The organism is Acanthopleuribacter pedis (assembly GCF_017377855.1).
GTDB lineage: Bacteria > Acidobacteriota > Holophagae > Acanthopleuribacterales > Acanthopleuribacteraceae > Acanthopleuribacter > Acanthopleuribacter pedis.
Genome location: NZ_JAFREP010000016.1, coordinates 115343 through 173013 on the forward strand (window position 1 = coordinate 115343; position 57671 = coordinate 173013).

Consider the following 57671-nt stretch of genomic DNA (forward strand, 5'->3'; position numbering starts at 1 on the left):
ACGGTGAACTGGCCAAAACCGCCATCCATCTCGCGCAACTTGAAGGGTTGGTTTTCCACGAGCGAAGTTTGCAGGTGCGTTTGCCCGAATCATCCTAAAAGACCGGAATGGTGCACTTTCGCCCGCGTGATACCCCGTTTTTAGATGAAACGTGCGTTTGATCACCTTGGCGCGGCTGGTATTCCCGGCCGCGCGTACCGTGCACCAAGGCCCTTGTTTAAGCTGTCTTAAGCGGCGCTCGCGGATTATCCCGCGGCGTGGGCTCGAGTCGCGGTTTTTTTCCTCGCTCACCGCGTTGATGCAGGTCGTTTCGGGCTCAAGAAAGCCGCCGACGGACCGTTAAATAGGTTATGGACCTTCCCCGTTGTCCACCGCCACGGATGCACCCGGTGACGCCTGGTTGGGCGATCCTTCGTTGCCGCCGCGCGCATCGTGGTTCTCGGTAAATGTCAATCTCGGGAGCGTGGCGCATGACCCTCGGCGACCTCTGGAACGCGCAAATGAACAACAAAGAGGCCAAACCTTGTGACGAGTCCGGCTCAACCGTGGGTGATCGTTACATCATCGACGGCTTGCTCCAAGAAGGCGGCATGGGCCGCATTTATTTGGGCCACTACAAAAACGGCGATAAAAAAGTCGTGATCAAAACCGTCATTTTGGCCGAGTACCAGCAAGAAACCGAATACCTCATGACCCGATTCCGTCGCGAGGCCAAGGGTTTGCTCCAGTTTTCCCATCCCAACATCGTCGAAATGCTCGACTACGACCTCAAAGGCGACAAACCCTATATCGTCTTTGAATACATTCCCGGTCAAACCCTGCGCGAATACCTCGACGCCCATCCCGGCGGCTTGCCGCTGTCTCTCGCGGTTTCGTTTATGGCGCAGCTGTGTAGCGCGCTCGGCATGATTCACCAACGCGGCGTGGTTCACCGCGATATCAAACCCACCAACATCATGGTCATGGACGATCCCGTCAACCCCCAAATTAAATTGTTGGATTTCGGCCTGGTTTTTTTTGAACAGGTCATCAGCGAAACCGTCAAAGCCAAACTCACCCGCAAAGGGCAACTCGTCGGTACCCCCGCCTATATGTCACCCGAGCAATGTGTCGGTCGACCCGTCACCCACCACTCCGATATCTACAACCTCGGCCTGTTGGGTTTTGAAATGATCGCGGGCCAACCCGCCTTTGAAAGCCGCAACTTACAAAAGCTCCTCATGAAACAGCTCAAGGAGAAACCGCCTCACCTGCATCTGCTCAAACGCGAGGTGCCGCGCCATGTCAGTTACGCCATTAGCCGTGCTTTGCAAAAAGATCCGCTCCAGCGCTTCGAGTCCGGCAACGACCTGTGGATGGCGCTAAAAGGCAACCCCGGCTAACCCTTTTCCGAGACATAACAGACTGGTTTATCGCGTTTTGTGAAGCGCCTGCCTATAATACCCAGGTACCATCAATCATGTAGGGGACATGCCATGAAGTGGACCTTGGGCCTCATTGTGTTTTTGAGCGCCGCCTTTTGTGGGGCGCAGGAGGCGGCGGAAGCCGAAAGACCGAGCCTTCCGCCCGACCTCTTGGCCGCCGCCGAGCAAGTGTGGGGGCTGGAATTTTCCGCCTCGGAACGAACCTTGTTGGCCGGATCCGCGGCCCAACAGCGCGTTCATTTGCAAACCCTAAGACGCCACACGCCTGACAATGCCGAACCGCCCGCGCTGGTGTTTGTCCCCACCGCTTTTGAGCCGCCGCGCCACCTTGACCCGACCCCGCCGCGTTGGTCCAAGCCAGGCGCGGTGAAACGCCCGCAACAATTGGCGGACTTGGCCTTTGCGCCCGTGGGTGTTTTGGCTGAACTGGTGCGTTCCCGCCAAGTGACCTCCCGTGAATTGACCGTAATGTACCTGGACCGGCTCAAAAAACACGGCGACCAATTAGAAGCCGTCATCACCCTCACGGAGGAACGGGCCCTCGCCGCCGCCGAGCGGGCCGACCGTGAAATCGCCACCGGCTTGTACCGAGGTCCTCTGCACGGCATTCCCTACGGCGCCAAAGATCTGTTTGCCGTTGCCGGGTATCCAACCACCTGGGGTGCCAAACCCTTTGCCGCGCAGGTCCTCGACGAAACCGCCACCGTCGTCGAAAAACTCGACGCCGCCGGCGCCGTGCTCGTCGCCAAATTAAGCCTCGGCGCCCTGGCTTGGGGCGATGTTTGGCACGACGGCTTTACCCGCAACCCCTGGAACCTCGAACAGGGGAGCAGCGGCTCCTCCGCCGGCTCCGCCGCCGCCGTCGCCGCGGGATTGGTGCCTTTTGCACTGGGTACCGAAACCTGGGGTTCCATCGTCTCGCCCGCCACCCGCTGCGGCGTGACCGGCCTGCGCCCGTCCTTCGGCGCCGTCAGTCGCGCCGGCGCCATGGCGCTCTCCTGGTCGATGGACAAAGTGGGGCCCATCACCCGTACCGTCGAAGACAGCGCGCTCGTGTTTGAGGTGATTCGCGGCGTCGACCGCCGCGACCCGAGCACCGTCGCCACCGGGTTTGCCTACCATGCCGACGAACCCGTCAAAGGCAAAAAAATCGGCTATGTGCCCGCGCATTTCGAGGGCGACCAGCCAGGCCGCGATTTAGATCGTGCCGCCTTGGAACGCCTCAAGAAACTGGGTGTTGAACTGGTTCCCATGACCTTGCCGGATCTGCCCGTCCAAGCCATGAGCATCATCCTCTCGGTCGAAGCCGCCGCCGCCTTCGAGGAATTGACCCTGAGCGGACGCGACGACGAAATGGTCCGTCAAATCGAAATGGCCTGGCCAAACGTCTTTCGCGCCGCGCGTTTGATCCCCGCCGTCGAGTACCTCCAGGCCAACCGCTTGCGTGGCCGACTCATCGCCGAGATGAACCAACGTCTCCAAGACCTGGACGGTTACATCACACCGAGTTTCGCCGGCAACAACCTGCTGCTTACCAACCTCACCGGCCACCCGTGCGTGGTGGTCCCCAACGGGTTCATCAACCCCAAACAACCCTACAGCTTCACCTTCACCGGCAAGCTCCACGACGATGCCGGCATCCTCCGCATCGCCAAGGCATGGCAAGACGCCGGCACCGACCACCAACAACACCCCCCACAATTCCTGCCGGCTGCTTCGCCGTAACGGATGCGGGGGGCCTTGGTCCGATTCGGTTTTAGTCGGTAATGAGGTTGCCGCGTTCCAGACGGCCCGGGGCTTCGAGTTTGGGGTGCCGCTTGAAATAAACGTCGACCCACGCGAAGGTTTTCGTGTGGGAAGCCGCGGTGCCGCGAAAACGCAACCAGTTACCGTGATGATCGAAATCACGGGTTTCCGTTGCGACAAGGCGCCATTCGGTTATTTCCGTTTCGGTTAATGGGACGAGTTCTTCCGGTTGGCTAATGCCGTCGGCGTCTTGGTCGAACCAAAGCAAAAGATGGGTCCATACCGCGTCCTCGGCCGTCAGGATTCCGTCATTGTTGCCACCGAGCGCGACTGCATCGTGCTGGGCCAAGGCGAGTAGCCCGTTTTCCGCGTAATCGTTTTCGAGAGCGAGAAAGGTGCCGTCACCAAAGAGTTCGCCACCGTTGTCGATCATGCCGTTTTGGTTGAGATCAAGTGCTAGAAAAGCGTCATCAACTTCCGGCTGTAGCCAATTCATGACTTGACGAAAGGCATGTTGCGGCCAAATCCAAAACGAAACGGGGTTTTCCGCGCCACCCAGCCCCAAGCCGTCTTGCGCGAGATCAATGATGATGGGTGAACTGTTGTCGCAGTCGCTGGGGAGCGCGCGTTGGGGGCGGTCTGCCTTGCGCTTGTTTTCTTCGCAGTCGGAGCAGTCAACGGTTTCCCATTTGTCGTGGCGTATCGATTTACCGCCGTCGCCACTGGTCAGCCCGGAGAGATGGAGTGTGGTACCTTGCGCGGGATTGAAGTTGGTGCTTCTTGCCGTGGCTCTGAGCGTTACCGAAACAACAACCCATTGATTTTGGGGGCAGTGCTGGGCCGAATTAAAATCAATTGTCCGGCTGATCGTTGAGCAGATGGCGCCAAAACTGGTGGTGTATTGTGAATAGACGACGCCGGTATAGACGCACTTATCAGAAGCGCGGGAGATATAGGCATGGGCTTGTTCCCATTTTGCTGAGACAAAAAAAGGAGAAAAAAGAAGTGCCGCAATAAGAAAGCGTTTCATATTGAACCTCAATAAAATTTATTTTTGGGATGGGGCGGTGTTCAAAAGTTGTCGGAAAGCGTTTACCTCTTTTTGTGTTATTTCGTTAAAAAGCGAGCGGCTTTGGGATACTTCGGTTTGGAAATTCAGACAAAGTTGGAGAACCACCAAGCGACCGTGGGTGCTCAAAGGTTCAATGATGGAAATAAACAAAGATTGGTTGACGTAATCGACACATTTACTTTGTTCGGTGAGAAACGCCTTAAGTTCATCATCATTCAGTGATTTAAGTTTTTGAGGCTCCTCTTGGATCAATTTGCCGAAACTGGTTTTGTGATGCATGTAGTCCATGGTGCTCGCGATGGTCCATTGGTTGACATCGAAGTCGGCTGGAACGTGCCTTTCCAAGGTTTCGAGATCCTGTCGGCTTAAGCCATGGTTGCGGAGGCGTGATAGTGCAGAAGATCGGGTATCACCCGTCAATTCAATAAATATTGGATTGAGCAAATTGGGGACGCTCAGATACTGAAGGTTCTGATGGTTTTCGACTTTCACGGTGATTTTGCCGTTCTCAACGGCAATGCCTGGTGCTTTCTCAGTTTTGTTTGTTGTTTGTGCTAGCGCTTGCAGCGCTTTCATGACACGGCGGTCACGGTCCCGAAGTAATTCGCGCATCTGCTCCCGGCTGTCAGCTTTGGCAATGATGTGCAGTTCTTTTTGGAAATCGGCCAGAATCGCCGGCGTCTCACCCGCTGCTTGTGGCGGGGAGAGGGAGAGTAGGGCAAGAAAGAAAAAGGAGAGAGGGGTTATCATGGTGGTGCTCCTTTGAGCACATGTCGCGCATGTGCTGGGTCCTGAAAAGTGGGATAAGGACAGGAACGGAAGGATTTGCTATTGATAGAAAAATTGCCGGTCCCATAGCGGGTGTCGGTCGGAACAATGCACCTTTTCCCCGCATCTGCATGCCGCGGGTGAGGAGGGCGTTGCGCATTTGAAAAGGACAAAGAACAGCATAAAGAGGACTTATTTCGAGAGGAAGATAAGGAATAGGAATGTCCCCGTTGGCATGCGCCTGTCGGGCATCTCACTGATAGGGGGTTGGTCGAGTTTAGAGAAAGCGTAGTATTTTCGTGGTTATACACGTGTTTGCGTGTCTTTGATTTTACCTTGCTTATAGTTGCACGCGTCTCGAAGGGAGTCAAGGGGAAAAGTGTAATTGGGTTTGATTTTTTTGTCGTGTTTGTGTGTGGTTTTATTGCCCTTTTTTTTTAGGGGAATTTCCTAGGTTTTATATGGTGTGAATTGATTCTTTTGGGTGACTTCTGAGTGATAATCTTGATTCTGTTTTCTTGATAGGTGATCGTTTAAGTATATGTAGATATTGGGTTTATCTTGTGTGTTTGGGTTTTTGAGCGTTCGGGTATGATGGTTGAAAGCTGTTTATGCTACACGGTTTTATATGCGGCCTTGTTGTTCGCGAATGGTAGGTTCTTTAATTAAGAAAAATAGTTATGATTATGCGCCTACCGATAGACACGAATGCATCCGACGTCACCATGCGTAGGAAGGAATGGTGTTTTGTCGGTTTGTGCGCGGTTCGGGGTGTGCGGGTAGCGGGTTACCACCTAAGAGGCGCGATAAGAGCCAGGGATTTTGGCTAAAGATCTGGAGCGAAATGGTTTGGAAAAAGCGAGCCGGGGTCGCGCACGACCGCACCCGTTGGGTGCGGTGAGCATTTTTACAGGCCGTTGCAGCCCAGAGGTTTAGCCAAAATCACCGCGAGTTTTCGCGCTTCTTAGGTACCAAGATCGGGTAACAGGCACGCTTCATTACACGCCTGGCAAAGGCGGCCGCTTTCACGAGGTCACATGCGACACGCGGGTTACGCCGGCCCCCGGGCAATCGTGCCAACTGGCGGAGCGCCTCTTCGATCAGGCCGGCGGGCAGTGTTTTATCGCGTTGTCCGTGAATTTCCCTATCAAGCACCAGCTTTCCGTGACCTGCTCAGAATAAAGGAACCTTTTATGCAAGAGGTAGCGATTTCCTTTGAAGACCAACCGGGTTGTTTGGCGACCATGGGTGAAGTGGTCGGCCGCGCGGGTCTCAACCTCGAAGGCGGCGGCTGTTTCGTAGAAAACGGTCGTGGTGTCGCCCGCTTTTTGTTCGCCGATAGGTCGGCCGCACGCGACGCCTTAGAAGCGGCTGGGATTCAGGTTGGGGTGTACAGGATGTGCTTGTGCAGCGACTGAGCCAAGGTCGCCCCGGTCAGTTGGGATCCTTTTGCCGGTTCTTGGCGGAAGCCGGCGTCAATATCGAGGTGATGTACAGTGATCACGACCACCGCTTGATTTTGGTCGTCGACGATCTTAAGCGAGCTCGGGTGATTGCCAACCAGTGGCAGCGAGAAGAACACGTGGAACGTCCGGCCAAGTGGCCGCATCTCCTTGCCGGGATGGCCCTGCGTGAGCGCGGGTGTTCTTCTTAAGCGCGGGCTAGCGCTTTTCTTGTACGAGTTGGATGTAATTGCCGCAGGTATCGTCCAAAATGGCGATCCAGGCCGGGCCGATATCCATGGGTTCCCTTTTGAAATGAACCCCCGCCGCGCCGAGCCGTTCGAATTCAGCTTGGATGTCGTCCACCTCGAAACAGGCGGCCGGGATGCCGTCCGCGTAGATCGCCGCTTGGAAGGTTTTTCCCGCGGGATGGGCGTTGGGCTCCAGCAGCAGTTGGGTCGCCCCGCCCTCCGGCGAAACCACCGTCAGCCAGCGGTGTTCGCCCATATCGATGTCGTGTTTTTTGACGAAACCAAGGGTCCCCGTGTAAAAAGTCTCAGCCTTGGCCTGATCGTCGACCATGACCGAGGTCAAATTGATGCGCATGGAATACCTCTTTTCTAACCGTAGGTGCGTTCGAACTCTTTCATGAAATCGACCAGGGCTTGCACGCCCGCGAGCGGCATCGCGTTGTAGATACTGGCGCGCATGCCGCCCACCGAGCGGTGTCCCTTCAGGTTTACCAAACCGGCCTCGGCCGCCTTGGTGAGGAAGGGTTTGTTGAGGGCCTCGTCGGCGAGCAGGAAGGGGATGTTCATCAAACCGCGGTGGGGTTTGGCGACTGTTGCGCGAAAAAATGACGAGCTGTCGAGGAGGTCGTACAGCAGCGCCGCCTTTTTGCGGTTGCGCGTTTCAATCGCGGGGACGCCGCCTTGATCCTCCAGCCATTCAAATACCAAACCCGCCAGGTAAATCGCATAACAAGGCGGCGTGTTGTGGCAACTGTCGGCTTTGACGTGAACCTGGTAATCGAGCATCACCGGCGTGTTCTCTGGGGCATGGCCGACCAAATCCTTGTGAATTATCACCATGGTGAGGCCGCTGGGGCCGGCGTTTTTCTGGGCACCCGCGTAGATCAGGCCGAATTGAGTCACGTCATAAACTTGCGAGAGGATGTTGGAGGACATGTCGCCCACCAGCGGGGTGTCGCCGTAGGCCGGCATGTTGGAAAATGCGGTGCCGTAAATGGTGTTGTTGGTGGTGATGTGCACGTAGTCGGCGGGTTCGGGTAAGGCGTCGGGCAAATCGGGCAGGTAATTGAAGTTGCTGTCGGCGGAACTTGCGATTTCGCTGACCGCGCCGATTTTTTTGGCCTCGGCCATGGCTTTTTTGGACCAACTCCCGGTGTTGATGTAGGCGCCGCGACGGTGCCGTCTCATCAGGTTGATCGGGACCATCGCGAATTGGGTGAAGGCACCGCCTTGCAGGAACAGGATGTGGTAATCCTCGGGAATCGCCATCAGGCGGCGCAGGCGGGCTTTGGTGTCGGCCAAGATGTCGGTGAACATTTTGGAGCGATGACTCATTTCGAGGACCGACATGCCCTGGCCGCGATAATCCAACATCTCGGCGGCGGCTTTTTCTAAAACGGGTTCTGGAAAGACAGACGGACCTGCTGAAAAATTGAAAACCCTCGACATGGGCGATCCTCCACGGAACAGTACGATAAAACTCGAATAAGGCGAGAACAAACAATTTCCGGTGAACTTGGGATAGATGAGGCGGGTAATCAGGGTATCGGTTCGCGGTCGGCCGCACCCTTATTTTTTCTTTTTTTGGACCAGGCTTTTGATCAGATCGAGTTGTGAGGCGCTGATGGATTTGGCCGCGGCTTTGCGGTTCTCTTCCTCAATCGCCAAGTAAATTTCCTTACGGTGGATCGTGACATGACGAGGCGCGCTAATGCCGATCTTCACCGTATCGCGTCCGATGGAAATAATTTTGATCTCGATATCCGAGCCGATGACAATGCCGTCATCTTTTTTACGCGAGAAAACTAACATTAATGCCTCAATCCTTGAATACCTTGACGCGAAGTAAGTCGGGTGACCCTTCAACGACGACCTGGACGCCCTTGCGGGTCTGGTGATTTAACACAATCGGCGCCAACATATTGGCCGTCATATCGCGCGCATTGTCGGGTACAACCACCAACACATACATAAAAACGGCTTCGACCGGTCCATTGTCGAGCTGTTTCATTTGTTCGTCGGTGAGCTGGATGCTGTAGTCGGGATCAATCATGGCCGGTTCCAGCATCATCAGGGAAATATAGGGTTTGTCGCAGGCTTGCAACCACCGAATCGGATCGGTTTCTTCCGATTCGATGATGGTGTAACGGTGGATGCCGAGCAAGCCGGGAATACCCTTGTCGAAAGTGTAAATGGTGTTTTCGGCGATTTCGATGTCACCAAACGTAATCGAAGGTATCTTGAGCACCAAATACTCCGTGGGTTGGATTTGCGGTCGGGACGGGGGTCAAGAAGTTCTGAAAACGGGGCGCCGCAAAAACGCGGCCGTGTCCCTCCACGACTCAATGATTATGGCATCGGTTTCAGAACCAATATCATAACCCGTTGACCTGGAATTCGTACGCCCAAATTCAGGTTGGGCCGGCTCGGGCCAAAGACCCAAGAAGCGCGATGCGCGTGAGGGATTTTGGCTAAAGACCTGGAGCGAAATGGTTTGGAAAAAGCGAGCCGGGGTCGCGCACGACCGTACCCGTTGGGTGCGGTGAGCATTTTTACAGGCCGTTGCAGCCCAGAGGTTTATCGAAAATCACCGCGAGTTAATGTGCTTCTTAGGTTAAAGCAGGCCTTTGCTTTTGATATCCAGGTAGTTGTTGATCATGGCAATCGGGAGATCCGGCGGGGTGGTGTCCAGGCACAAAATGCCGCGACCGCGCAGGTTGTCGACAGCCGCCTGACGTGCCTCGCGGTAGTGATAGGTTGCGGCGAGGCGCAGGCTGTCCTCAAAGGTCATCACCGGTTCCTTGGCCACCGCGTCCAATGCCTTCTCGCGCATGGACGCTAACAAAACCAGGTGTTTGCGGCGTAAAAGCTGGACCGCCTGTTGGAGTTCGTCGTTGTCTTCATCGCGGAGGTTGGTTACCAAGATGATTAAGCTGCGTTTGCGCACAAAACGCAGTACATCTTCCGCGATGTGTTCGAAGTCGGACGTTTGTAGGCTGGGTTGAATGTCGTATACGTTGTTGAGGATCAGATTGAGCTGCGGGGCACCCTTGCGCGGGGCCAGGCGGCGATGGGCTCCGCTAAAGGTCATTAGACCCACCGCGTCACCGTGTTTCAGGGCGACGTGGGTCATGAGCAGTACCGCGTTGAGCGCGTGGTCGAAATGGCTCAGCATGTCGTCTTGAGCGCGCATGCTCTGGCCGCAGTCCATGAGGAACACCACCTGCTGATTGCGTTCGTCTTGGTATTCGCGTGCGATCAGTTTGCGCATGCGCGACGAGGCTTTCCAATCGATTTGACGCAGGGGATCTCCCGGTACGTACTCGCGCATTTGGTGGAACTCGCGCCCTTCGCCGCGACGGCGCCGACGGTGGACCCCGAAACTGCGCAGCCGTTGGTTGGTGGCCAGCAGGGCGTAATGCGCCACTTCTTGAAAGTTGGGATAAACGCGGACTTCTTCGGGTAACGGGATACGCGCCACCCGTTTCCACAGGCGCCACGGCGAATCAACCACCAGCAAACAGGCCGCGAAGTGCAGGTCGCCGCGTTGCAGCGGCCGCATTTGGTAAGCCCCCTCGTGCCAAGCATGGGGCTGCAGGGTCATGGCGCCTTCCATGTGGCGGTGCTCGCTTCCGTCCGGCGGTATGTCGCGAAAGGTCAAGGAGAGCGGGGTTTCGCCGTGGTTTTCCAGCCGGTAACGGACCTGGGTCCAGACCGCGACCGGCAACACCGCGGCAACCGAACGGGTTACCGTGGGGAGCGGGTTGCGCCGGGTACGTTGGGCGTCAACCAAAACCAAGGCAAGACACAGTACCAAGACGACGGCCCACAACCACCAAAAGGCGGGGTACGCGGTGGCAAGCGCGGCGGTGCCGAGATTGCATACCAAAAGGAACTCGGCACGGCGGGTTGGTTTCATAAGCGAGGTGCTTCCAAGTGTTTGAGGATTTGGCCCAACAGGTTTTCGGTGGTTTGGCCTTCGATTTCCATATCCGGTGTCATGACGATGCGGTGGCCGAGGGCGGGCACTGCCACCGCCTTGAGGTCGTCAGGGGTGACGAAGTTGCGTTCTTGTAGGAGGGCGTAGGCGCGTGCCGCGCGCAGCAAACTAATGCCGCCGCGTGGGCCTGAACCGACCGCGACGCCCGCCCAGTCGCGGGTGGTGCGCACCAACTTAACCGCGTATTCCAGCACGCGCCGGTCCACCTGAATGCGGGCCGTAAACTGCTGCAACTTGACCAGCCCGTCGCCGTCGGTGACCGGGGTGATGTTTGACAGGTCAAAGGCCTCGCCGACTTTGCCGGAAACCACTTGATCGACCAGGTTAAATTCCTCCATTTCCTCTGGGTAATGCATTTGGATTTTGAGGAGGAAGCGGTCCAATTGGGCCTCGGGCAGGGGATAGGTTCCTTCCTGCTCGACCGGGTTTTGGGTGGCCAAGGTCATGAAGGGTTGCGGTAATTTCAGGGTTTGGCCTTCGAGGGTCACCTGGTGTTCCTGCATCGCTTCCAGCAAGGCGGCCTGGGTTTTGGCCGGGGCGCGGTTGATTTCATCGGCCAGCAGAATTTGGGTGAAAATCGGGCCGCGGCGAACCTTGAATTGGGCCTGTTGCATGTCGTACATTACATGGCCCATTACGTCACTCGGCATCAGGTCGGGGGTGAACTGAATCCGCGCGTGGCGACCGCTGAAGGTTTTGGAAAGCGCGCGAACCAGCAGCGTTTTCCCCAAGCCGGGAACCCCTTCGAGCAAAACATGGCCACCGGCCAAGAGTCCGACCAGCACTTGGTCGATGACGTCTTCCTGGCCGACAATGACCTTTTGAATTTCTTGCTTAATGCGCTGCACCAATCCGGCTGCCGCCGCAACCGCGCTAACCGGATTCCCCTCGGCCGCCTGGACAGGCGCCGCCTGAGGAGACGCCGCCTGGACAGGCGCCGCCTGAGGAGACGCCGCCTGGACAGGCGCCGCCTGAGGTGGCGTCGGTGTCTCAGGACGCGGTGGGGGTTGAATGGGTTCGTTCATAAAGTTCTCCTGATGGTTTCCAAATCAACAATGCGATCTAGGAATTCGCGTTCGGTATGGGTTTCGGGTCCATTGACGGCCGCCTTGACCGTCTCCACCGGTAAACCGCTTTGGGACGCCATAAAACGGTGAACCTCGGCAGGATCGGCGTCCTGAAGCAGCAAGTGGCGACGGCGCAGGGTGTTCAAAAGTTCACGGACGACCGCGCGCGCCAACACCGTGCTACGCCCGTTGCGCCACAAAAACAAGCCGGCGTGTTCAATGTGTTCCAGCAAGCGGCGGCGGACCGGGGGCGGATCCGGCTGAACCGCTTCCTCGCGGTAGCCGCGGCTCCAGCAAAAACAGACCACCAGCAGGATCAGGGTCAGCAACAGGGGCCCGCCGCGTTGGTAAACATGCCGCCAAATCGAGCTGTATTGGGTGCCCGTGACCAGCCAAATCTCGCGGGGCGAATCATGAAAACCCGTCGCCAATGTCCAGGTAAGCCAGGCGTTGTCTTTTTGGGTGATCCAGTCGTTGCGCATGAAGGTGTCGTCCGCGATCACACAAACCGCACCGTCACCGTGGGGCATAATCGCGAGTCGGTATTTTTCGTTTTCTCCGATTTGAAGATAAAGCGCTTCGCTGTTGTGGCTGCCGAACAAAACCGTATTCTCAAAGGAAAACGTCGTTTGGTACCCCGACTCCCAATTCACGCTGATGCTGCCTTGTTCGTCGTCTTCTTCCGCGGCGAGGTAAAAACCTGGTTCATCCAGCAGCTCGTCGTTTTCGGTTTCCGGCCAGTCGGGATCGGGTTTGATCACCAACACACCACCGGCCGCGGCCCAGTCCAGAAGTTTCTGGTTGTACTGGGGCGGGTAATTACGGCGGTTCCCCAGTAGGTAAATCACGCTGTTCCCCTCGGGAAGCGGTTCGTTGCTGTCCAAGCGCTTGACCGTTTTGGTGGGGATCTCGCGATTCTCTAGAAACAGTTGGCTTGCGAAAAAGGGGTTGAGTAAGGCTTCACCCGTGCGCCCTTTTTGATAGGTGGTGGTTTCGTAGCGAAACAGTGTCAAGAAGAGGCCGACAAGCGCAAGCAAGCCCGCGAGGAGGATGAACGGGGCAAAACGACTCATTTCGCCTCCTGATGCCAGTGGCGGCGGAACGCGGTACAAAGTGCGTAGAAGCGCGCTTCGTCGGGAACTTGGTGACCGTAGGCCAGGGTAATCCACGTTTGCGTGAGTTTTTTGAAATCCTCGGCCATCTCTTGGGGGGCTTGTTTTTTGACTTGGGCGAGCACCTCGCCCTCGGTGGCGTATTCTTCGATGGCGACCAAATCGGCATCCATCATGCGCGCGATGGCGCCGCGGAACAGATAGCTGAGGGCAATGCGGTGACTGCCCTTGCGCCAAGCCGCCTGGGCGGCCTCGAGAAGTTGGTCGGGTAAGGATTCGGGGTCGATGATCAGCCCTGACTTGGCGGCCTCGCGCGGGTTGACCGTTTCCGGTTTAAGGGTGGCAACCCCGGCGATGCGACGACCGGCACTCCAGCGCAGGAACAGGATGACGGCGACAATCACCAACACGATAAAAAGGATGATGAACAAATTGACGAAAAAACGGCCCAAGCCGGTGAGTGCGCTGAAGTTGGTCGGCGGGATATCACCGACCTCGGGGCCGTCGTGGTCGAAACGGTACACCCAACGGCCTTTGGTTTCTTGCTTGTTAAAATCCTCGTGGTTGTCGAGCAGAGTTTGAATTTCCTCGCGCGTTTGGGTCAGCTCGGTGGGTTCCGCCGCGGTGTCGGGCTCCGGTTGCGCGGACCAGCCTGGTGGGCACAACAGCACAAAAAGCAGCAGCGGCGTCAACTGCTGAAGCCTGGCCGCGAGTTTTTTGAAGGTAATGCGCAGGTCCCAGCCTTCAAGAATGGTGCGGGTGTTGAGGTAAAGCGAAAAACAGGCGCCGACGTAGTAGGGCTCCAAAAACAACACAATCAACAGTTGGGCTAGATTTAAGGTTTGGATGGCTTGGTCGGCGTTCATCACCGAGAAAACGTGTTCGGCGAGGCCGAACGGCATCATGACGTGGCTGAACAAAAACAAGCTGGGTAACAACACGAAAAGTTCCACGAAGAAAAAAGCGAAGGTGGTGAGGAGCAAGGGGCTGAATAGGGTCGCCCCCAAGGCGTTGGTGCGTTTTTTACGTTTGTCGCCGGTAGATTGCTCCAATTCACTGACGGCGAGGTGGACGACCCGCATGGGGCTGAGTCGCTGCCAGGTGAGGGCGCGGAACCAGGGCGAGCGAAAGTAGGTGCGCCAGGTGGCCAGGGTTTCGCGCGTGCCCGGCTGAACGCCAAAAGTAACCCGACTAAATACCCACAGCAACAAGCGATCAAATGCCGGCTTGAACCACCAAAACACCAGGGTCGCCAGGATGGGGTATTGCCAAAAAAGCACATTCACCACCAGCCATACCGTCACCACGCTGATCAGCCACGGCGCGAAATAGCTGCCGCGCCACGAGCGGCTCAGCAGCAAACCCAAATCCACCGCCGTCCAGGTATCGCGTGGGCGGACCGCCAGGGATAGTTGATCAAGATTCATGGGTTCTCCCGGCCAAACCGAGATAGGCGAACACCGCCGTCCACAGCAGGAAGGCGAGGGGATACTTAATCCATAGGTTGATTTGGAATGGGGAGTAAAAGGCTTCAATCGCGGCCGCCAGCACCAAAAACACGGTCATGCCGTAGACGATGGGCAAGGTGCGTTCGCCGGCTTGGCGCAGGGCCTCGCGTCGGCTCCAGGGGCCGGGCGCAATCACCGCCAACCCAATCCGGCAGCCCGCAACCCCGGCCAAAACGATGGCGGTAAGTTCAAATGCGCCATGGGTGCAGACGAAGGAAAAGAGGTTGTGGGAATAGGGCATTTGACCGAGATGGCCGAAAATCGCGCCGATGAAAAAGCCGTTGAGCAGCATGAAAAACAAACTTCCGACGCCCGCGAAGATTCCTCCCGCGAAGGTGCGAAACGCAATGCCGATGTTGTTTTGAATGTAGTGCCCGAACATGGCAAACCGTTCGGAAAGGTCGACATCCCGGTTATGGGCGTCGACGTACATGGCTTCCACTTGGCTGACTTGTTCACGGGGCAGCAAGGTGTAGATCAGGTCGGGATCGAATTGGAGCAGGGCGATCATCAGAAAGAACGGACCGTAGAAAATCAGGTTACACAGCCAGAACAGCTTGGCCTCACGGCGAACCGCCCGTGGGAAATCCCAGGCCATGAGCCGGAAGAAGCCGTGGATGCCGCCGCTGCCGCGGCGATAAAATACTTGGTGTCCCTGCATCGCCAACCTATTCAGCCGCACCACCAAATGGTTGCTGTAATGACGGTCGGTCGCCAGCGAGAGGTGTTTGCAGATCTGGCGGTACCGGCTGTCGAACTGTTCGATATCGGCGCCGTCGCCCACGCCTTTTTGCAACCGATCCAAGCAATTTTCAAACTCCATCCAGGCATTTTGGTGGCGTTTTTCGAATTGTTCCTGTTTCACGGACGACCCCCGGCCAGCCAGGCTCCGTAAGCGTAAAGGGTTTCACTTGCCGAGGCTTGGTTGTGTTTGGTGAGCTCTTTGAGATGGGCGGCCAGTTCTTCGCTCAGGCCGCCGGGGATGACGTTTTGCCGTTCGGTAAATGCGATGATGGCGCGTTGCTCTTCCAGGGTGAGGGGAAACGGCGGTTGCCGGGGGGTAATGGATTGTGGTGCCTTGAAGGGGGTTTGGGCTTGCGGAACATAGACCACGATGGTGCCCGCGACCAAATCGCCCAGCCGCTGAAAACGGCTGGTGTTTAAAATGCTTAGCAAACCGAAGCCGTACACAAACGGCAGGAAATCGGCGATGCGCAGCAGGTTGCGGAGGATGGATTTCGCAAGGGTGATCGGCGTGCCGCGCACATCCATGACCTGAAGATGGAACACCTTCTTTCCCGGGGTTTGGCCGTTTCGGTAGACTTCAAAGAACACATAGTAGAACCACATCATGAGGAACACAAAGATTGCTTGCAGACCTTGGGCGACGGAGAAGCCGATAACCGCCCCAAGGAACCCGATGCCCATGCTGAACACGATCATGATGAGACCCTGAATGAGGAAGTCGATCATCGTGGCGGCCATTCGGGGAAAAGGCCCGGCACATTCGAAGTGGATGCGAACGCCTTCAGGGGTTTCGACGGCATAAGATGAATCGGTTGCTTGGATGGGTTTGGAGGGTGCGCTCAAGAAAACGGTTCCTTTCGGATCGGGTTGTCTTTGGAGGGATGACGCTGTTAGGGCGCAAGATTCGCGGCCCAGGGGCCGTGCTTGCTTTTTTCTTCCATTGTGACAAGGGGTGCGCTTCATTATCGCAGATATCGGGTAAACGAACCAAGCACCTTGTCTGAGCCGGCCGGCAGGGCGGGGCCTAAAATAATAAGCGCGTTTTGGGCGGCAAACCGGCGAATTTTTTTTGGGGAATCTCCGGGAAAGCGCCGTATGCATCTTGTGCTTTGCCGGGAGAACCGCGGGGGAAAGGCCGCGGGACCCTTTGTCTCGCCCGCATTTCTCACAAGGATTCGTCGCGAGAAGCTGAACGCCTTGTGCGTACGAAGATGACGACCGAGAGCCGGCACAGGGGGCCGACCCTTCGCAGGGCCGACCCTTCGCGGGGCCGACTCTTCGCGGGGCCGACTCTTCGCGGGGCCGACCTTTCGCGGGGCCGACCCTTCGGCGTAGCAGCTGAGACGAAGGCGGATCGACCGAGTGGCGCGGAAGGCAAGCCCTTGTAATCGCATGGGTTGTCCCGTGGGAGAAGTCCTTACGAGAAATGCAGGCTAGGTCGGCTGTGGCGTGTTGAGGTATTCACCAAGCGTCATCTGGAGTACGTTTTTATTGATCGGCTTGTAAATGACTTGGGCGATCCCGGCCCCTTCCAGTTCCGTGGGCGAGGGATTTTCACCGGTGGTGGTCATCAGAACCACCGAGGGCGCCTGGGGCAGGGGCAACATGCGAATGCGGCGGGCGAACTCCATGCCGTTGCAGTCCGGCATGTTGAGGTCGGTAATCACCAAATTGGGTTGGTCCGTTTCAAAAGAAGCCAAGGCGGCCGCGGGGCTTTCGAAACCTTGGCAATTGTAGCCGAGTTTTTTGATCAGGCGTTTGACCATGGCCAGGATGGTCCGCGAGTCGTCGACCGCATAAATCAGCGGTTCTGCTTGGTCGCGTGCTGATTTGGCTTCCTCGTTTTCCGCTTCGATGACCAGGTCCGGGTTCTCGCGGTTCAACCCGAGCCCCGCCGCGGCGATTTTGGCGGTCAGCGGATCGCTGTGTTTGCTGAGGTGTTCAAGTGCCGTTCGGGCATGGGGATTTTCGGCGCAAATCAAGGCTTCGGCCCACAAAGGCATCCAGGCGTCCTGCAAACCCTTTACCAGAACCTGGTTCCATTTTTGGAGCTGGTTCTCGCGGGGCAACATCGACATGACATGGAACAAAACCTCGGCTTCCTCGTGGTTTAAGTCGCCGATGATGTGTTCCAAGGTGTCCGGTTCCCGGTAAAGTTTGGCCGCCGCCAACCGGTAAACGTTGGGCCGGAACAAGCGTGGGTCTTTGCTTAACAAAGACAGCAGCAGGGGGAAGCCGTTTTTAAAGGCCAAATCGTTGAGGTCGGCCAAGACCTTTTCCGCGACACTTTGCGAAAATTGGGGCAGGCGATCAAAAAGAAAACGGACCCGTTCCCAATTCGATTGTCTCAGTTGGTCGTTAATGAGACGAAGTAGGGCGCGCTCATGTGGTTCCATAGTGCCGTCTTTTCCCGGTAATGGCGCTGTGCGCCTTGGTTGTGTCGGTGGTTGCTTAGGGATTGTCCTCCTATCATAGCTCAACCAACCGCCGGGGTAACGGGAAAATCGGCTTTCCGGCGGCTGTTTGCCACCGGTTGTGACACCGCTCTATTTTTGGCCCACCGCCCACAGTGCTTTTTCGGTGCGCAGCAACATCATATTGCCGGCGAATGCCGGCGAGGCGGAAATCGGTGTTTCCAACCTGTTTTGTGCGAGTAGTTTAAATTCTTTGCCGGTTTGTACCACGCTAATCACGCCGTCCATCGCCGTTAGGTACAAGCGTCCATCGGCGATGACCGGGGAGCCTCGGTGGCGTTGCGTGTGGGTCCGTTCTTGGTAGTAAACCTCCCCACTGACCGCGTCAATACAGGTTAAAATACCCTGCTCATCGCAAAGGTACACCAACCCCTCGTGAATCACCGGGGACGGCACATCCGGGGTGCCCTTGTCGCGTTTCCAAATCAGGTATTCAGCCTTGCCCGTGATGTCGCCGCGCGCTTGCAAGGGTTTGAGCGCGAGCACCGGGCCGCGTTTGGCCGAGGGGACGATCAGCAAATCGCCCGATGCCGCCGGCGTGGTCACGAAGCGGTAAAACGGGTTGTATTCGGCTTTTTGCAGGCCGCCACTGCGCCAGAGTTCTTTGCCGTTTTCCAGATTGTGCCCCGAAACCACGTCGCTGCCGTGGATGATGAGTTGCCGTTGCGCGCCTTCACCCAGAAACAACGGGGAGGCGTAACTGTGGCGCGATTCCTGTCTGGCTTGGCTGGGGCGTTTGACCCGCCACAGTTCGGCGCCCGTTTTTTTGTCGAAGGCAATCACATCCTGGGCGTTGTCGTGCAGGAGCGGCAGGTACAGGCGTTTGTCGTCGATTAACGGCGAATTAGAAATGCCGAAGTAAATCCCAAAGGTACCGTAACGTTTTTGCGTGTCGACGCGCCACTGCTCGTTGCCCTTCATATCAAACGCGGCCAAAATACCCGTGCCAAAGAAGGTGTAAATTCGTTCGCCGTCCGTTGTTGGCGAAGGCGCGGCGTGGTTGCTTTCACCCTGGCGGTAATCGCGGTTTCCCTCGGATACTTTTTTTTGCCACAGGATCGCGCCGTTCAAGTCCAAGGCCGTCAAGAGCAGGTCGTTGCCCGCGGTACTGGTTAGGTAAATCCTGTCCTTCCACACGATCGGCGTCGAAGGCGCGGGGCCTGGCAACGCGGTTTTCCACAAAACATGTTCGTCGCCCCAGGTGGTTGGCAGCGCTTTGGCGGCGGCCAGACCGTTGTGCCCGGGACCGCGCCAGTGAGGCCAGTTCTCCGCGGCCATGAGCGGAAAAAAACACAGGCTGAGGAGGCACAGCGAAAAAGGCATGCGTCGGTTCATGGACGTAACTCCCGGCAATGAGATTTGGCTCATTGTAACCGAGAGCGTGGTTTGTCCAGGTGTGTGATCCCCTGGTTTATTTTTTGTCGCGATCTTCCGCCAGCATGCCGCGGATGATGGTTGCGACTTCTTCCGCGCCGCCCATTTTTGCCAAGTCCTCCCGTCGGTCGTGGCCGCGGATGGGTTCTAAATCTTCAGGGCGGATCTCATCCTTCGGGCGCGGCATCAGCGCCGCGGGTTTTTGCTTGCGACGGGGTTTCTTTTTGAACCATGAGAAAACCACCGGGACCTCCTCCACCCCCATGACGCGCCAAGCGTTCGTTTGCGCAATACGCGGTTCGCAAAGCGGGGTAAGCGGATTTCTTTGCTCAAAAGATCGGCTCAAAAGGGCCGCCCCATGACTTATTGCGCAATCTGCTTATTTTCAGGTTCGGTTCAACCGATGTTTTTGGTTAGAATCACGTGTTGTTTCATGCATTTAGGAGAAAGTATGTTTTTATCGGGGGCGCTGCTGTCGCGTGCGGCGGTATTTTTTGGGGCGTTTGATCCACATCGTTGGCTCATGGGTTTGGCCCAGTTGGACGGGGCCGACGGGGGTTTGTTTCCATGGTTGGTTTTGGTTCTATTGCTTCTGAACCTGGTTGCCTTGATCGCCATTTGGTGGCGGCTCGGCAACGTACCGCGCGCCGAACCTGTTCAACCCACCCCGGCTGCGCCGCCCGCGCCCGCGTTGGTGGACGACACTGTCGCCCAAACGCGGTTTGAGGCGCACGACAAGCAGATGAAACAGGTGATTGAGTTGCTGGACATGATTAACGACAACGGCAACATCAACACCGATTACGTATTGGAAGCCTTGCAGGGCGGGGCCGTGAAAACCGGCGCTTCAGGCACGCGTCCGGCACCGGCCACACCCAAGCCGGCCGCACCGAAGCCCGTCGTTGAAAATACCGTTGCGGCGCCCGACCCCTCGCCCACCGCGGCCGTCACTGCCTCCGAACCCACGCCTGAACCGGCCAAACCCGCGGCCGAAGCCATACCTGACGCACCCTTGGATCGTGCCTTTTACTTGTTGGAACACCGCGACGAGGATTACCAGGGTCGCCTCCAGGAGGCGGTCACCTTATTTAAAGGTGAGCTCAACAGTGTTCATGTCGGCCGCGCCCAGGCTGCTTTATCGGAAGCCTATTTCTGGTTGGGTGATGTTTCCCGTTCGAAAAGCGATGAGAAGAAATGGCACGGGCAAGGAACCGAACACGGGGAAAAAGCCATCAAGCTGGAGCCCGACGCCATCGAAGCCAATTTTTGGTATGCCGCCAACATCGGCGCCTGGGGGGTCGCCAACGGGATTATGTCCAGTCTGGGTTCCATCGGCCCGCTGCAAAAGCACGGCAACCTTTCGCTCGACATGGATCGCACCTATTTCCACGCCGCGCCGTTGCGGTTGATGGGCCGGTTTTACCATCAGGTTCCCGGCTTCATGGTGAGTGGAAACCCCAAAAAATTGGCCGACAGCCTGCTGCGCGAGGCCGTTGAGGTGGGGCCGGACTTTTACCTCAATCATTTGTTCTTGGCCGAGTACCTCATCGATAACCGCGGAAAAAAAGAGGCGCGCCAGTTGCTCGAGGGGATTTTGGATCGCCCGCCGACGATTTACCCCAATTACCAGAAAAACGTTTTGGACGATTGTCGCAAGTTGATGCGCCGTCTCTAACCCACGATCCGGCACGGTGTTTATGTGGCGTCGCGTGAAAATGTCAAAAAAAACGGTTTTCCTAAGTGTCTGAAACGCAAAGAAAAAGTAAGGTTTCGAAAAGTGTGGGTGTTTTTGTTTGAGCCAAAAGTCGCTATTTTCCCGGAATAAGTAATAAGGAGACACATCAGCCTTGGCTTATTCCAAGTCCCTGTTTCTTCCTTTTTGACAAAGAAGGCCCGATGGTCACGGGACCTTCTTTGTTTTGATGCAACAACGAGGAGGCTCCCGCGTTAGCGGGGGCCGACTCATTTTCTGGATTGCCGACAGGGCAAGCTGTTGTATCGATTGGGAGAGAAGGGATTGGTGCGCCCCGACTTGTCCTTTTTTCGTCCATGGGTGGTGGTCTTTTTGCGGTGCCACGGTTGTGCCTGTCCTCCAACCACGACCGATTCGTGCCGCATTCCGCGTGCCCATCACGAGATGAAGGATCGGCATTCATGAGCGCATTATCGGCTGGTGTTATTGCAGAGCAGGAGCTAAGGTCCCTTGCCCCAAATGAAGCGGTGGTTTTATGCCAACGCTGGGCTCGGGGTGATGTCGCCGCCCTCGAAACCATGTACGACCAGGTTTACGACGACCTTATGGTGATTGCCGTTCGCAAATTGGAAAACGAACGGCGCTTGAGCCATTTTTCTCCCGCCTGTTTGTTGAGTGAAACTTTTATTCGTTTTCGTCGTCAGCGTCCCTTTTACTTTGCCTCACGGGCTCATTTTTGCAACATCGCCGCGCGACAAATGTCCCAGGTGATGATCGACCAAGTACGCGAGTACCTCGCCGCCAAACGCGGCGGCCCGGAACGCGACGAGATGTGTTCGCTTTACGAGGAAATTTACTCCTTTGGCGAGGCCGGTCGCGTGGTCGACAGCCTTCACTTGGCCCTGCGCGAGTTGGCCCGGCTGGAACCGCGCCAAGCCCACATCGTACGCCTGCGTTTTTTCTGTGGCTGCACCATCGAGGAAGCCGCCGCCGAAATGGACATTTCGATCTCGACCCTCAAACGTTCCTGGAGCGACGCCCGCGCCTGGCTCGTCCGCCAAGTCGGCCACGGCGGTTAGTCGTCTCAAGCTGAGAGCAGGAAAATCGGGCGCCTCGTGGGAGAACAGGAAGCCCTCGACCATGGCTGAGGAGGTGAAAAAGAGTTGACGTCAGCCATGAATGGCATTTTTCCAGCGCCACCCGAACCAAGCGGGGATAGGCGGTTGGCCGCGAAGTGTCACAAAGCCGTCTCCTTCATCGGGAAATTTATGGTTATTGGAGAAACGGCCCATCGCGATGCGCACCCGCTGCCGTTCAAGGCGATGTCTCTCGGGATCACGGCTGTCTATGAAACCGATTTCTTCCGCGAAATCCGCGATGGTTGCGGGCGTATAAAGATCATCCTCATCAAGTTGCTCAATGATCACCGCGTATTTCATGGGGCGCCCGGTCGGACGTTTCATTGACAGTTCCTTTCTGACTTACCACCTGTGAATGCTCACAGACAAGTGGCAACCACCGCGGTAACGTTATCCCGTCCACCTTGGAGAAGGGCGGCATCGATGAGCGCTTGAGCCCGTTGCTGTGCGGATGTTCCCGCGCCAAGAATTCGCCGGATGTGTTCGTCGGAGATCATGTCGGTTAGGCCGTCGGAGCAAAACAAAAGAATATCGCCCCACTGTAGCTTGTGGCTGTCAAGGTCAGGTTTTAAAGGTCCATTACCAACGGATTGGGTTAAGACGTTTGGGGCGGTGGTGCGTTCAGCCAACGCCGCGGGGATCATGAGCGTGTCACCCACCGCGGGGTCATAGCGGTGATCGCGGGTGAGCTGGTTTAAAAAACCGTTCCTGTAGCGATACAGTCGAGAATCCCCCGCGTGGATGCTGTAAAGCGTTTCACCTTCGATCAATGCCCCGGTGAAGGTAGTTCCCATGTCATGCAGGGTATTGTCTTCCCGCGCAAGCTTGCTGATTGCTAAGTGCGCGGTCATTAAGGCATGTTCAAGGATGAAGCTTTCGAGGTCTCTTTCACCGGTTTTCGGCGGTTTTCCCCAGGCGTCCGGCCACCGCCAGGCGCCGTCATAGCCGTCTTTTAGGGTTTCGCCGAAGATTTTGATGCACAGCTTTGCGGCAACTTCGCCGCCTTGGTGCCCTCCCATACCATCGGCAACAGCCATCACAGCAGGACCACAGCTCGCCTTATCTGGAAACATAAATGCGTCCTGGTTCGTTTCTCGGACCTTTCCACGATGGGATAAGCCGGCAGAATGAACCCCATAGCCTGGGGTGTTCTCCTTTTTTTTGTTTTTCCGAAATAGTCTGAAAATTGGCATACACCACCTGTCTCAAAAAATGTCGCGGCAGCCTCGAAAAAGGCCCGTGAACGTTGGTGCACCCGAACTGCATGCGTTCTGAACCTAAATCGACCTTCAGCCGCGACGAATCCGCCCCCAATGTAGGGGATCGATTAAAAAACCAATGCTTGTCTCTTTTCCCGCGATGGGTAGATGATTGGTATCGCGGGTAGTGGTCGCAAAAGCCCCTTTGCAACCGCTACCCGCGCGTGTTGCACACCCTCGTTTGCCGGTTACTTGCTCACCTCTGTGTCTTGCCAAACGGTCTTGATCCAAGCGGAAAATACCACCATATCCACGGCATAACCCTTGGTATCAGGGTCCTTGAATACACCAATTTTCTCTCTGCTGTTCGTCATCTTTTTTGCTTGGTAACGGAGTTGATGCGCGGAAAAAGGGATAAGTTGACACACGTCGGCAAGGTAAAAAACGCCGTGTTGTTTTAACAATGTATTCCCGTCCCAACTCGGGTCGACTTTCTCATACCTTCGCAGTAGATTCTCTCGGTAAAAGGGCGCAAAAACCTTCATTCTGACGATCCAGTGACTCCAGACTTTGCGAATGCCTGCTAATACCCACGGGTCTTTACCGTCCTCTCTCATCTGACGAGCAAGCCGTTTGATTTTTACCGTATCGAGTTCGAGCTTTTCGACGATGTCTTTTAAGTAGAAAATTCCGTCTTGATTAAGTAGGGACTCGACGGACCAGGTCTTTTCTACCATCTTAAGTTCTAGCTCATCTTTGTGAAATAGATCGGTCATAACAAATCTCTTCTTTACTGGATTATGTCAATTCTTGCCATCGACAAACTGTCTTAAAATCACGCTATCGCTTTCTTGAAAGCTTGTTTGTTTTGCTAGGGCCGCCAAAGTAGATGAAGCACAAACAGCCTTCGGGCGAGTCCACAAAGAATCGCTAAGTTACAGCGCACTGTTTGATTTCACCAGCAGGGTTAATTCTCTCATCGCTTTGACTTTTAAAGTTATACACTGTCGAATTTGAAAATTGCAACTGTAAATTTTCAACAAAAAATAATCATTATTCGCGAATTAAATAGGTATTGTTTGTGGAGTCGAGTTGATTTTTATGGTTGATAAATATTGTGAATTTTACTGTTCTTGTAAAGTTAGTTGAATATATTAAATGGTGCTAACTCAATAACATCTGGTTTCCTGCGTCAAAGATCTGTGATCTACGATCAAAGCGCACCAATACCAGGCATTTAGCGGATCGGGCGCGTTTCTTGGTTGTAGCCGTTGTCAACTTGGGAGAGACGATCACCCACGGCGCATTTGTTTTGGTTGAATACTCATTGTCCGGTTTTTGAAGAAATTATGAAGCACGGCAAGAGACGTAGGCAGCACTCTTTTTGTTTTCAGCGTTTTACGGAAAGTCATTTGCTACGTTCAGGGATCGAGGGCCTTTGTTTGAATCATGACCGGGAAAACGACGGTTAAGAATGATCAAGAATCTTGAAAAGATTGCCTGGATCCGGCCTGTCTGCATATAATTTTCGTTTGTCTACACGTCGTGAAAGTTACAAAGAGGAGCATGTTGGTTGCACTCCGAACCAACCGCACTTTGAGGGTCACCACAAGGGGGAGTGATTAACACCCCGAGTGGAAAAGTGCAGCTCTGAAGCTATCGTATTGAAAAAGGAGTTGTTATGGCGGTCGCAAATGGGGAACCTAAAAAGAAAAGGCATCGTTGGTTTGAGGAATTTTTGTTGTCACTCGATCCACGAAAACCCTACAGCACAGGGGACATCGTGTCCGAATGGGAAGGGAACCAACAGATCTCAAGGGAGATGCAAGTAAAGCATGACAAGAACCCAAAGGTCGCGCAGCCTTCCTTAAGCCGTTACATGCCAGAAAGATACAGGATGTTTATTAAGAGTTCGAGCGATCCGAATCCCGAGGCCTCGCCGACCGCGCTTATCTATCAACCAGTAAAGACGGAAATTTATAAGCCAACAGGTCACGAGCAGCAGATTTACCTTGGGGCACAGTACGCCTGGGTCGCGGCGGATCAGTTGGGGTTGGAGCAACCCATGCCGGAGGAAGAGGTTTTGGAGTTGCTTGAGAAGGTTCTGGAATCGGAGACATCTGAAAGTGTTAAACAGGTCGAGAACTCGAATGTATTTGTTGAGGATTCGGTCGAAAGCACCCAAGCCGTCAGTGTTCTAGACGGGGGTCACGCCGGTATTGGTCGATCAGAGCCGGTTAAGGTTAAAAAGCGTAGTTTACGAAAGCGGTTTCTTAGGTGGCGGGTGCCTTTGTCTTTTGCAATGTCGGCTTTGTCGCTTGTTGTTTGTGTTGGGGTGGTTGGCGGCTCCGTGTATTTCAAATCTTATCCCGAGTTAGAGCAACTTAAAAAAGCCCATGAAGAAGGTGGTTTGGGGGCTGTCAAAAGGCTAGCAAAGCAAAATAAGAATAAAAAAAGCCTTGGGCAACTCATTACAGTAGCTTGGGCGAAAGTTCATGATCCCGATGAATCAATTGAGGAGATTCAATCTCTTATAAAACCGCTTCATGATCATCCTAACCCGGGTTGGCAGGCGAAGGGGCATTACTTACTTGGTGTAAGCTACCTTGTTCGTAGAAAAGTTCATGAATCGATGGAGAGTTTTAGTAAATCTGAAACAAACTTAGCGGGGACAAGAAGTCAGGTGAATGATTTGCGTGATACTTACCTTGGTTTAGCCGAATGTTACTTCTTTCTTGGAGACTCGGATGGAGTGTTGAAAAACACAAAGAAAGCTACCTTATTACAAACTATGCATCATAAAGGGAAAGTTCACCACCACATGTCAAAGTACTGGCTTCTAGAGAGAGACCTTGAGAAATCCATAGAAGAAAGCTTGAAGTCTATACAGCTTTCTTATATTGAGAATGACAAGACCTATCTTGCCGTCTATCTTGCTCATCATGCCTTGCTGCTTATTTCAAAAGGTGAACTAGAAGAGAGTTTCAATCTCCTTAAAAAAGCCCAGTTAATTACCATAAATCAAAATAACCCAACTTTACTTGAATATATCTTGAGTTATGAACAGCTATGGGCCCAAGAAATGAAACTTCCCATATCTAATTTAAGCTCGGAACCACTCAAAGGGACATTCCCAAATAACCGATATTACATTGAAATGATTCAGTCTCTAGCAATGGAGGCGAACTAACCGAAAGGAGTTTTTGGTGAACATTACATCAACCTCTACAGCATCTGCTGTGTCTAACTACTCTAAGCTTCAAGCTAATCCCCAGCCTGATAAAACACAACAAGGAGTGAATGCCTCTATAGAGGAGGACGAAGCTATATTTTCTCCGGAAGCCTTAGTTAAGGCTTCTGCTTTTTCAGAATCCTCTCAAGCTTCCAGTGATAGCACCACTCTTGGACCTCCGACTGATGTTCCTGATGAACCTGATGGCAACCCGTAGAGATTCATGAGAATGTTGCCCCCAAACCAAGAACCCTCGCCTTGACCAGCGAACACCCTTCAAATCCGGCCTTAAACCGCACCTCGCGGCCGGCAGAATCCTGAATTTACAACTTACCTGTATTCCGTCCAAAGATGATCAACAGGCTTCGTTTCTACCAAGGTCATCTCTTCCCACCGATCACCATCATTCATACCGTACCAACGAACCGTTGTCACACTGGGGATGTTCATTTCTACATAGATTTTTTCCGTTGCAACGCCCTGGCTGACCGCATGCTCGCGGGTCACGTGCACGCCAGAATCCTGGTCTACTTCATGAATACGAACGGTACTGGGCTGAGAAAATGAAATTCCCATATTCTGGCTCAAGTTCAACTAATACAAGCCGAGTCTTCTCCGCCGAAAGGAAATGTATTGAATTCATCTTAGAGAAGGCAGGTGAAAACAGCGCTAAATAACATAGGAGAATACCATGAGAATAGAGGGTTCAATTCCGTACAACCTAGTGAATTCTTACAACTCAAATTTTCAGCAAAGAGAAATAGAAAAGCCCTTTACTGATTTGGACTCCGTTTCACTTTCCATTGAGGGGCTCCAGTTATCCCAGCAAAACGAACCAGCAGTCAGCTCGGATTCGGGTGGGGCTCCAAGTGGAGGCCCTTTACCCGGTGACCCTGATGATCCGGGCTAAACCCTAGAATTCCTTAAGCAAACGTCGCCCTAAACCATAAACCCTCGCCTTGACCGGCGAACACTCTTCCAATTCGGCCTTAAACCGGCACCTTGCGGCCGGCAGAATCCTGAAATTCACAACTTAACCTGTATTCCGTCCAAAGATGATCAACAGGCTTCGTTTCTACCAAGGTCATCTCTTCCCACCGATCACCATCATTCATACCGTACCAACGAACCGTGGTCCCACTGGGGATGTTCACTTCCACATCAATTTTTTCCGTTGAAACGCTCTGGCTCACCGCATGCTCGCACGTCACGTATACGCCAGACTCCTGGTCTAAGTACCCGATCAGGTTGACGTCGCCGAATTTCAAAGCCGGCGTTTCATTAGGTTTCGATCCCGAGAACCGGACCCGAATCAAAACATCATTGGCCAAAGCTGGAAGGCGTTCACCTTCCTCGGGAATCAACGCATCCCAGCTTTGGTCGTTATCTTTAGAACGTGACTAGAAAAATTGCGAAGCATCGGGAATCGTTGAATATTCTTTAATATTGATTTTGTTGAATTGCGCGTTTTCCATCAAACGAAACTGAATGACGCCGGTGGATTCGAATTGATAGCCGTAAATTCATCACCTGAGGTTAGGCGCGTTTAAGGGACTCCAGGCCCCCGCGTTTAATTGGGTTCGATCAATAGGGAATCGCTCGGTTTTCGAAAAGCGACCATCAACCGGTGATCCAGCCAAAACGACACCGAATTCGGCTTGATATAGTGGCCTCAGAAGAAAAACGGCTTGACGCCTGTCGTGGTGACGGGCCGAGTGACCGTTGGTTAATATGGTGAAGGGAAGAGCGGAACCGTTGCGCCGAATCAGAGACGGAAGGGAAGGTTGAAACCTGAGTTGCATATGCAACCGAGGGTGGGAGTATTAAGATGTTGTATAAAACTTTGCGGAAAAGTGTCCGTTGATCTGGTTCGGCCAACGGAAGTCTCTTTTCTTGGTATAGACGCTTAATTGATCGTTCTAAACTCCTGGTTTTTAACTAAATATGAGCTTGTGTGATTTGCTTTTCCCCACTTGCCCATGTGTTGGTTCATGTCGGGTTCTTTAAGCAACTTTGATTGGTTTTCATACAACCGGGCATAGGTTTCGCCCACGACCGATCCAAGTGACGGAATTTTCTGGAAAGCGCGTGCTTTCCTCGCCGGTACGAACCCGACGGGTTGAATTGTGATTGCGGCGAACGGATCATTTGCGATCATGGTCGGCCCCGCGAATGGTCGGGCCTCTGTGGCCTGGCTAGGCCGTCATCTTCGCGGGCATACGGCTTCCAACTTCTCGCGACGAATCCTTGTGAGCATTGCGGGTTAGGTGCGCGGCCAGGGGTTCAAAATGCCTCGGGACAAAGGGTTAAGCCCCAAATAACAAGGCCCGAGAACCACAAACGCCGCCGACGTTTTTTCGTGCGGCGCGGATTCCTCACAAACCGCGCTCTGAAGATACGGCTCGTGAGGAATCCTCGCCCGTCAATGCGGGTTAGGTTTCCCAGTCCCGGCGGGTGCCGGTGAAGTGGGCCTTGGGGCGGATCAGGCGGCCTTCCGCCGCTTGCTCCATGCCGTGGGCGCACCAGCCGACGGCGCGACCTAAGGCGAACAACGGGGCGAACGCGTCCGGTTTGAAACCGACCGCGTGCAGCAGCAAGGCGGTGTAAAACTCGACATTGGTGTAGAGTTTGCGGTCGGGTTTGAATTCGGCGAGGAGACGCAGGGCGGTTTCCTCAACCGTGATCGCCAAATCATACAAAGCTTGGTCGCTACCCGCGTCCGCCAGCTCCCGCGCCGCTTGGCCCAAGACCTCGGCGCGTGGGTCGCGGACCTTGTACACGCGGTGGCCGAAACCCATGATGCGTTCGCCCGCGGCCAATTTGGCGCGCAGGAAGGGTTCCGCGTTTTCCGCGCTGCCGATCTCGAACACCATGTCCAGCGCCGGACCCGGGGCGCCGCCGTGTAACGGACCCTTTAACGCGCCGATGGCGCCGGTTACCGCCGAAACCAAATCCGAACCCGTCGAGATGATGACCCGCGCGGTGAAGGTGGACGCATTGAGGCCGTGATCAATCACCGTGTTCCAATAGGTTTCCAACGCGCGTGCCTTGGCCGGATCCGGTTCTTCACCCGACAACATCCACAAAAAGTTGGCGGCATGGCCCAAATCGCGGCGGGGTTCAACCGGGGCCAAGCCGTCGCGGGCGCGCAGGTAGGCCGCCAAGATCGTGGGCAGGGCCGCGGTAATGCGTTGTGCACCCAGAATCATGTCCTGGGATTGGGCCGCGTCGAGGTGGACGGCGGCGGCACCCATGCGCAGCGCGTCCATCGCCGGCATACCGCGGCGCGCCGCCGCGGCGATTTGGTTTAACAGATCCGCGTCGACAACACGATGATCGGCCCAGCGCTGAGCGAATTCGGCGGCTTGGGTTGGGTCGGGTCGCCTGCCGTACCAAAACAAATAGGCGGCCTCTTCAAAACGCGCGGCCCTGGCGAATGATTCCAGCGGGTAGCCGCGCAGGAGCAAAATACCTTGCCGACCGTCGACAAAACTTAATTGGGTTTCACAGGCAATGACACCTTCAAGGCCGGGCGAGAAGGTGGGGGCGGGGGAAAGGCTCATGGTGTACTCCTTTGGTTTTATGGGGGTTGGCCGAGAAAACTCGGCCTGTTGGCCAGGCGGCCGACCCGGTGGTTGCCTTTGTATTGTTTGTTTGTTGATTCATGTTGTCAACATTGATTAGTTAATCAATATATAAAGTTGTTATCAAGTCGTGCTCCCTGCTTGCTTCCCAAACCTCGGCCTGTTTGAATAAGGCCATGCCACATTCCGCCGACGCCCACCTCATCACCAGCAAGCAAGCCGCCGAAATGCTCGGCATCAGTCTTCCGACCCTCTACGCCTACGTGTCGCGGGGTTTGTTGCAGTCCCAAAGCGACGGCGCCACCCGACGCAAGCTTTATTCGCGCGAGCAGGTTACCGCCCTCAAGGACAAGCGGGACTTGCGCCGCGATCCCGCCAAAGGCGTGGCCCAATCCCTCCAGTGGGGACCGCCGCTGCTCGACTCGGCAGTCACCCAAATTCGCGAGGGGCGTTTTTATTACCGCGGGCGCGACGCCTGCCTGCTGGCCGAAACCACCTCTTTTGAAGCATTAACCGCTTGGCTGTGGGGCGAACTGTGCGAAACACCGCTGAGCCTGGACTGGTCCCCACTCGAATTTACCGCGCAGGATCGCGCTTTTTTGAACCGGTACCGGCACCTGCACCCCTGTGACCGCCTCCAGTTACAAACCCGATTGGCCGCCGCCGCTGATCCCGTTTCACAGCAGACCAAAACGCGCGGCATGGCCCGTCGTGCCGCCCGCTTGTTGGCAACCTGGACGGACGACGGCAAGCACGGCGATCAGCCGGTACCCCTGGCCACGCGATTGGCGCGTCGTTGGTCGCTGCCGCCCGAAACCACCGCGCCCCTGCTAAACGCCGTGCTGATTCTCTGCGCCGACCACGAACTCAACATTTCTTCCTTTACCGCCCGTTGCGTCGCCTCCGCCGGCACCGGGGTATACGAAATCGTCAGCGCCGGGTTGTCCGCCCTTCGCGGGGTCCATCACGGCGGCTTCTCCGACCGCGTCGAGGCCCTTTTGCGCGATTTGGTCCTGCTGGAACCCGATGCGGCCGAACGCGATATCCAGGCCCGGCTCAATCGCGGCGAAGCGGTTCCGGGTTTCGCGCATCCCTTTTATCCCGCCGGCGACCCGCGTTTTAGCGCCATCCGCGCGCTTGTCCTGCGTCACGCGCCCGATCCAGAGGCGGCACAACGGGCACTGGACCGCATTGACCTTTGCCAGCGCTGCACCGAGGACCCGCCCACGCTTGATTCCGGGTTGGCGCTGGTCAGTGTCGCCCTCGGTTTGCCACCCCACGCCGCCTGGTTTTTGTTCGCTGTCGGCCGCACCGTGGGTTGGGTCGCCCACGGCATCGAACAGGTGAATCAGGGCCGTTTCATTCGACCCCGCGCCAACTACACCGGTCCGCCGATTGAGGACAACTGAACCGCCGGCCGGTCTTTTCTTTTTTGCGACTTTCTGCGAAAGTTGGGGGCATTACGCATGTTCAAAACATCCTTAAAAGGAGAATAAGATGGCCAAAGTGTGTATCATCGGCGCCCACAACACGGCGTTTGGTGCCTTTGTTGAGAAAAACCGCGAGACCGGTGAAGTCAAAGACACCAAATCCTTCTATGAACTGATCGTGGAGGCCGGACAGGGGGCGATTGCCGACGCCGGCCTGAACGCCGACGACATCGATGCGGTTTGGTTGGGCAGTTGCTCGCCTTCCAAGTTCGTCAACCAAGAACACGTGGCGCCATTGGCGGTTGAAGTCGCCCCCGAGGCCCTGCGTTTCAAACCCATGACCCGCACCGAGGGTGCCTGTGCCTCCAGTTCGGTGGCGCTTTACAACGCGATGTACGCGGTGGAATCCGGCCGTTTCAAAAACGTGCTGGTGATCGGCGTTGAAAAAATGAACTTGCTCGACACCAAGGGCGTGACCCACGCGCTGGCCTGTTCTTCCTATTGGCCTTCCGAGGGCAGCCGCGGCATGACCTTCCCCGGTTTGTTTGCCGAACTGGCCAAAAGTTACTTCGCCCATTACAAGTTCGATGAGGAAACCTACCGCAACCACCTGGCCCACGTTTCGGCTTTGGCTTACCGCAACGGCGCCAAAAACCCGTTGGCCCATTTCGGGCCCGGCGGTTTGCCCGAGAAACGCGGTCTGCTCGACGCCGCTTCCATCCTGGCGCTTCCCGGCGAAGGGCGCGGCAGCAACCCGCTGGTCGCGCCGCCGTTGCGCTTGCACGATTGTTCCTTGGTCTCGGATGGTGCCGCCGCGGTCGTGATTTCGGCCGGCGATCACGCCAAACAGATTTCCAAGAAAGCGGTGGAAATCGCGGGCATCGGCCACGCGGTGGAACGCAGTGCGTTGGAGAACCGCGCGCGGCTGTTTGAGTTGGAAGGCGCCAAACACGCGGTGAACACGGCCTTCAAAGAGGCGGGTATCACCTTGGCCGATGTGGGCATGGTGGAAGTTCACGATTGCTTCACCATCAACCAAATCCTCTGCACCGAGGCGCTCGGCCTCAGCGAAGACGGTCGCGGCGGGTTCGATTATGTCGACGGCCGTTTCAGCCATGAGGACGATTGCCCGGTCAACCTGTCCGGCGGCTTAAAAGCCAAGGGGCACCCGGTCGGCGCCACCGGTGTGTCCATGCACGCCTTGACCTACAAACATCTGGTCAATGAGCCCATCGGCCAAACGCGCGCCAAGGGCACGCCCGAAATCGGCGTGGTTCTGAACGTGGGCGGCGCCGCGGTGAGCAACTGCGCCACCGTCCTGCGCCGCATCTGACCTTTTTCCTTCGAGATGGGGTCCCGTTCAACGGGGCCCTGCTTAAATCGGGCCGAGGCTGCGTTCCATGCGCAGCAAGTGATGACCTGCCACCTCGGTGCCTTCGCCGCGCCGCTCAAAGCCGAACCCGTTGTAGAATGCTTCCAAATGCGCGTGGGGTTCCAGCCAGGCGCGCTGCATGCCCGCTTCTTCCGCCCAGGCCAGCAGCGCTTCAACCACCATGGCGCCCAAGCCGTTGCCGCGGTAGGCTTTTAGTACCGCGATGCGCGATAGGTCGGCCCAGGTTTCGGGTTCTTCCCGCCAGCGGCCGGTGGCGACGGGTTCGTCGTCGGCAAAAACCAGCACGTGCATGCTGTGGAGATCGAAGCCGTCGTGGTCCAACGCTTGCGGAATTTCTTGTTCTTCCACGAAAATGCGGTGGCGCAGCTCTTTGGCCAATACCATGTAGTCGGGTCGGGTTACGCGAACCAGGTGAAATTCGGGGTGGGGTTGGGTCATGGGGGTCTCCCTTTTATCGTTCGAGGATCGGGCCGCGATCCTTGTTGAAATAAACCGCGATGGCGCTGCTAATTAGGTGGGCGATGCGATCCACGTTTTCGCGGATCAGCCCCTCGGGACCCAGTACCGGTTTGCGGCACAGGCGGTCCTCAAAACGCCAGATCAAATCCTTGCGCACCTCAATCGCCAAGGAACTGAGGCGGTTGGGCGAGAAGCGGAAATCGGTCATGATTTCGCGGCGGTTGCGGTTGAGAAAGGTTTCGATGTCACAGTAAGCGCGTTGCGCGGCGCGGTAGAGGCGCAACTGGTTTTTCGGCGGTTCGCGGTACATGTGTAAATAGCTGCGCAGGCCTTCACTTTGCGTCCCGCGCAGGTTGGTGTCCATCAACATGTCCCACACCAGTTCGTAGGGGGTCAACCCGCGTTTGTGCGGGTAGCGATTCTCAAAACGCTCGCGTAGAAAAGAAAAGAAGGTCCAAATTTGGCCGCGTACTTCAAAGCTACCGTTGGGGAGCAGGTAGGGGAAGTTCAGGCCGACGCCGATCCCGTTTTTTTCCAGGGTGAGCGCCATGCGGGCGGTGAGCCGGCGGTCGGCGGTGAATTCAGCCAACTCGTCGATGAACAGGCGATCAAACAGGCCGTAGGGCATGCGGGCTTTGGCCTGAAAACTCAGCGCGCGGTAAATAATGCTGACCTCGGGACGTACCGTGCCCGGCCCTGCATGACCGTCGCCGTCGCTGGGATTGTGCGTGTCGTAGGTGTGCACGCCCAGAATTAAAAGCTTCCCGGGCGCTTGCTGTTCGTAATAACGCGAGGTGCGGTCGTAAATGTTTTGGAGTAAACTGGTTTTCTGTTCGTGATCAAGGTAGTAGGAAAACGGGTAGTTAATCGCGAAGCGGTCGAGGTGCCCGGCGTCCGGCGGGGTCATCCCGGGAAAACGTCCGAAATCCATCAGTGCCCGGGCCACGTTGATGCGCAGGTAACCGTTCAGCCCCAGGTAATGGGCCAAACGCGCCGCGATTTGAAAGGTGCCCCAATCTTTCTCGGCAAAATAAACGTTGCTGAGCACGTCTTCGATGCCGTCCGGTCCGCGCGCAACCAGGCTGTTGTAAAAGGGACGCGGAATGGTGTCGCCGCCGTGAATGGCGTGGATCAAACAGCGGTCGCGGTAAAGGGGATCGATGTCAAGCTCGGCCTCGCGGGAAGGTCGCTCATTCACGGCGAAGTCATAAGGTTTGAAGTCGTCGGTGATGTGCAGCCGATCATGAATCTCAGGCGCCATGGTGGGTCCTTTCGATGGGTTACGATAAACCCTGGCATTATACCTAAAGTGATCGATTCTGGGGGGCGCACGCGCGTATCCTGTTTGGCTGTGCGTGGCGGTGTGAACGCCCCCGTTCTTTCCCAGTCCCTGCATTGACCCGAATCCCACGGGTTCGGCAATCGCGGGACAGGGCGCGGCCCAAGGGCTTCGGTACTTGTTTCACCCAAGGAGTTGGTGGATGCGTTTGATTTTTAGCAGAAAAGGTTTTGATTCCTCGGCGGGCGGCTGCGCCAATGCGTTGTTACCCGACGGTACGCTGTTGCCTTTTCCGATCCCCGATCCCGATTCACCCCTGACCTATGCCGACCTCCGCCATCCTGATGTGGAACCGGCCGCCTTGATTCGCGATCTAACCCGAGGCAAGGTTCTGCCAGGGCACGGCGCCCATCTCGACCCCGATCTCGACGCCGCGGCGCTGGCACAACGTCCGCGTGGTTGGCGGCCCTTGTTCGGCCAAGCGGGCGCGGCGCAGCGGCATCTGCTGAACCAAGGCGTTCAGGTCGGCGACCTCTTTTTGTTTTACAGTTGGTTCCGGCCGGTGGATCACGACGGCAGCCGTTATCGGTTCACCCCCCGCGGCGCCGACGAACACCTGCTTTACGGTTGGTTCCAAATCGGTTCGATCCACCAACTCGGCGGTGAATCGCGTCAGCGCGTGGCGGGTTTGAACCAGCATCCCCACGCCTTTGGCACGCGTGGGTCCTTGAATGTGGTTTACCGCGCATCATCGCGCTTGGTTTTACCGGGTTTAGCCGGCAGAATGCCCGGAGCAGGGCAGTGGCGAACACGTTGCGCCGAGCGGGTGCTCACCGAAGCGGGGCGCTCCCGCGGTCGTTGGTTGTTGCCGGGTTGGTTTCATCCCGAAGGCCGTGCGAGCGTGCTTTCTTACCACGCCGACCCAAATCGATGGCAACGTTTTGGTGATTTGGTACGTTTGCAGAATGTACACCGAGGTCAGGAATTTGTATTGTCCTGCGACGACTACCCCGAGGCTTTTCCCTGGTTGGTTTCCCTATTTACCCCGGCGCCTTGAGGCGAACCCTGTGTTGGATCTTTGGAAGAAGAGGCGATGATGACTTATTGGAAAGGGCTGACCACCGCTTTGTGTGTTTTGAGCGGTCTGGTCGGCGGGCTCTTTGCCGACGACGGCTTGAAGTTGCCCCATGTGCATTACCAGCTCGACAACGGGCTAAACGTAATTTTGTATCAAGACGACGCCGTGCCGATGGTGGCGGTGAATATGTGGTACCACGTCGGTAGCGGCCACGAAAAAGTGGGGCGAACCGGTTTTGCCCACCTGTTCGAGCACATCTTGTTCGAGGGCTCGAAAAACGTACCCGAGGGCTACTTCGATATTTGGCTGGAAGAGGTCGGCGGTGAGAACAACGGCTCTACCACCACCGACCGCACCAATTACTACGAAATCGTGCCCAAACACGCACTCGAACTGGCGTTGTTTTTGGAATCGGACCGTATGGGATTCCTGTTGGAGGCGATGTCGCAGAAAAAGTTGGACGGCCAGCGCGACATCGTTAAAAACGAACGGCGTGAACGCTACGACAACGCGCCCTACGGCCAAGTATTTCCCAACTTGGTGGAAATGCTGTACCCCAAGGGACATCCCTATTCATGGTCGCCCATTGGCGACATGGCCGACCTTGATGCCGCCTCGCTTGAAGACGTGGTCGAATTTTTTAAGGTGTACTACGGTCCCAACAACGCGAGCCTGGTCATCGCGGGCGATATTGAAATCGAGCCGACCAAAGCCTTGGTCGAAAAGTGGTTCGGCGCGATTCCCCGCGGCAAACCGGTGCCCCCCTTGGCGTCTGTCGGCGCGCGTATCGACGGCGAGAAACGCCGTGTTTTGGAAGACGATGTGCAACTGGAACGCGTCGTTTTGGGTTGGAACACGCCGCGCGCTTTCGGGCCCACCGACGCCACCTTCGACATCCTCGCACAACTCTTGACCGGTGGGAAAAATTCCCGCCTGCACAAACGCTTGGTGTACGACCTGCAAATCGCCCAATCCGTTTCGGCCTTTAACTGGAGCAAGTTGCAGGGTAGCGACTTCATTATTATTGCGACCGGTCGTGCCGGGGTGAGCGCCGCCCAATTGGAGAAGGTGATTGATGAAGAACTGGAAAAGCTCAAACAAGAAGCGCCCGCCGCGCGCGAGCTGCAACGGGTGATCAACCAAACCCGTGCCGCCACCTTGGCCGGCCTTCAAGACATCGAAACCGTGGCCGAAACCCTCAACCGTTATTACTTCTACACCGGAAACCCGGATTATTTGGGTGAGGAACTTGGGGCGCTTTCCTTGGTGGAACCTCAAGACGTGTCCACCATGGCCAAAACCTACCTGCGTCCCGACCGGCGCGTTGTGATTACCGTGGTTCCCAAAAAACAAGGGGCGGATGCCGAGGGAGGTACGCCATGAGCCAGACGGGTCGTTTTTTGCTGACATCGCTGCTGTTGGTTGCGACAGCGTTTGCCGCGGATCGCACCAAACCCGAATTGAGCGAGCCGGAACCCTGGGTTGCCAAATCCGTGCAGTCCTTTAAATTGAGCAATGGTTTGCCGGTTTATGTGTACCCCAAGCCGGGGCCGGCGTTGGTTAGCCTGCAAACCCTGGTTACCAAAGGGTGGGCCGATGACCCCAACGGCCAGGCCGGCTTAACCCATTTGTTGGGTTCCGTTTTGGAGGAAGGCGCGGGCGGACGCGAGGCCTTGGCGCTTGCCGAGGCGCTGGAATTACTGGGCGCGGACCTGTCGGTTTGGACCGATCACCACGGGATGGGCCTGAGCTTGGATGTGACCACGGATCAGTTCGACGCCGCCGCCGCGATTTTCCGCGATGTGCTGCTCAAACCCGATTTCCCCGAGGCGGAAATCGAACGTGCCAAAAACAGGTACGTCAATGGTTTGATCGCCGCGTACGACGAGGTTGGCCGCATCGGACGCACCGTCTTTTTTAACCAAATCTACGGTGCCGAGCATCCTTACGGCCAATTACCCAGCCGGGGCTGGCCGCAATACCGCGCGCTGACCCGCGACCAACTGCGCGCGTTCCACCGCGCTCATTTCCATGCCGGCAACATGGCGATGGTGGTGTCGGGCGCCCTGTCCGCGGCGGAGGTGAAAACCAAGTTGGAGGCTTTGTTTGGTTCGATTCCCGCCAAAGAAGCGACTGCCGGTGTGGTGCCCAAGCCGCCCAAAGAGGGCAAGCGCCGCATTGTTTTGGTGGATAAACCGGGTGCCGCCCAATCTTATTTGGGTTTGGGTCATCTGGGCGTGCCGCTTGACAGCCCGGATTATTACGCGGTGCAGGTGATGAACACCATTTTGGGCGGCACCTTCGCCAGCCGTTTGAACCAAAATATTCGCGAGGAAAACGGTTATGCCTACAACGCCTACTCCTACTTTGTGAATCGTTTGGGGGTCGGTCCGTTTTATGCGCGTTCTGATGTTCAGACCGACGCCACCGCCGCGGCTGTCGGCGAGTTTTTCAACGAGTTTACGCGCATGAGAAAGGACCTGAGCGAGGACGATGTTCGCCGCGCCAAAAACTACCTGACGCTGGGTTATCCCGGCTCCTTCGCGCGGGTAGACCAGATCACCGGCACCTACATCGACTTGCTCGGTAAGCGCCGGCCGGTAACGATGCCGGAAACCTACACGCGCGCCGTCAACGCCGTCACCTTGAAGGATGTGCGTGCGGCGGCTAATAAGTACCTTAAACCCAAAAACATGTTGGTGGTGGTTGTGGGCGACCGCGCCAAGGTGGAAGCCGAACTCAAGGCGTTGAAACTTGGGAAGGTGACCGTAGCAAGCATTGAACAGGCTTTGGGTGAAAAACCTTCGGTTGAATAAGTCGCGGCCTGTTTGGCCGTGAGCCGACCGGAACGCAGGCCGCGGGGGATTTGCGAATGCCCCGCGGTTTGGGTCCAGGACGATCACCTGGGCCTAACTAGATGATATACAGTGAGTTATTTTGTTGCCGGCGACTGTATTTTTTCGGCTGTTATATTTGTTCCAGCCTTAGGTTGACGGCGTCCCTGGTGATTGCCGCACCGGTCGTCCCGCGGTGGATCCCGTGGTGGGGTTTGTCCTTTGCCGCCGGGCGACGCTTGCAAGGCTGGTTTTGTTGCATTTATTTCTTTTCGTTCATGCTGTTTGCATGACTTGCCCGCAAGGAGAACGCCTTTTTACAAGGGTGCCGAGGTTGCTTGTTTCCGCCTTGGGTACACGCTTGGGAAGGCGTCGAGATCGGGTTAACGATGTTGCCGTTGGGACACCTCGGTGGCGGGAATTTGGTGGAGGCCTTCATGGCGAAGTGGCTGTTTGAACTGGTTGGGGATGTGTTGACGTGTCATGATCCCGCTGGTCGACAACGTGCCCAAGTGACGCTTGCGGAAGACGACTATAGGGGCTTGTTAAAGTGGTCCTGCGAATCGAAAACGGCGCTCGAAGATCGGCGTCATATCGGGCGGACCATCTATCATTGGCTGACCCATCTCCCTGAAATCGAAGCATTTTTTGAGCAGGCTTGCCGCGACGGTATTTTGTGGCGTGTCTGCGGAAGCCATTCCTTGGGCAAGGTCCCTTGGGAACTGGTTCACGACGGCGAGCAGTTCCTCGCGGCCGGTTTGGAACCGCATTTCTTCGCCGTGCGCCGCGCCCAGTTGGGTGCCCATTCGCCGCCTGTTTTGCCTGATCGCGCCGCCCGCCTGCTGATGATGGCGTTTAACCCGTTCCCGCCGCGTGACGCGGAGGAAGCCGATGTTGATTTTGCCAACACCGATACCCTCGAGCTTATTTCTCAGGAAGAGGCCCTGGTGCTGGAAGCGCTGGTCGACCTGACGCTGGAAGTCCAGGTTGAAGATTCGGGGAACCTGACCCTTATTAACGAGGCCCTGCACGAATTAAACAGTAATTACTTCGAAATGATTCACCTGCGTGGCCGATTTGTGTTCCACGAGGGCGCACCCTGCCTAATCACCGAGAACCAGAACGGCTTAATCCAATATGCCCGAGATTCACGGTTGGTCCTTTCGCTGGCGCCGCAAATGCCGCGGCTGTTGGTGTTGATTGGTTTTGATACCGGTGAGGCCGAAGAAGAGGCCGCGTTGCAGGCCATGGCCCGCGATCTTGTCGGCCAAGGTGCCCCGGCCGTTCTAACCTGGCTGCGTCCGGCGGGGGATCCCTCGGTCCGAACCGCCTGTGCCGAGTTATACCGCAACCTTTCCGAGGGCTTGTCGGTGATTGACGCCGTGCAGCATGTGCGCGCTTTGTTGAATGCCTCGAGCATCGACGGGTGGCACAACCTGCTGCTGCATACCGACCAAACCGCGCCAGTGCCCCTGGCCAACGCCGTGCATGCCGCCTTGCGCTGTCAGCCGGGCATTCCCAACGGCTCAGCCGTGTTGTTTTCGCCCGCCGGCAGCAAATCCGCCATCTGCCCGGCCTGTATGTATGTCGGCCGTCGTACCGATACCCAGTTGACCCTGAACCTCCTGCGCAAGCAACAGGACGGACGCGCCAAGTATCCCGGCCTGGTCTTGTACGGCGCACCGGGTGTCGGCAAAAGCAGCCTGGCCGCGCGCCTGCGCGAACGTTTGTTTGAGGGACGTCAGGTCGTGCTGCGGGGTCCACTGAGTGAAGCCTCGTTGATCCGGGGCTTAAATGACGCCTTAAACGATCCACGCGCCGCCGAAATTCTCGACAACGACGAGGACACGCTTTTTGATCGTTTGGAGATGTTGCTGCTCGAGGTCATGGATCCCGAGCCGGCGGTGATTACCTTTGAAGATTTTGAAATTAATGGGGAACGGGGTTCCGATGGTTTTTACGAGACCGACGAGGCCGGATTCTTGGCACTAAAACCCGAACCCGCGCGGATTTTTGACACCGTGGTTCGAGTTGTTTCCGAAACCATATGTGAAACCCAAATCCTGGTTACCAGCCGGTTCCCCGTGGGGCCGCGGGAGGATCCCGACACCCTCGCCTTATACCGCTTGGGCGCGATGGATCAAGCCGACGTGCTTAAAAAATTGCGCCAACTACCGATCCTCGGCAAGCGCGGCTGCGGCGATCCCGTGATTGCCCGCCGGGCTTTGGCGGTTGCCGAGGGGAACCCCAAGCTGCTGGAACTCTGCGGTACCGTGGTGAGCGGCCCGCAACGGCGCGTTTGGTCGGAAGACTACGTGACGCGCTTTTTGGACGAACTGGGGAAGGTTGCACTGGATCGTCGGCTTGATCGGGCTTGGGTTCTGCTGCTGGAAGTTTTGACACCCGAGGCGCGCAAGTTACTCGGTTACCTTGTTTTAATCCAAGTACCCATTACCTGCGAAACCCTGCACGCCATCGTCGGGGATGAAATCAACGACAGTCATTTGCAAGGTTTGTTGGAAATGCAGCTGGTTTCGGTTTCGCACGGGACCGTCGGCGACGCCGACCGGTATTACGTGGCGCCGGGCGTCGGCGAGGTGATGGACGATTTGCGCAAGGATTGGCAGGCCGTGAGTCAGATGAAAATTCGTGCGGCCCGCTCCTTGTACCGTGCCAGTTGGGATATTTACAATGCGCGGCAATTGGCGCAGGCTCGCGAGGCCTATCGTTTGGCTTGCGTGGGTCGTGAATCCGAACTGGCCGTGTCCTGTGGGTTGTCCTTGGCCGAGGCCTTGGTGAGCCGTTCGCGTTTTGTTGAGGCCGGCTGGATTTGTTCCGAGCTGGTGACCCGCTTTGGCGAAGGTTACGCCGTCTTGCGCGAGTGGGCACGTGCCGAGTTGGCCTTGGGTCGCACCGATTCCGCCACCCAAAAATTGCAGCGGGCGCGCCAGTGGGCCGTAACCCACCCCGAACACATGCGGGAAGAGGACGAGGCGCCCTTGTGTGCCGAGGCCCGCGAGGCCCCGGGCGGAACGCCCTGTCGCGACATGCTCGACCAGGCCTTGTCCATGTTGGAAGACGCCTTGCCCGTGTTCGAGGATCCCTACAGCGTGTGCAACATCCCCGAGGAAGCGCGTGGCGAAACCGCATCTCATTACTCATTGGGGCTTATTTTGTCCAATCAGGGGCGCTCCCGTGAGGCCGGTGAACATCTGCGTCGTGCCCTGGTGAAAGCTCGCAAAATGGGCGACCTTGCTTGCCAGGCCTCTGTCCACCTTGAATTGGGCGATTTGGCCATGATGCGGGGCGAATATGAACGCGCCCAGGACGAGATTCAAGGGGCCGCCGATCTTTGGGAACGTTTGGGGTACGCCAAAGGGCAGGCCAAGGCCATGCTGGCATTGGCGCGGGTCCAACGCAAAACCGAGGAGCTTGAAGACGCGGTTGGTGCGCTAACCGAGGCGCTTGCGCTGGCAGGGGAGGAAGAGGACCGCCGCCTTGAGGCCCACATCCACCGCGAATGGGGTGAATTACTGCTGGAAAACGAGGATCCTCATGCCGCGCTCGACCATTTCAAGCAGGCTTGTGTGCTGTTCAAAGAGCTGCGTGAAAAACGGTTTTTGGCACTCGCCCTTGTCGATGGGAGCGAGGCGTTTCAGCAACTGGGGCGCGACGAGCGGGCTGAAAGTGATCTGCTCAAAGCGGCCTGGATTTTGGCCGAAGAACGCGCGTGGCATGACTTGGCCGATACCCTGTTCCGGCTGGGTCGCGGGCGCGATCCGCTCAGCAACGATTACCTGGCCCAGGGACTGTGGCTCAGCTTGCGTATTGGGTTTCCGCTCGATCGTTTTCTGCCGCGGGGTTACGCCTTGATGGAGCGGCTGGGCCCGCGTCATGGTCTGGCCCGGTTGCTGGCCCGTGCCCTGCCCGTTTTGTTGGTGATGTACGGTGACGACCATCCGAAACAACGGGAAATGCTGAATGAGGCGAGCAGCGCCGTTTTGGGTTTCATTGGGGCCGACCACATCAACCCGGAGACCTTCACCTTGTGGGTCGCCGAGCATGGGTTGGAAAACCCCCAGCAGGTATTGGAGAACTTGGACCGAGAGCTGGCCCACTTCATCCACCGCGGCTCATGGATTCCCGACCGCGCCTACTTCCAAGATTTCAGGTGGCCTGAATTTTCCATCGAGGGTTAACCTATTTGGGGAGGTGAAGGCGTGCGGGCGTTCGATGGGCAACCCTCGCCGGCCATGGATCAACCAATCGAACTGGATTACCAGGCCTACTATTGCGAGGAAAACGTATGGCGGGCACTGCACCATCCCATGTTGCAGGCCCACCCGACCTTTGCTGTTTTCATTTCCAATCCGGCCCGAATGTGCCCCGTGTGGGGCATGCGCGCCGGTGAAAGTGAAACGCATCCCGTGCTGTGGGACTACCATGTCGTCCTGTTGGAGGAACATCCGTCGGGGCCGTTCATTTGGGATAGCGATACCCGGTTTGGCGTTCCCTGTGGCGCGCGAGACTACCTGGAGAAAAGCTTCCGTTTTGGCTTGAAACCTGAGTTTGCGCCTTATTTTCGGGTGGTTGATCGGGATACGATGCGTGCCCACTTCAGCACGGACCGCGGCCACATGAAAGGCCCCAACGGGTGGCAGGCGCCGCCGCCGTCCTGGCCGCTTCCGGGTGCGCCCAAGGCTGGCAACCTGGCGCGTTTTATCGATATGACCGAGGCCTGGTTCGGTGACGTTTATACGCTGGAAGACTTTGCACGCCGGCTTCTCGCCAAAAATCCTCGTTAACTCAAGCCGCCGCGATGGGGTGTTCTTCCCAGCTCATCGCCCGAGGATGCGGTCCAAAAAACCGCGGTAGCTTTCGTCACAGATCACTTTATCGTCCAGTTCACAGGAGAAGCGCGCCCCGCGTTTGCGGTAGCCGATCATGTAATTCACCGATTGGCGGAGCTGCTCCTCCAAACGGCTGTTGTTGTTGAGAAATTCGACCCGGTCGCGTACCCAATCCAACAGGGTTAAACCGTCGCTTTCGCGGATGTTGAGGTAGTGAGCCAGACCAACCGGACCCTTGGGATTTTTGAGCAATTCCACAAAAATGACTTTGATGATTTCGATCCCACGGTAATAGGTTGCCGCGCGCAGCAGGCTTCCGCCGGAGAAGGAACCGCGTTTCTCGCATTCGATCATCCCATAATGTTTGGCCAGCTCGATGCCGTGAACCTGCTTCAGGTGTTCCAGTTCCCGCTGAAACTTAGAGGCGTTGCGGGACCGAATCGTTTTGCCGAGATCCTCTGAGATCTCATCCCAATTGGGGTTGCCCTTGAGGCCCATTTGGGCATATGCCGAGGGAAACACTACCGGCAAGAACACCATAAAGGACCATGCCCAACGCAATTGCAATGACCTCTCCCCCCGGTTGACGCGCTTAGCGTGCCAACCCCTCGCTCGCAGCCGGTTGGCCGGCTGTCTGAAATAACCGTGATCCCATCCCGGGACATGCCGGGCGCCCACAATCGGTCTCGCTAGCAATGTTCTCGGTCGTCGCTCTGGGAATCATAACTATTTCAGCCTCCCCAACCGTCTCAACCGAGCCGCCGGGTAAAAACCTGTATTTGCTGATGAAAGCGTTCTGAGGAATCATACCTGAGCACGGCGCGAACGGCGAGTTAAAAGCGGTTTTGCCCGAGCCGGGTAGGGGATGCGTGGGATACCCTGTGTTCGGGAAACTCAGTTGCCCGCGTCGGCGTTGGCTGTCCCTTGTGGGGGTTCGTTGGGTTCTTCCAGTAAAACCGCGCTTTCTCCGTGGGTGCTGATGCGTTCCGTAACATAGCGCGTTAGGCGTTTGCGCCGCTGATGGAACATGTGGAGCTGCATGGCGTTAAGGTGGGGTTTGAGCGCTTGGTTAAAATCTTTCTTGGTTAGCGCCGTGAACCGTTCCCACAGTTTACGGGGCACGCGTGTCAGGCGCTCCGGTTTGTGAAGCTTTGGATCCGCGCGGAAGGTACGGGTGTGGTCGATGTACCACAGGCACCATTGCGTGTCGTAGAGGAAGTTGCCCTCGTGACGGTCAAAGTTCCAGACCAACAGGTCAAAAAACAGCATTTGTTGGTATTCATAGGTCTCGGGATAATGGCCGGGGAAGGCGATCTTTTTATCGCGCCGTTTCTTTTCGGTACGCGCGTTTTCAATCCAAACCTGTAAGCTGCCCTTGCGGCCTTTGTATTCCGCGTAAATGACCGGCGGAATGCGGTCCAATTCAAGGAGTTGGGCCAGGGTATAGGCCGCGACTTCGAATTTGTAGCTGTCGAAGAAATACGGGTGGAGGTCGCCTTCCACCTTGACGTTGCGTTCGTACCGAAACAGATGCCGGAAAATCGCGTTAATTTCCCGACCCTCATGGCGCAGGGTGAGTTTCAGCGGATTGGTGATGCCGCCGCCGATCGGTTTCTCCGCGACCACCTCGGCTTCCCGTAAAAAGTTGAGCCACCACGCGTGGTCCTGGTTGGCCAAGGCGCGGCCTTGGCTGTCGCGAAGGGCGCGCGTCCCGACCGGCTCCTCGTCCAAGTGGGTCTGGCCCCAGAGCGGGAGCAGGGCGAAACAGCCGATCCATAGCAGCGTTCGGAACCAAAAATGATCGGCGCGGTTGGGTTGTGGTTTCATGATTGCCTTTCCAAAATCAATCCATCGGCAAAAAGGTGCCGTTGATGTTCTACGCAAAAAAACGTGATTGGGTTGGGCGTTGGGATAACTTTCATCCGCGTGATGATGGGTGGGAAGTGGTTCAACCATACCATTCTCAAGCCCGATTGGGGCGAAGGCGCCTGATTTTCTTGCCTATTTTCCCGTTCCCACCGATGCAGGAGATGTGAGCCTTTTCACGCATGGTCACCCAGGGTAAACCTATTTCGATCCTGCCGGTCCTTGTTTGGGACGGGCGTGGCGGCAGGGTCCTTCCTTTTGGTCGGGCCTCGCGGTATTGTCGGTGATACGTGTTACGCCCAAAAGATAAAAAGGTGAGGTGTTCCCCATGAACAGTCGTGTGGTTGTGGTTTTTTTGGTTTTCGCGCTGGTTGGTTTACCCAACGGGTTTGCCGGTGATAATTGGGAAGTTCTTGGGACGCGGGTGGTGCAAAACCACGCGGAACGGGACGTGATTGAAGTAACCGGAAAAGAAGGCACGTTCAAAAAGGTTAAGCTGAAGGTCAAACGTCGGACCGTTGAATTTTTTGATGTGAAAATCCATTTTTCCAATGGCGAAGTAAAAGACGTCTCTCTGCGCAGCACGATTCGCCCCGGTGAAGCGACGCGGGTTATCGATCTTCCTGGAAACAAAAGGATCATCAAAAAGGTAACCTTTGTTTATAAGACCAAAGGGAACAAAGGCAAAAAACGGGCTTTGGTTACCCTGCTGGGTCGTTAGTTCCCGCGGCGACTCACCCTTAACGGCTGTGCCGCAACACCCGGTGACGCCGGATCGCCGGCGGTGCATTCTGTACCGCCCGGCTTTTGTTTCGGTCGTTATGGTGAGATTGGGCCCCAATCCGGCCGTCGTTTGTAAGTTTTGGCCTCGACGCGTCTCTTTTCCACTCATTTGTTAAGGCGTCGTTGTATCTCTCATAAGCACATTCCAAGGCATGCCTTTTGCATCTCTTTCGACGTCTATCGCTTTGCGTCGTTTCGGTTTGGGTTTTTTTGCAACTCCTTTTTCTTGGGTGGGATTCTTTCATGCGTCAGTTATTTGTCAGCTTTGCGCTGGTTTGGCTTTTTGCGATCATGCCACTTCTCGCTTGGCCCCACGGTGCTCAGGTTCAGGCCAAAGTCGATCAACAGAGTCAAGCCGTTTTTGTGGCCGGTAAAGGCGCGTTCCTGACCGTGTCGGTCAAATACGCAACGGAACTGGACGCCGCATTGCGCATGTACACCGGCCGCCTCAACGCCGAGCAATCGCTTGAAGGGCTCGGTATTGTTCGCACCAATGATCGCCAGGCGCGTTTGCCCTTTGAGGTATTGTCGCCGCTTTTTCAAAAATCCTTCCTGCGCGCTTTGTGGCCCAAGGACAAAATGGACGGCGCCTACTGGCACCACCACATTACCCATAAAGGACGGGAAACCCTGTGGGCCGTTGCTTTGCTTTACACCGGTTCCGGGCAACATTATCGCGAGATCATGCGGGTCAACAAAATGACCTCGCCGGAAATTGAAGACGGCCGTGTGTTGAAAATTCCCCGCAACCTGCTGCGCCCGATCCTGCAGCACGAGGAACAGTTGCCGCCGACTTCCGTCGATTCACCGCGCGAACCCATGCTGAACGCCGTGGTTGAGGCCGGTCTTAAACAAGCCGCCAAAACCGTGCGCCAAGTAACGCAAGCCGCTCAAACCGCTCAAGCCGGCCAAAATGCACCGCCGCCCACCGCGGCGCCCGCCAAACCCACCGCCGTAACCAAAGCGAGGGGCACCGCTTTTGAAGAGCAACTGGCCGAGCAACTAAGTTACCGCCGCCAATTGACCTATGGCCGCGACAAACAGGGCCGTTATGCCTTGTATGCGCTCAAATCCGGTGAGGCCATTTACTCCGCCGTCGTCGTGCGTTTTTGTGGTTTGGTGAGCGCCAACGACGTCAACCGCGTCGCCAAGGTCATCATTGAGCGCAACCAAATTCGCGACGAGACCGACTTGCCCGTCGGCCGCAAGATCAAAATTCCCTACAACCTCCTCGAACCCGAATTTCGGGCGGCGGACGACGCGGCTTATCTGGCTTGGCAACGCAACCTTGAGGCAGTCGCCCGCATTCAAACCCAGTTGCGGGTGGCCAACCTCAAAGGGGTCCACGTCATTTTGGATGCCGGTCATGGCGGCCGCGATCCCGGCGCCCATTTCGGACACGCCTGGGAAGACGATTTTGTTTACGACGTATTGTGTCGCGTCAAATTGCGGCTCGAAACGGAAACCAAAGCCAAGGTCTACAGCACCGTGACCGACCCTAGCATTCAGTTTGTGCCCCAAGATGTCAAAACCTTCCAGATGGACCACGACGAGGTGTTAAACACCAAACCCGTGTACAAACTCAATTCAAGCACCGTGACCACCGACGGGGTGAACCTGCGTTGGATGATCGCCAACTACCACTACCAGCGTCTGGTGAAAAGCGGCGTCAAACCCGAAAACATCTTTTTTGCCTCGTTTCACGCCGACTCACTTCACCGTGGTTTGAGTGGCGGCATGGTGTATGTGCCCGATGCACGGGTCTACCCGCGCAAGGTGGTTCCCTACCGCAAGTTTTCCAAATACCGCGAATATGCCGCCAACCGCTTCTCATTTTCGCGTAAGGAGATGCAACAGGCCCAGGCACGCAGCTTCAGTTTCGCCAAAAACTACGTCACCCGGTCGCGGCGTTTGGGCGTTCCGGTCCATGATCAGAAGCCGATTCGCTCCCTCATTTACCGGACCCCTACCAAACCTTTCGTGCCGGCCGTGCTGAAGTACAACCGCATTCCCACCCGCGCGCTGATTGAAGTCTGCAACCTCAACAACAAAACGGACCGCGAGAACATCGCCAGCCCCCGCTTCCGGCAGAAGTTGGCCGATACCTTCGTTGAGGCGCTTTACATGAGTTACGGTGTCCGTTTTGGGGACGACGAGTCCTCCTAACCGGCGATGCCTGCCGAGATTGGGGCGGAGCCGGAAGTGCCCGCCGGGATCAAGGCGGGCTGTTCGCTGAAGATAGCAACGGTTTGAAAGGCGGGTTTAGCTCACCCCGCCTTTCTCACGCAAGCCACGAGGAATGAGTTCAAGGGATTGTTTCTAACCGGCGGAGCGACTGCCGTTTGTTTGGGAAAACCCCCCCGGTGCCTATCGCGGCTTCATGGGTTAATTTTTTGTGAGGGAAATATTAGGGTTTCGGTTTTTTGTTTTTAAAGTTAAGCATGGGGAACCAACCGTCGATAACCTTTCTATACCCGCATATCCATCGCGCCTAAGTTGGGCCTTTTGACGACCACCGCCTGTTGTTGTGCCTTCCTTTGCGTGGATTTGAGGACGATCACCTAGTTTTACCCGTAACAAATCATTAACCCACGTCCCCAAAAATAACCCCAGGGAAAACGATTTTTTTTCGGTGAATGACGCCTTTTCGGCAACACAAGGTGGTGTGGTTCCCATCAGAAATAGTTTTGTCCTGTGACCCACGATCAGGTGGGTTTGAACCGGTGAGCTTATCCGCTTAATACCACAAGATTATCTAAATCAGAGGTTTATGTGGGTGCTTTTCTCCGGTTGTTGGGGCGGCGACGCCGGCCGTTTTTCCGGCGTTCCTGTTCGGTTCGCTTTAGAGAGGTGCTTCAATGAAGCGGGAAGCCGTGTTTTTCTCCCTGAAAAAGTTAACTGGTTTTTTGTTCCTAGTATGTGTGTTTTTTCCTGCTGTTGGTCAGGATATTGATGATGCCGATGAGTTATTATCCATGAGCTTGGAATCTTTGCTACAAATAGAAGTAACCTCGGCTTCGAAATTTGCGCAAAATCCCCGCGAGGCGCCCAGTGTTATTACCTTAACCACGGCGGAGCAAATTGATCGGTACGGCTGGCAATCGATCAATGACATTCTCTATAAAATGCCCGGTTTTGGACCCGGCCAAGATTTTGACCGGCCCACGGTTCCAACGCGCGGCTTGTTTGACAGTTGGAGCAACAACCACTTGTTGCATTTGGTCGACGGCATCCCCATGAACGGGATCCTCTACGGGACCGCGTTCACCTGGGAGATCACGCCTATTTTCAATGCCAAAACCATCGAGATTATTCGCGGACCGGGTTCCGCGCTCTACGGCTCCAACGCCACCAACGGCGTGGTTCAGGTCAACACCGTTTCCGCCGCCGATCTCGATAAAAAAGTAGACATCCGCTTGCGTACCGGTAGTTTTAACTCGCAGCAAGCCGACCTGCTGGCCGCCCACGACGGCGAAGAATTTTCCGCCGTCATTTCCTTCTCCGGGCATACCACCAATGGTTGGGAATACGATACCTTGGACGGTTCCGGCCGCTTTGATGCGGCCGGGAACCCCGAGGTGTTCCGCAACCGGAACCAAAAGGAAAACCTCTACGCTTGGGCCAAGGTTGAGGGAAAGGAACGCTTTGAGGGTTTTAGTTTTCAATACCACCAGCAGGATTGGGATTTCCAAACCGGCCACGGCTGGTTGTGGTGGGTTCCCGATTTTGAAGAAGACATGAACCAGCAACGCCGCGTGTTTGCCCTCAAATACGCGCCAACCCCCAAGGGCAAGCTCAACCAAGAGTACTTGGTCCGCTTCGAACGGCAAGACGTCTCTTGGAACCAGCGTTACTATCCCGACGGTGCCTTTGAGGATTATTACCCTTCCGGTATGTGGGAATTTCTCGATACCGATGCCGAGGAAGTGTTTGTCCGGGTTCAATTCGGCTACGAACTGGGCAAAAACGCGCGTGTCCTGGCCGGTTTTGAAGGCGACCGTTTCCTGTACAAAGGCGACACCGAACATTTCTCAAATGTCGACGTCAACGATCCCTTCTTTGCGCCCTTTCCCGGCGATGTCAACACGGCACTTGGCCCGTGGCTTGAGTACATCATCGACGAACCGCTGATCAACACCGGTTTTTACGCCCAATTCTCTTCAGGGGACATGATCAATGAAACCTTTGAGGTTACCGCCGGCTTGCGCTGGGATGAATCCAGCGTGGACTTCTACCAACTCGGCGAGCCGGGCCGACCCCAAGCCGAGAAATCCCTTTCCCGCGTCAGCCCGCGTTTGGCCGCCGTGTATTCCATGAATGAACGAACCACCCTCAAACTGATGGGGGGCCGTGCTTTTCGGGCTCCGGTTCCCACCGAACTCGCGGGCGCCAATACCTTCTCCTTGGCTTCCAATATCGAAGAATTACAGCCTGAGTTGATCACCACGGTTGAACTCATGGGCGATTTCATTCTGTTTGACAACATCAACCTGCGCGTGAATCTGTTTGAAACAGAGTTTGAAAACCAAATTGCCTACAGCACCGCCAATAACAATCTCAGCACCAATGTATTCTCACAAACCACCCGTGGGCTGGAACTGGATTTGGTCTACCAGGCCAATCAGTGGTCCGCTTTCGCCAACCTGTCTTTGGTGGATCGCGTGGATGAGGAAGTGCAAGACAGCACCATTGCGCTTAATGAGGACGATGTGGCTTGGGAAACCGATACCAAGTTCAACTTTGGTATTTCCTACACCAGCCGCCGCTGGAACGCGTCCTTGGCGGGCCATTACCACGGAGAAGCGAATCGGCGTGCAACGGATATCGGCGTACAAGAGCTGCCGCTTGGGGTTGGGGTCAGTCTCGATATGGACCGGTACCGGCCGCAAACGCTTGACTCTTGGCTGACGGCCGACCTCAACGTGGAATACAAACTGAGCAAGTCGCTGACCTTGGGCTTCCGTTCCACCAACCTGTTCGACGAAGACGAGAACATGCTGATCAAAACCGGGCCGTTCCCCTTCGATTACCAAGGAGAGGGACGGCGTACCGATTTTGTCATGCGCGTCAAATTCTAAACCTTGCCGACCTTCGGCACGGGGCCGCTGGGCACGGATCATCGCGTGTGCCGGGTGGACTACAAAATCAAGCATCTGAAACGCGCCGGGATGGGACTTTCCGTGCCTCTCCCGGCTCGTGCGTGCTAACGGCGGTAGTGGCGTTTGAAGAAGGATTGCGCCATCAGCGGCACCACGTCGGCGTTGGCGGGTGCAACCGAAATGACCTTTACCTTTTCGCGGATCATGGGCATAAACTCGCCCGTGCTGGGACGGTAAACCGCGTGATCGGCCAAACCGTCGCCGTTGTAATCGGCGGGTACCTCAATGTCATTGGGTTGCGTGGCGAAGTTTTGCAAGCGCAGGCTGCCGTTGCGGCTGCGAATAATCCAGGCGCCCAACTGCTCCTCGGTGACGCGGCGGATCGCGATATCGGTGGTGCCGTCGCCGTCGTAGTCGGCCGGCGCAATTTTGTCGGAATCCTGCATGCTGAAAGGGAACCGCGCCAACTGGGTTTCCCCGTAAAATTCGTGGATGGTCCAGCGGTTGTTGCGCAATTGTTTGACCGCCACATCCACCGTGCCGTTGCCGTTGAAATCGCCCACGAGTGGGATGTCGTCGTCGTAACCGCTAAAGGACAACGAATCCACGCTGTCGTTGTTGAGCGAACGCGTAAACCAAACACCGCGGCTTTTTTCATCATAGGAAGGCACAAAGCGATGGATGATTAAGTCGTCCAGCCCGTCCCCGTCCACATCGCCCACGAACGGGGTGTCTGTTCCCCGTTCTCCGAATTGGCACTGGACCGGATGGCTGTAGCCGGTCATGGAGGTGTAAATGGACCAGTCGCCGGTCGCGGGATTCCATACGGCGATATCGGCGCGGTTGTCGTGGTCAAATCGGCCGACGAGTGGCACCGAGTTGGCGGGCATGCCGTCGAAGAAGAGATAGGTGGCCTCATTTTGACGATTCAGGTAGTAAAAGCTGTTGCCCTCGCGAAACGAGAAATCGGCTGTTCCGTCGCCGTCGAAGTCGCCGGGGGTATAGGCGGCAACGACACGAACCACAAAAGAAAGGGTGGTTGGGTTGCCTTTTGGATCGGTGAACACCAAAGAAATGGGCGTGTCGCCGAGCGCGTCCGGTTTTGCTTGACCCTGCAACACATAGGTGTGTGAACCTTTGGCTGCGGTGGTGTCGTTGTAGGTGAACGTCATCCAAGACGGCATGGTGGCTTGGAACAAACGCGGCTTTTCGTTACCGCGATGCTTAATTTCGAATTCCCAAAAAAAGGTTGCGGCTTCACCAAGGACCAGCGGGTGTCCCGGGGGCGGCGGGTCGACCTTAAGTGTTTTTCCTGCTGTTAAAACCAATGAACAGATACTAAAGGCAATCATCAATGTGAATGGTTTCATGTTATCTCCTTGTTGAGGTGCTCGCTGAGAGTGTTTACCCTAAGAAGCGCGATAAGAGCGTGGGGTTTTCGCTAAAGATCTGGAGCGAAATGGCTTGAGAAAAGCGGGCCGGGGTCGCGCACGACGCGCACCCGTTGGGTGCGGTGAGCATTTTTGCAGGCCGTTGTAGCCCAGAGGTTTAGCCAAAATCGCCGCGAGTTAGCGCGCTTCTTAGGTTTAAGCCTATGTGTGTGTTTCCGGTTTGGCGTTTGTCTGGTTTGGTTAATGAAATCTCACAAGATGAAGGAGGAATGATTGATGGATGAAAGCCGATTATTCCAAGCTTGTTATGGAGCGGATTGCCCGTGAGTGCAGCTCGAGCCGGTGTTGATGACCCAATCCTGGAACGACGGAAGGGGTCCCCATTGCGCATGACGCACAAGGGTGCACCTAACGAAGGGAAAGGCAGGCCGCGTAAGGCTGGAATTCGTAGGCATCATCAGGAAATTTTTGTGTATTGAAGGACTTACTTCTTAATGCCGTAAAATCTGAGAAAATGTGTCAAAAAAGATCATTTTTTTTAGAATTACTTGGTGGGAATTCAAGAAGGTTTTTCTAAGTTCTTTATATTGAGCCGATCCCATTGCCCACGAGGATAGGTCGCGAGGAGTTACCCTTGTGAGAAATGCGGGCTGGGAGGTTCTCTCAGATTGGGGCTTGGAGGATGACCCGGTGTAGGGTCGTTTTATTTGCCTGGGTTCAGGGGGAAGATGAGGCGCATCAGTGTGCCTTTTTCCGTTGGCAGGTATTCCAGTTGACCACTCATTTCGCGCATCGCGTTGGCCGCGAAATGCAAGCCGAAGCCGCGCGCTTGTTCCTTGGTGGTGAAGCCGTTCTGGAAAATTGAGGTCCTGTCCTCGTAGCTGATGCCCGGCCCGTTGTCGTAAACGTCGAGAAAAATGAAATCCGGTTCGGCGGGGTAGAGGCGCAGGCGTAATTCTTTTTCGCAAACTTGATGGCGCATGGCTTCACAACTGTTGTTGATTAAGTGGCGCAGCACGTGGAGCAGCTTGGTTTTGGCGACCGTGACCCGCGGATGAATCAGGTATTCGCGGCGCACCTCAATGTGGGGCTCCTCCATCATGGGCGAGGTGATGCGCAGAACGTCTTCGATCAGCGGCACCAACTCTTCCGATTGCGAGAAATCCTCGGTGCCGGCGTACCGCTCCTGGGCTTGCACAATGCCTTTGATGAGTTCGATTTGGTTTTCCAGCACCAGCAACTCCTCACGCACCGTGTTTTGCATGCTGACCAGGTTGCCGTGGTATTGGTTGAGCGCTAGGGGAATGGCTTTGCCGTGGGGACTTTTATTCGCGATCTCGTCCAACAAGACTTGGTTGCCGTTGATGAGTTCGTTCACGCGTCCAAGCACATCGGGGCGCAAATCATTGATTTCCTCGCCAATCTGCGCCGCGCTGGTGTTGATGGAATTCAGCGCATTACCCAAGTTGTGCAAAACATCGGTGGCGATTTCCGCCATACCCGCTTGAATGGCGGTTTCGATCACCTGGTGTTGTGCTTTCTTCAGTTCCTCCGCCGTTTTGGCGAGATTTTGGTTGGCCTCGGCCAGGGAAAAGGTACGTTGCTGAACCCGTTGTTCTAGATTTCGGCGGTTTTTTTCCGCCTCAAAATAGCGCCAGACCAAAAAGGAAAACAAGAACACCAGGAGGGTGACCGTCACCCGGGTGCTGCTCCAAAACGGGGGCACCACATGCACCTTCAGTTCAACGCCTTCCGTGCTCCAAACACCCGACGCGTTGCTGCCCATGGCTCGAAACACGTAGCGGCCGGGGTCGAGGTTGGTGTAGGTGGCCGCGTTCACATGTTCCGCTTCGATCCAGTCCGCATCGAACCCCTCGAGTTTGTAGCGGTAATTGTTGCGACCTGGATTGACGAAATCCATCGCTGAAAATTCAAAGGTCACCATGTTTTGGTTGGGTTGCAGGGCGATCTCTTTGATTTCGTAAGGGGGTTTGCTCAGGGCGAGTGGCCGGTTAAACACCGTGATGTCGGTTAGCAGAATGCGCGGTACTTGGCGTTCGGTCGAGATCTGCTCGGGACGAAACACGTTAAAGCCGTTGCGGCCGCCGAAGAACATATCCCCACTTTGACAGTAATAGCTGGAGCCTTGGACAAAAATGGTGCCCTGCAAGCCGTCGTGAACATCGAAGTGATGGTATTGCCGGGTGTCGGGATTGAGTTTGGTGATGCCCCGGGTGGTGCTTAGCCACAAGTTTTGTTCCGCGTCTTCCTGAATGCCGAAGATCACATTAAATTGCGGCCCCTTGGGATCGTGATAGCGTTCGAAGATACCTTGTTCGGCGTTTACCAGGCGGTTAAGCCCTTGGTGTGTGCCAATCCATAACCGGCCGCGACGGTCGTTGAGAAAGACATTAATCCGGTCCAATGAAAGGCTGCGCGGGTTGTGGGGTTGATGACGAAATTGCTGGAATTGATGGGTAGCGGGGTAATAGCGAATTAAGCCGTCGTCCGTGCCCAGCCACAGGCTCTTTTTCCCATCCTCGGTAATGGCAAACACCCGCCGAACCCGGGTTTGTGATTGGTGGTTTTGGTTGGGAAAGGCGTTGCTGAAGCGGTCTTTTTCCGGCACGTAGCGGTCGAGGCCGATATCGCCGCCGACCCACAGGGTGCCGCCCCGGTCCACATACATACTGCGTACCCGATAATGGCTCAGTCCGTGCTCCATCCCGTACCGTTTAAACTGCTTTTGGTTGGCGAGCAGGCGGTTGACCCCGCCGTTATAGGTGCCCACCCACAGCCGACCTTTTTGGTCGCTGGTAATGGCGCGGATGTTGTTGTCGCTCAGTGAATTGGGATCTCCCAGTTGGTGTTTGTAGTGCGTGAAGTGCTGGTTCTTGCGGTCGATGCGGTTGAGGCCCGCGGTAATGGTGCCCGCCCACAACTGTTTTTTGGCGTCGACGTGGAGCGCTGAAATCGAATTCCCGCTCAGGGTGTCCTCTTTTAAAAATTCACGCCGATAGTGGAAGAATTTCATGGCATTGAGGTTGACGTAATTGACGCCGCCGCCGTTGGTGCTGATCCAAAGCACGTTGGAACGGTCGAGGAACAGGTGTTCAATGCGGTTGTTGCTCAGACTTTGATTGTCGGCCGGGTTGTTGTGGAAATAATCGCGTTTTCCCGACTTCGGATCGAAGAGTACCAAACCGGAGCGGTACGTACCCAGCCATAACCGGCCTTCCCGATCAAACAAGATCGTGCGCAAATCGTTAAAATTAAGGCCCCTGCCCGAGGATTTACCAAAATAGTAACGGGTGATTTCCTTGGTTTCGGGATGGATGCGGTTGAGCCCGTTGCGGGTTGCCGCCCAAATGAACCCGTCATCGTCGATGATCAGTTTTTTGACAACCCCGTGGCTGAGACTTTTGGGGTCCTTGGGATCGTGGTCGAAATGTTGGATCCGCCCTTTGTCCGGGCTCAGATAGTTCAGGCCCGCGGAAGTCGCGAACCACATGCCGCCTTGCCGATCCTCCGCGATGGACCATACCCGATTGTGGCTGAGCCCGTTTGGATCCCCACCGCTGTGCTGGTATTGTTTCAAACGGCCGTTGCGGGGATCAAAGTGGAAGACCCCGGCGTCGAAGGTGCCCAGCCACAAGCTGCGTGACGACTTCAGGTAAATCGATTGAATGCGCTGGTCACGGATTTCCTTCGGCATGACCATGACGTCGTCCGGTAGGGCGAAGGATTCCCGTTCCGGGTTGAAATAAATGAGCCCGAACCCCCAGGTTCCCAACCAGAAGTGGCCCCTTTCCGTTGCTTTGAGAACACCCGCGTTGGTCGCGGGGAAGCTATCCGGTTGTTCCGGTCGGTGTTCATAGGCGCGCAATTCGTGGCCGTCGTAGCGGTTTAAGCCGACCTGGGTGGAGAACCATACAAACCCGAATGGGTCTTGGGCGACCGCGTAAACCACCGCATGGGAAAGTCCCTCATCCGGGGTGATTCGGTAGAAGCGGTACCGCGTGGGCTCCGCCGCGACCGGCGTTAGCCCAAGCAGGGCCAGACAGATAACCGCCAAGCAACTTCGCGGGGCAAAATTCTCCATGACGCACAAACAAGCATTCATGTGGGGGTACTCATCGAAAGGACGTGGATCGGGTTTCCGACACCCGCTTCGCCGAACGGTGCCGGAACCATCGGTCAGGGATGAAGACGAGGTGGTTAGCCTCGTTCGATGTGGGAAGTGATTCCCACTTCTTCTCCTTATCGAAACAAGTGTCTAAGAACCTGAATCCCGTGAAGAATACGGTCGCGCGAGGCAAAAAAAAAAGCGGAGCAAGGTGCTCCGCTTGTTGTTGGTTGTTCGTGGGGACGGCCTATTTCAGGGTTTTGATATAGGCGATGACGTCTTTCATGGCTTGCTCGTTGGCGAGGGTCATCGCCATGGGGGCCATTTGCATGCCGAACGTATCCTTGGGGTCCGCGCCGCGAACGCGATTTTTAAAGAGCTTGAGTTGTTGGAGTTGATACCAATCTTGTAAGCCGGTTAACTTGGGCGCATTGAGCGCTTTGTTGCCCTCGGCGTTGGCACCGTGGCAAGTCACACAAACCGCGTACAAGGATTTCCCTCTGGTCGCGTCACCGCCGGTCAGCGTGGGTTCAAGTTTTTTGGGCTTCAGGGTTTTGATGTAGGCGATCACATCTTGAATCGCTTGATCGTTGGTCAGCGTCATCGCCATGGGGCGCATTTGCATCCCGAAGGTGTCCTTGGGATTGCTGCCGCGCACACCCGATTTGAAATTTTTGAGTTGGCGCTCAAGGTACCAGTCCTCTTGACCGGCGATTTGTGGGGAATTGAGCGCTTTGTTACCCGCGCCGTCGGCACCGTGGCAGGTAATACAGGTAGTGTAAAGCGTTTTGCCTTTGGTGGCGTCGCCCGCCGCCCAGAGGGTGGCACCCGTCAGCATCAGCATACAGATCAACCCGAAAGTGAATCTTTTCATCGCTATCCTCTCTTGTGCATCCAGCCCGCACATGCGGGCTATCTTCCGTTGGTCCCCGTCGTCTGGGTGATTCTAACGACAATGGGGGCAAATGCAAAGCAAAGCTCTTGGTAAAACCCGGCAAAAAGTCGACTTTTGTGAACTTCGGTTCAGCAAGCCGGCTCGCTTTCCTCCTTCACGCGGTGCGCGCCCGCTTTCAGTGGCCGCTCTGGTTTGGTTGAAAAATAGGTAAGTTATTTGTTATTAATGATTTGTTGGATTGGACGGTTTCGCGCTCCGGTCTTTTGTGGTTGAGATTCAGAAGCGGTCAGCGCGGGTCGCCGGGCTTGATTCCGACCCTTGCCTTGTGGTGAACTCAGCAAAGACAATGCCGCCCG

The 57671-nt window shown here is 55.9% G+C and carries 48 protein-coding genes (1 of these 48 cut by a window edge); 19 read left to right on the plus strand and 29 right to left on the minus strand.

The annotated features are described in order from the left end of the window. The 3 genes from hisD to J3U88_RS17320 all read left to right on the plus strand — a co-directional run. Positions 1 to 98, plus strand: partial view of a histidinol dehydrogenase gene (gene hisD, locus J3U88_RS17310; protein WP_207860188.1) — the 3' end only. 1126 nt of this gene lie to the left of the window's left edge; 98 of the gene's 1224 nt are visible here — the last part of the coding sequence; its start codon lies beyond the left edge, outside the window; the stop codon is at positions 96 to 98. A gap of 372 nt (positions 99 to 470) precedes the next feature. Next, positions 471 to 1382 carry a serine/threonine protein kinase gene (locus tag J3U88_RS17315; protein WP_207860189.1) on the plus strand — a complete coding sequence of 304 codons (912 nt, stop codon included), beginning with the start codon at positions 471 to 473 and terminating at the stop codon, positions 1380 to 1382. A gap of 93 nt (positions 1383 to 1475) precedes the next feature. Further along, positions 1476 to 3149: an amidase gene (locus tag J3U88_RS17320; RefSeq protein ID WP_207860190.1), complete on the plus strand. Its 1674-nt coding sequence runs from the start codon at positions 1476 to 1478 to the stop codon at positions 3147 to 3149. A gap of 31 nt (positions 3150 to 3180) precedes the next feature. On the opposite strand, the gene J3U88_RS17325 is transcribed toward J3U88_RS17320, so the two are convergent. Beyond that, the gene (locus tag J3U88_RS17325; RefSeq protein ID WP_207860191.1) at positions 3181 to 4200 is read right to left on the minus strand and encodes a hypothetical protein; all 1020 of its coding nucleotides are present in this window, start codon (positions 4198 to 4200) and stop codon (positions 3181 to 3183) included. A gap of 18 nt (positions 4201 to 4218) precedes the next feature. Further along, positions 4219 to 4992: a hypothetical protein gene (locus J3U88_RS17330; protein WP_207860192.1), complete on the minus strand. Its 774-nt coding sequence runs from the start codon at positions 4990 to 4992 to the stop codon at positions 4219 to 4221. A gap of 1211 nt (positions 4993 to 6203) precedes the next feature. Between J3U88_RS17330 and J3U88_RS17335 the strand changes: the two genes are divergently transcribed. Further along, the gene (locus J3U88_RS17335; RefSeq protein WP_207860193.1) at positions 6204 to 6428 is read left to right on the plus strand and encodes a hypothetical protein; all 225 of its coding nucleotides are present in this window, start codon (positions 6204 to 6206) and stop codon (positions 6426 to 6428) included. Continuing rightward, a complete protein-coding gene (locus J3U88_RS17340) occupies positions 6416 to 6664 on the plus strand; it encodes an ACT domain-containing protein (protein ID WP_207860194.1) in 249 nt (82 codons plus the stop codon). Before J3U88_RS17335 ends, J3U88_RS17340 begins: the two co-directional genes overlap by 13 nt. Before the next feature lie 7 nt (positions 6665 to 6671). On the opposite strand, the gene J3U88_RS17345 is transcribed toward J3U88_RS17340, so the two are convergent. The 13 genes from J3U88_RS17345 to J3U88_RS17405 all read right to left on the minus strand — a co-directional run bounded on the left by J3U88_RS17345 (position 6672) and on the right by J3U88_RS17405 (position 19229). Then, positions 6672 to 7058: a VOC family protein gene (locus J3U88_RS17345; protein WP_207860195.1), complete on the minus strand. Its 387-nt coding sequence runs from the start codon at positions 7056 to 7058 to the stop codon at positions 6672 to 6674. Positions 7059 to 7072: 14 nt separating this feature from the next. Beyond that, positions 7073 to 8152, minus strand: coding sequence for a 3-phosphoserine/phosphohydroxythreonine transaminase (gene serC, locus J3U88_RS17350; RefSeq protein ID WP_207860196.1), 1080 nt, complete (start codon positions 8150 to 8152; stop codon positions 7073 to 7075). A gap of 120 nt (positions 8153 to 8272) precedes the next feature. Further along, positions 8273 to 8515: a carbon storage regulator CsrA gene (csrA, locus tag J3U88_RS17355; protein WP_207860197.1), complete on the minus strand. Its 243-nt coding sequence runs from the start codon at positions 8513 to 8515 to the stop codon at positions 8273 to 8275. A 7-nt stretch (positions 8516 to 8522) separates the two neighbouring features. Next, positions 8523 to 8951 carry a flagellar assembly protein FliW gene (gene fliW, locus J3U88_RS17360; RefSeq protein WP_207860198.1) on the minus strand — a complete coding sequence of 143 codons (429 nt, stop codon included), beginning with the start codon at positions 8949 to 8951 and terminating at the stop codon, positions 8523 to 8525. A 366-nt stretch (positions 8952 to 9317) separates the two neighbouring features. Continuing rightward, positions 9318 to 10622 carry a DUF58 domain-containing protein gene (locus J3U88_RS17365; protein ID WP_207860199.1) on the minus strand — a complete coding sequence of 435 codons (1305 nt, stop codon included), beginning with the start codon at positions 10620 to 10622 and terminating at the stop codon, positions 9318 to 9320. Beyond that, complete coding sequence (locus J3U88_RS17370; RefSeq protein ID WP_207860200.1) at positions 10619 to 11728, minus strand: AAA family ATPase; 1110 nt, start codon at positions 11726 to 11728, stop codon at positions 10619 to 10621. The genes J3U88_RS17365 and J3U88_RS17370 overlap by 4 nt, the downstream gene beginning before the upstream one ends. Next, positions 11725 to 12843 (minus strand): DUF4350 domain-containing protein, encoded by a 1119-nt coding sequence (locus J3U88_RS17375; protein ID WP_207860201.1) that lies wholly within the window; start codon positions 12841 to 12843, stop codon positions 11725 to 11727. Before J3U88_RS17375 ends, J3U88_RS17370 begins: the two co-directional genes overlap by 4 nt. After that, complete coding sequence (locus J3U88_RS17380) at positions 12840 to 14309, minus strand: DUF4129 domain-containing protein (RefSeq protein WP_207860202.1); 1470 nt, start codon at positions 14307 to 14309, stop codon at positions 12840 to 12842. Before J3U88_RS17380 ends, J3U88_RS17375 begins: the two co-directional genes overlap by 4 nt. After that, complete coding sequence (locus tag J3U88_RS35040) at positions 14299 to 15255, minus strand: stage II sporulation protein M (RefSeq protein ID WP_207860203.1); 957 nt, start codon at positions 15253 to 15255, stop codon at positions 14299 to 14301. Before J3U88_RS35040 ends, J3U88_RS17380 begins: the two co-directional genes overlap by 11 nt. After that, positions 15252 to 15980: an RDD family protein gene (locus J3U88_RS17390; protein ID WP_207860204.1), complete on the minus strand. Its 729-nt coding sequence runs from the start codon at positions 15978 to 15980 to the stop codon at positions 15252 to 15254. The genes J3U88_RS35040 and J3U88_RS17390 overlap by 4 nt, the downstream gene beginning before the upstream one ends. A gap of 590 nt (positions 15981 to 16570) precedes the next feature. Next, on the minus strand, positions 16571 to 17533 hold the full coding sequence (locus J3U88_RS17395) for a response regulator (RefSeq protein ID WP_207860205.1): 963 nt from the start codon (positions 17531 to 17533) through the stop codon (positions 16571 to 16573). Positions 17534 to 17683: 150 nt separating this feature from the next. Beyond that, positions 17684 to 18946: an outer membrane protein assembly factor BamB family protein gene (locus J3U88_RS17400; protein WP_207860206.1), complete on the minus strand. Its 1263-nt coding sequence runs from the start codon at positions 18944 to 18946 to the stop codon at positions 17684 to 17686. Between the two features lie 76 nt (positions 18947 to 19022). Continuing rightward, entirely contained in the window at positions 19023 to 19229 is a 207-nt protein-coding gene (locus tag J3U88_RS17405) for a hypothetical protein (protein ID WP_207860207.1), read from the minus strand. 207 nt (positions 19230 to 19436) lie between these two features. Here J3U88_RS17405 and J3U88_RS17410 point away from each other — a divergent pair, with 207 nt between their 5' ends. Next, positions 19437 to 20660 (plus strand): SPOR domain-containing protein, encoded by a 1224-nt coding sequence (locus tag J3U88_RS17410; protein WP_207860208.1) that lies wholly within the window; start codon positions 19437 to 19439, stop codon positions 20658 to 20660. Between the two features lie 479 nt (positions 20661 to 21139). Beyond that, positions 21140 to 21757: an ECF-type sigma factor gene (locus J3U88_RS17415; RefSeq protein ID WP_207860209.1), complete on the plus strand. Its 618-nt coding sequence runs from the start codon at positions 21140 to 21142 to the stop codon at positions 21755 to 21757. A 90-nt stretch (positions 21758 to 21847) separates the two neighbouring features. Here J3U88_RS17415 and J3U88_RS17420 read toward each other — a convergent pair whose 3' ends face one another. The 3 genes from J3U88_RS17420 to J3U88_RS17430 form a co-directional block, all read right to left on the minus strand. Next, positions 21848 to 22141, minus strand: a complete 294-nt coding sequence (locus J3U88_RS17420; RefSeq protein WP_207860210.1) for a hypothetical protein — start codon at positions 22139 to 22141, stop codon at positions 21848 to 21850. A gap of 35 nt (positions 22142 to 22176) precedes the next feature. Continuing rightward, the gene (locus J3U88_RS17425; RefSeq protein WP_279382562.1) at positions 22177 to 23010 is read right to left on the minus strand and encodes a PP2C family protein-serine/threonine phosphatase; all 834 of its coding nucleotides are present in this window, start codon (positions 23008 to 23010) and stop codon (positions 22177 to 22179) included. A 254-nt stretch (positions 23011 to 23264) separates the two neighbouring features. Beyond that, complete coding sequence (locus J3U88_RS17430; RefSeq protein WP_207860212.1) at positions 23265 to 23792, minus strand: hypothetical protein; 528 nt, start codon at positions 23790 to 23792, stop codon at positions 23265 to 23267. A 905-nt stretch (positions 23793 to 24697) separates the two neighbouring features. On the opposite strand from J3U88_RS17430, the gene J3U88_RS17435 reads away from it, so the two are divergent. Together J3U88_RS17435 and J3U88_RS17440 are read left to right on the plus strand one after the other, a co-directional pair. Beyond that, complete coding sequence (locus tag J3U88_RS17435) at positions 24698 to 26206, plus strand: tetratricopeptide repeat protein (protein WP_207860213.1); 1509 nt, start codon at positions 24698 to 24700, stop codon at positions 26204 to 26206. A gap of 16 nt (positions 26207 to 26222) precedes the next feature. Next, the gene (locus tag J3U88_RS17440; RefSeq protein ID WP_207860214.1) at positions 26223 to 26465 is read left to right on the plus strand and encodes a hypothetical protein; all 243 of its coding nucleotides are present in this window, start codon (positions 26223 to 26225) and stop codon (positions 26463 to 26465) included. Positions 26466 to 26578: 113 nt separating this feature from the next. Here J3U88_RS17440 and J3U88_RS17445 read toward each other — a convergent pair whose 3' ends face one another. The 4 genes from J3U88_RS17445 to J3U88_RS17460 all read right to left on the minus strand — a co-directional run bounded on the left by J3U88_RS17445 (position 26579) and on the right by J3U88_RS17460 (position 29811). Further along, positions 26579 to 26824 (minus strand): hypothetical protein, encoded by a 246-nt coding sequence (locus J3U88_RS17445; RefSeq protein WP_207860215.1) that lies wholly within the window; start codon positions 26822 to 26824, stop codon positions 26579 to 26581. Positions 26825 to 27237: 413 nt separating this feature from the next. Next, positions 27238 to 27612: a hypothetical protein gene (locus J3U88_RS17450; RefSeq protein ID WP_207860216.1), complete on the minus strand. Its 375-nt coding sequence runs from the start codon at positions 27610 to 27612 to the stop codon at positions 27238 to 27240. A gap of 542 nt (positions 27613 to 28154) precedes the next feature. Continuing rightward, positions 28155 to 28406, minus strand: a complete 252-nt coding sequence (locus J3U88_RS17455; RefSeq protein ID WP_207860217.1) for a hypothetical protein — start codon at positions 28404 to 28406, stop codon at positions 28155 to 28157. A gap of 274 nt (positions 28407 to 28680) precedes the next feature. Continuing rightward, on the minus strand, positions 28681 to 29811 hold the full coding sequence (locus J3U88_RS17460) for a citrate synthase/methylcitrate synthase (protein ID WP_207860218.1): 1131 nt from the start codon (positions 29809 to 29811) through the stop codon (positions 28681 to 28683). A 197-nt stretch (positions 29812 to 30008) separates the two neighbouring features. On the opposite strand from J3U88_RS17460, the gene J3U88_RS17465 reads away from it, so the two are divergent. Together J3U88_RS17465 and J3U88_RS17470 are read left to right on the plus strand one after the other, a co-directional pair. Beyond that, entirely contained in the window at positions 30009 to 31241 is a 1233-nt protein-coding gene (locus tag J3U88_RS17465) for a citrate synthase family protein (protein ID WP_207860219.1), read from the plus strand. 88 nt (positions 31242 to 31329) lie between these two features. After that, a complete protein-coding gene (locus J3U88_RS17470) occupies positions 31330 to 32595 on the plus strand; it encodes a thiolase C-terminal domain-containing protein (RefSeq protein ID WP_207860220.1) in 1266 nt (421 codons plus the stop codon). Positions 32596 to 32637: 42 nt separating this feature from the next. Here J3U88_RS17470 and J3U88_RS17475 read toward each other — a convergent pair whose 3' ends face one another. Further along, positions 32638 to 33093: a GNAT family N-acetyltransferase gene (locus J3U88_RS17475; RefSeq protein ID WP_207860221.1), complete on the minus strand. Its 456-nt coding sequence runs from the start codon at positions 33091 to 33093 to the stop codon at positions 32638 to 32640. A gap of 13 nt (positions 33094 to 33106) precedes the next feature. After that, positions 33107 to 34375, minus strand: a complete 1269-nt coding sequence (locus tag J3U88_RS17480) for a hypothetical protein (RefSeq protein WP_207860222.1) — start codon at positions 34373 to 34375, stop codon at positions 33107 to 33109. 220 nt (positions 34376 to 34595) lie between these two features. On the opposite strand from J3U88_RS17480, the gene J3U88_RS17485 reads away from it, so the two are divergent. The 5 genes from J3U88_RS17485 to J3U88_RS17505 all read left to right on the plus strand — a co-directional run bounded on the left by J3U88_RS17485 (position 34596) and on the right by J3U88_RS17505 (position 43110). Then, on the plus strand, positions 34596 to 35450 hold the full coding sequence (locus tag J3U88_RS17485) for an Nmad3 family putative nucleotide modification protein (RefSeq protein ID WP_207860223.1): 855 nt from the start codon (positions 34596 to 34598) through the stop codon (positions 35448 to 35450). Positions 35451 to 35486: 36 nt separating this feature from the next. Continuing rightward, the gene (locus J3U88_RS17490) at positions 35487 to 36854 is read left to right on the plus strand and encodes a M16 family metallopeptidase (protein WP_207860224.1); all 1368 of its coding nucleotides are present in this window, start codon (positions 35487 to 35489) and stop codon (positions 36852 to 36854) included. Continuing rightward, entirely contained in the window at positions 36851 to 38287 is a 1437-nt protein-coding gene (locus tag J3U88_RS17495; RefSeq protein ID WP_207860225.1) for a M16 family metallopeptidase, read from the plus strand. Before J3U88_RS17490 ends, J3U88_RS17495 begins: the two co-directional genes overlap by 4 nt. A gap of 455 nt (positions 38288 to 38742) precedes the next feature. Then, positions 38743 to 42504 carry a CHAT domain-containing protein gene (locus J3U88_RS17500; RefSeq protein ID WP_207860226.1) on the plus strand — a complete coding sequence of 1254 codons (3762 nt, stop codon included), beginning with the start codon at positions 38743 to 38745 and terminating at the stop codon, positions 42502 to 42504. Positions 42505 to 42525: 21 nt separating this feature from the next. Further along, on the plus strand, positions 42526 to 43110 hold the full coding sequence (locus tag J3U88_RS17505; protein WP_207860227.1) for a protein N-terminal glutamine amidohydrolase: 585 nt from the start codon (positions 42526 to 42528) through the stop codon (positions 43108 to 43110). Positions 43111 to 43143: 33 nt separating this feature from the next. On the opposite strand, the gene J3U88_RS17510 is transcribed toward J3U88_RS17505, so the two are convergent. Then, positions 43144 to 43722, minus strand: a complete 579-nt coding sequence (locus tag J3U88_RS17510; protein ID WP_207860228.1) for a hypothetical protein — start codon at positions 43720 to 43722, stop codon at positions 43144 to 43146. A gap of 327 nt (positions 43723 to 44049) precedes the next feature. Next, positions 44050 to 44982, minus strand: a complete 933-nt coding sequence (locus J3U88_RS17515) for a hypothetical protein (RefSeq protein WP_207860229.1) — start codon at positions 44980 to 44982, stop codon at positions 44050 to 44052. A gap of 367 nt (positions 44983 to 45349) precedes the next feature. Here J3U88_RS17515 and J3U88_RS17520 point away from each other — a divergent pair, with 367 nt between their 5' ends. From J3U88_RS17520 to J3U88_RS17530, 3 genes are all read left to right on the plus strand, one after another. Beyond that, complete coding sequence (locus tag J3U88_RS17520; RefSeq protein ID WP_207860230.1) at positions 45350 to 45742, plus strand: DUF2541 family protein; 393 nt, start codon at positions 45350 to 45352, stop codon at positions 45740 to 45742. A gap of 305 nt (positions 45743 to 46047) precedes the next feature. Beyond that, complete coding sequence (locus J3U88_RS17525; protein WP_207860231.1) at positions 46048 to 47970, plus strand: N-acetylmuramoyl-L-alanine amidase; 1923 nt, start codon at positions 46048 to 46050, stop codon at positions 47968 to 47970. Between the two features lie 809 nt (positions 47971 to 48779). Beyond that, a complete protein-coding gene (locus J3U88_RS17530; protein ID WP_207860232.1) occupies positions 48780 to 50882 on the plus strand; it encodes a TonB-dependent receptor plug domain-containing protein in 2103 nt (700 codons plus the stop codon). Between the two features lie 125 nt (positions 50883 to 51007). Here the strand turns inward: J3U88_RS17530 and J3U88_RS17535 are convergent, their stop codons facing one another. The 3 genes from J3U88_RS17535 to J3U88_RS17545 form a co-directional block, all read right to left on the minus strand. After that, complete coding sequence (locus J3U88_RS17535; RefSeq protein WP_207860233.1) at positions 51008 to 52273, minus strand: FG-GAP repeat domain-containing protein; 1266 nt, start codon at positions 52271 to 52273, stop codon at positions 51008 to 51010. A gap of 724 nt (positions 52274 to 52997) precedes the next feature. After that, on the minus strand, positions 52998 to 56417 hold the full coding sequence (locus J3U88_RS17540) for a sensor histidine kinase (RefSeq protein ID WP_207860234.1): 3420 nt from the start codon (positions 56415 to 56417) through the stop codon (positions 52998 to 53000). A 250-nt stretch (positions 56418 to 56667) separates the two neighbouring features. After that, complete coding sequence (locus J3U88_RS17545) at positions 56668 to 57294, minus strand: c-type cytochrome (protein ID WP_207860235.1); 627 nt, start codon at positions 57292 to 57294, stop codon at positions 56668 to 56670. Positions 57295 to 57671: the final 377 nt, after the last annotated feature.

Coding starts and splice junctions, on each gene's coding strand:
- J3U88_RS17370 (WP_207860200.1), bottom strand. CDS start 11,728: ATGAACGAACCCATTCAACCCCCACCGCGTCCTGAGACACCGACGCCA.
- J3U88_RS17525 (WP_207860231.1), top strand. CDS start 46,048: ATGCGTCAGTTATTTGTCAGCTTTGCGCTGGTTTGGCTTTTTGCGATC.
- J3U88_RS17410 (WP_207860208.1), top strand. CDS start 19,437: ATGTTTTTATCGGGGGCGCTGCTGTCGCGTGCGGCGGTATTTTTTGGG.
- J3U88_RS17380 (WP_207860202.1), bottom strand. CDS start 14,309: ATGAATCTTGATCAACTATCCCTGGCGGTCCGCCCACGCGATACCTGG.
- J3U88_RS17345 (WP_207860195.1), bottom strand. CDS start 7,058: ATGCGCATCAATTTGACCTCGGTCATGGTCGACGATCAGGCCAAGGCT.
- J3U88_RS17335 (WP_207860193.1), top strand. CDS start 6,204: ATGCAAGAGGTAGCGATTTCCTTTGAAGACCAACCGGGTTGTTTGGCG.
- J3U88_RS17365 (WP_207860199.1), bottom strand. CDS start 10,622: ATGAAACCAACCCGCCGTGCCGAGTTCCTTTTGGTATGCAATCTCGGC.
- J3U88_RS17430 (WP_207860212.1), bottom strand. CDS start 23,792: ATGACCGATCTATTTCACAAAGATGAGCTAGAACTTAAGATGGTAGAA.
- J3U88_RS17435 (WP_207860213.1), top strand. CDS start 24,698: ATGGCGGTCGCAAATGGGGAACCTAAAAAGAAAAGGCATCGTTGGTTT.
- J3U88_RS17520 (WP_207860230.1), top strand. CDS start 45,350: ATGAACAGTCGTGTGGTTGTGGTTTTTTTGGTTTTCGCGCTGGTTGGT.
- J3U88_RS17490 (WP_207860224.1), top strand. CDS start 35,487: ATGATGACTTATTGGAAAGGGCTGACCACCGCTTTGTGTGTTTTGAGC.
- J3U88_RS17480 (WP_207860222.1), bottom strand. CDS start 34,375: ATGGCGCCTGAGATTCATGATCGGCTGCACATCACCGACGACTTCAAA.
- J3U88_RS17475 (WP_207860221.1), bottom strand. CDS start 33,093: ATGACCCAACCCCACCCCGAATTTCACCTGGTTCGCGTAACCCGACCC.
- J3U88_RS17535 (WP_207860233.1), bottom strand. CDS start 52,273: ATGAAACCATTCACATTGATGATTGCCTTTAGTATCTGTTCATTGGTT.
- J3U88_RS17330 (WP_207860192.1), bottom strand. CDS start 4,992: ATGATAACCCCTCTCTCCTTTTTCTTTCTTGCCCTACTCTCCCTCTCC.
- J3U88_RS17395 (WP_207860205.1), bottom strand. CDS start 17,533: ATGGAACCACATGAGCGCGCCCTACTTCGTCTCATTAACGACCAACTG.
- J3U88_RS17530 (WP_207860232.1), top strand. CDS start 48,780: ATGAGCTTGGAATCTTTGCTACAAATAGAAGTAACCTCGGCTTCGAAA.
- J3U88_RS17515 (WP_207860229.1), bottom strand. CDS start 44,982: ATGAAACCACAACCCAACCGCGCCGATCATTTTTGGTTCCGAACGCTG.
- J3U88_RS17315 (WP_207860189.1), top strand. CDS start 471: ATGACCCTCGGCGACCTCTGGAACGCGCAAATGAACAACAAAGAGGCC.
- J3U88_RS17495 (WP_207860225.1), top strand. CDS start 36,851: ATGAGCCAGACGGGTCGTTTTTTGCTGACATCGCTGCTGTTGGTTGCG.
- J3U88_RS17460 (WP_207860218.1), bottom strand. CDS start 29,811: ATGAGCCTTTCCCCCGCCCCCACCTTCTCGCCCGGCCTTGAAGGTGTC.
- J3U88_RS17325 (WP_207860191.1), bottom strand. CDS start 4,200: ATGAAACGCTTTCTTATTGCGGCACTTCTTTTTTCTCCTTTTTTTGTC.
- J3U88_RS17470 (WP_207860220.1), top strand. CDS start 31,330: ATGGCCAAAGTGTGTATCATCGGCGCCCACAACACGGCGTTTGGTGCC.
- J3U88_RS17420 (WP_207860210.1), bottom strand. CDS start 22,141: ATGAAACGTCCGACCGGGCGCCCCATGAAATACGCGGTGATCATTGAG.
- J3U88_RS17455 (WP_207860217.1), bottom strand. CDS start 28,406: ATGATCGCAAATGATCCGTTCGCCGCAATCACAATTCAACCCGTCGGG.
- J3U88_RS17445 (WP_207860215.1), bottom strand. CDS start 26,824: ATGGGAATTTCATTTTCTCAGCCCAGTACCGTTCGTATTCATGAAGTA.
- J3U88_RS17400 (WP_207860206.1), bottom strand. CDS start 18,946: ATGAACCGACGCATGCCTTTTTCGCTGTGCCTCCTCAGCCTGTGTTTT.
- serC (WP_207860196.1), bottom strand. CDS start 8,152: ATGTCGAGGGTTTTCAATTTTTCAGCAGGTCCGTCTGTCTTTCCAGAA.
- J3U88_RS17375 (WP_207860201.1), bottom strand. CDS start 12,843: ATGAGTCGTTTTGCCCCGTTCATCCTCCTCGCGGGCTTGCTTGCGCTT.
- J3U88_RS17545 (WP_207860235.1), bottom strand. CDS start 57,294: ATGAAAAGATTCACTTTCGGGTTGATCTGTATGCTGATGCTGACGGGT.
- J3U88_RS17465 (WP_207860219.1), top strand. CDS start 30,009: ATGCCACATTCCGCCGACGCCCACCTCATCACCAGCAAGCAAGCCGCC.
- J3U88_RS17415 (WP_207860209.1), top strand. CDS start 21,140: ATGAGCGCATTATCGGCTGGTGTTATTGCAGAGCAGGAGCTAAGGTCC.
- J3U88_RS17500 (WP_207860226.1), top strand. CDS start 38,743: ATGGCGAAGTGGCTGTTTGAACTGGTTGGGGATGTGTTGACGTGTCAT.
- csrA (WP_207860197.1), bottom strand. CDS start 8,515: ATGTTAGTTTTCTCGCGTAAAAAAGATGACGGCATTGTCATCGGCTCG.
- J3U88_RS17540 (WP_207860234.1), bottom strand. CDS start 56,417: ATGAATGCTTGTTTGTGCGTCATGGAGAATTTTGCCCCGCGAAGTTGC.
- J3U88_RS17485 (WP_207860223.1), top strand. CDS start 34,596: ATGCGTTTGATTTTTAGCAGAAAAGGTTTTGATTCCTCGGCGGGCGGC.
- J3U88_RS17425 (WP_279382562.1), bottom strand. CDS start 23,010: ATGCCAATTTTCAGACTATTTCGGAAAAACAAAAAAAAGGAGAACACC.
- J3U88_RS17320 (WP_207860190.1), top strand. CDS start 1,476: ATGAAGTGGACCTTGGGCCTCATTGTGTTTTTGAGCGCCGCCTTTTGT.